The 57314-nt window shown below is 62.0% G+C and carries 52 protein-coding genes (2 of these 52 running past the window's edge); 26 read left to right on the top strand and 26 right to left on the bottom strand.

Annotated features, from left to right (window positions below):
• On the bottom strand, nt 1–833 hold the 5' portion of the coding sequence (locus HRQ64_RS11810; RefSeq protein WP_172123422.1) for a DsbA family protein. Its footprint begins 37 nt before the window's first position; only the first 833 of its 870 coding nucleotides appear in the window; its start codon is at nt 831–833; the stop codon falls past the left edge of the window.
• 145 nt (nt 834–978) lie between these two features.
• Between HRQ64_RS11810 and HRQ64_RS11805 the strand changes: the two genes are divergently transcribed.
• Complete coding sequence (locus HRQ64_RS11805) at nt 979–2124, top strand: aminotransferase class I/II-fold pyridoxal phosphate-dependent enzyme (protein WP_210258545.1); 1146 nt, start codon at nt 979–981, stop codon at nt 2122–2124.
• Between the two features lie 70 nt (nt 2125–2194).
• Here the strand turns inward: HRQ64_RS11805 and HRQ64_RS11800 are convergent, their stop codons facing one another.
• Nucleotides 2195–5098, bottom strand: coding sequence for a ribonuclease E/G (locus HRQ64_RS11800; protein ID WP_172123421.1), 2904 nt, complete (start codon nt 5096–5098; stop codon nt 2195–2197).
• Nucleotides 5099–5709: 611 nt separating this feature from the next.
• Here HRQ64_RS11800 and HRQ64_RS11795 point away from each other — a divergent pair.
• The 3 genes from HRQ64_RS11795 to HRQ64_RS11785 all read left to right on the top strand — a co-directional run bounded on the left by HRQ64_RS11795 (nt 5710) and on the right by HRQ64_RS11785 (nt 10101).
• Nucleotides 5710–6960 (top strand): N-acetylmuramoyl-L-alanine amidase, encoded by a 1251-nt coding sequence (locus tag HRQ64_RS11795; protein ID WP_172123420.1) that lies wholly within the window; start codon nt 5710–5712, stop codon nt 6958–6960.
• Between the two features lie 124 nt (nt 6961–7084).
• Nucleotides 7085–9586, top strand: a complete 2502-nt coding sequence (locus HRQ64_RS11790; protein ID WP_172123419.1) for a penicillin-binding protein 1A — start codon at nt 7085–7087, stop codon at nt 9584–9586.
• Nucleotides 9587–9591: 5 nt separating this feature from the next.
• A complete protein-coding gene (locus HRQ64_RS11785; protein ID WP_172123418.1) occupies nt 9592–10101 on the top strand; it encodes a peptide deformylase in 510 nt (169 codons plus the stop codon).
• A 14-nt stretch (nt 10102–10115) separates the two neighbouring features.
• On the opposite strand, the gene HRQ64_RS11780 is transcribed toward HRQ64_RS11785, so the two are convergent.
• Nucleotides 10116–10589, bottom strand: coding sequence for a cytochrome C (locus HRQ64_RS11780; protein ID WP_127753198.1), 474 nt, complete (start codon nt 10587–10589; stop codon nt 10116–10118).
• A 144-nt stretch (nt 10590–10733) separates the two neighbouring features.
• Here HRQ64_RS11780 and prfB point away from each other — a divergent pair.
• A protein-coding gene (prfB, locus tag HRQ64_RS11775) for a peptide chain release factor 2 (RefSeq protein ID WP_127753197.1) occupies nt 10734–11862 on the top strand; the annotation gives its coding sequence in 2 pieces (ribosomal slippage) (nt 10734–10802 and nt 10804–11862; 1128 coding nt in all).
• Nucleotides 11863–11865: 3 nt separating this feature from the next.
• Here prfB and HRQ64_RS20495 read toward each other — a convergent pair.
• Complete coding sequence (locus HRQ64_RS20495; protein WP_172123417.1) at nt 11866–13020, bottom strand: M23 family metallopeptidase; 1155 nt, start codon at nt 13018–13020, stop codon at nt 11866–11868.
• 62 nt (nt 13021–13082) lie between these two features.
• Nucleotides 13083–13565 carry a peroxiredoxin gene (locus tag HRQ64_RS11765; protein ID WP_172123416.1) on the bottom strand — a complete coding sequence of 161 codons (483 nt, stop codon included), beginning with the start codon at nt 13563–13565 and terminating at the stop codon, nt 13083–13085.
• Between the two features lie 141 nt (nt 13566–13706).
• Between HRQ64_RS11765 and HRQ64_RS20490 the strand changes: the two genes are divergently transcribed.
• Complete coding sequence (locus HRQ64_RS20490; protein ID WP_172123415.1) at nt 13707–17189, top strand: AsmA-like C-terminal domain-containing protein; 3483 nt, start codon at nt 13707–13709, stop codon at nt 17187–17189.
• Here HRQ64_RS20490 and HRQ64_RS11755 read toward each other — a convergent pair.
• The 7 genes from HRQ64_RS11755 to HRQ64_RS11725 form a co-directional block, all read right to left on the bottom strand.
• Nucleotides 17107–17910 (bottom strand): YoaK family protein, encoded by an 804-nt coding sequence (locus HRQ64_RS11755; protein ID WP_172123414.1) that lies wholly within the window; start codon nt 17908–17910, stop codon nt 17107–17109. The genes HRQ64_RS20490 and HRQ64_RS11755 overlap by 83 nt on opposite strands.
• Nucleotides 17843–18298 (bottom strand): HIT family protein, encoded by a 456-nt coding sequence (locus tag HRQ64_RS11750; protein WP_172123413.1) that lies wholly within the window; start codon nt 18296–18298, stop codon nt 17843–17845. Before HRQ64_RS11750 ends, HRQ64_RS11755 begins: the two co-directional genes overlap by 68 nt.
• A gap of 42 nt (nt 18299–18340) precedes the next feature.
• Nucleotides 18341–19465 carry a hypothetical protein gene (locus HRQ64_RS11745; RefSeq protein ID WP_172123412.1) on the bottom strand — a complete coding sequence of 375 codons (1125 nt, stop codon included), beginning with the start codon at nt 19463–19465 and terminating at the stop codon, nt 18341–18343.
• 72 nt (nt 19466–19537) lie between these two features.
• Nucleotides 19538–20665 carry a GNAT family N-acetyltransferase gene (locus HRQ64_RS11740; protein ID WP_349236738.1) on the bottom strand — a complete coding sequence of 376 codons (1128 nt, stop codon included), beginning with the start codon at nt 20663–20665 and terminating at the stop codon, nt 19538–19540.
• Nucleotides 20666–20705: 40 nt separating this feature from the next.
• Nucleotides 20706–21467 (bottom strand): glycerophosphodiester phosphodiesterase family protein, encoded by a 762-nt coding sequence (locus HRQ64_RS11735; RefSeq protein ID WP_172123410.1) that lies wholly within the window; start codon nt 21465–21467, stop codon nt 20706–20708.
• A gap of 56 nt (nt 21468–21523) precedes the next feature.
• Nucleotides 21524–21982, bottom strand: coding sequence for a RidA family protein (locus tag HRQ64_RS11730; RefSeq protein ID WP_127753188.1), 459 nt, complete (start codon nt 21980–21982; stop codon nt 21524–21526).
• A gap of 322 nt (nt 21983–22304) precedes the next feature.
• Complete coding sequence (locus tag HRQ64_RS11725; protein ID WP_172123409.1) at nt 22305–22586, bottom strand: DUF3572 family protein; 282 nt, start codon at nt 22584–22586, stop codon at nt 22305–22307.
• A gap of 99 nt (nt 22587–22685) precedes the next feature.
• Between HRQ64_RS11725 and HRQ64_RS11720 the strand changes: the two genes are divergently transcribed.
• The gene (locus tag HRQ64_RS11720; protein ID WP_172123408.1) at nt 22686–23057 is read left to right on the top strand and encodes a response regulator; all 372 of its coding nucleotides are present in this window, start codon (nt 22686–22688) and stop codon (nt 23055–23057) included.
• Nucleotides 23058–23132: 75 nt separating this feature from the next.
• Nucleotides 23133–24503, top strand: a complete 1371-nt coding sequence (locus tag HRQ64_RS11715; protein WP_172123407.1) for a PleD family two-component system response regulator — start codon at nt 23133–23135, stop codon at nt 24501–24503.
• Nucleotides 24504–24864: 361 nt separating this feature from the next.
• On the opposite strand, the gene rpmG is transcribed toward HRQ64_RS11715, so the two are convergent.
• The 3 genes from rpmG to rnr all read right to left on the bottom strand — a co-directional run bounded on the left by rpmG (nt 24865) and on the right by rnr (nt 27800).
• Nucleotides 24865–25032, bottom strand: coding sequence for a 50S ribosomal protein L33 (gene rpmG / locus HRQ64_RS11710; protein ID WP_035096841.1), 168 nt, complete (start codon nt 25030–25032; stop codon nt 24865–24867).
• 82 nt (nt 25033–25114) lie between these two features.
• Nucleotides 25115–25513 (bottom strand): DUF983 domain-containing protein, encoded by a 399-nt coding sequence (locus HRQ64_RS11705; protein ID WP_127753184.1) that lies wholly within the window; start codon nt 25511–25513, stop codon nt 25115–25117.
• 4 nt (nt 25514–25517) lie between these two features.
• Nucleotides 25518–27800, bottom strand: a complete 2283-nt coding sequence (rnr, locus tag HRQ64_RS11700; protein ID WP_172123406.1) for a ribonuclease R — start codon at nt 27798–27800, stop codon at nt 25518–25520.
• 294 nt (nt 27801–28094) lie between these two features.
• On the opposite strand from rnr, the gene HRQ64_RS11695 reads away from it, so the two are divergent.
• On the top strand, nt 28095–29141 hold the full coding sequence (locus tag HRQ64_RS11695) for a dipeptidase (RefSeq protein WP_172123405.1): 1047 nt from the start codon (nt 28095–28097) through the stop codon (nt 29139–29141).
• Between the two features lie 197 nt (nt 29142–29338).
• On the opposite strand, the gene topA is transcribed toward HRQ64_RS11695, so the two are convergent.
• A complete protein-coding gene (topA, locus tag HRQ64_RS11690) occupies nt 29339–31975 on the bottom strand; it encodes a type I DNA topoisomerase (RefSeq protein WP_172123404.1) in 2637 nt (878 codons plus the stop codon).
• 146 nt (nt 31976–32121) lie between these two features.
• Here topA and HRQ64_RS11685 point away from each other — a divergent pair, with 146 nt between their 5' ends.
• Nucleotides 32122–33153, top strand: coding sequence for an aldo/keto reductase (locus tag HRQ64_RS11685; protein WP_172123403.1), 1032 nt, complete (start codon nt 32122–32124; stop codon nt 33151–33153).
• A 16-nt stretch (nt 33154–33169) separates the two neighbouring features.
• Here the strand turns inward: HRQ64_RS11685 and dprA are convergent, their stop codons facing one another.
• The 5 genes from dprA to ruvX all read right to left on the bottom strand — a co-directional run bounded on the left by dprA (nt 33170) and on the right by ruvX (nt 37790).
• Entirely contained in the window at nt 33170–34297 is a 1128-nt protein-coding gene (gene dprA, locus HRQ64_RS11680) for a DNA-processing protein DprA (RefSeq protein WP_172123402.1), read from the bottom strand.
• A 3-nt stretch (nt 34298–34300) separates the two neighbouring features.
• A complete protein-coding gene (plsY, locus tag HRQ64_RS11675) occupies nt 34301–34906 on the bottom strand; it encodes a glycerol-3-phosphate 1-O-acyltransferase PlsY (protein ID WP_127753178.1) in 606 nt (201 codons plus the stop codon).
• 69 nt (nt 34907–34975) lie between these two features.
• Nucleotides 34976–36274, bottom strand: coding sequence for a dihydroorotase (gene pyrC, locus HRQ64_RS11670; protein WP_172123401.1), 1299 nt, complete (start codon nt 36272–36274; stop codon nt 34976–34978).
• Nucleotides 36271–37257: an aspartate carbamoyltransferase catalytic subunit gene (locus HRQ64_RS11665; protein ID WP_172123400.1), complete on the bottom strand. Its 987-nt coding sequence runs from the start codon at nt 37255–37257 to the stop codon at nt 36271–36273. The genes pyrC and HRQ64_RS11665 overlap by 4 nt, the downstream gene beginning before the upstream one ends.
• Before the next feature lie 68 nt (nt 37258–37325).
• Nucleotides 37326–37790 carry a Holliday junction resolvase RuvX gene (ruvX, locus tag HRQ64_RS11660; RefSeq protein WP_127753175.1) on the bottom strand — a complete coding sequence of 155 codons (465 nt, stop codon included), beginning with the start codon at nt 37788–37790 and terminating at the stop codon, nt 37326–37328.
• Nucleotides 37791–37860: 70 nt separating this feature from the next.
• On the opposite strand from ruvX, the gene HRQ64_RS11655 reads away from it, so the two are divergent.
• The 10 genes from HRQ64_RS11655 (at nt 37861) to HRQ64_RS11610 (ending at nt 44682) form a co-directional block, all read left to right on the top strand.
• Nucleotides 37861–38391: a hypothetical protein gene (locus HRQ64_RS11655; protein WP_172123399.1), complete on the top strand. Its 531-nt coding sequence runs from the start codon at nt 37861–37863 to the stop codon at nt 38389–38391.
• Nucleotides 38392–38489: 98 nt separating this feature from the next.
• Nucleotides 38490–38777 (top strand): Asp-tRNA(Asn)/Glu-tRNA(Gln) amidotransferase subunit GatC, encoded by a 288-nt coding sequence (gatC, locus tag HRQ64_RS11650; protein WP_127753173.1) that lies wholly within the window; start codon nt 38490–38492, stop codon nt 38775–38777.
• Between the two features lie 3 nt (nt 38778–38780).
• Nucleotides 38781–39263, top strand: a complete 483-nt coding sequence (locus tag HRQ64_RS11645) for a GNAT family N-acetyltransferase (protein ID WP_172123398.1) — start codon at nt 38781–38783, stop codon at nt 39261–39263.
• The gene (locus HRQ64_RS11640) at nt 39260–39733 is read left to right on the top strand and encodes a hypothetical protein (protein WP_172123397.1); all 474 of its coding nucleotides are present in this window, start codon (nt 39260–39262) and stop codon (nt 39731–39733) included. The genes HRQ64_RS11645 and HRQ64_RS11640 overlap by 4 nt, the downstream gene beginning before the upstream one ends.
• The gene (gene gatA / locus HRQ64_RS11635; protein ID WP_172123396.1) at nt 39730–41214 is read left to right on the top strand and encodes an Asp-tRNA(Asn)/Glu-tRNA(Gln) amidotransferase subunit GatA; all 1485 of its coding nucleotides are present in this window, start codon (nt 39730–39732) and stop codon (nt 41212–41214) included. Before HRQ64_RS11640 ends, gatA begins: the two co-directional genes overlap by 4 nt.
• A gap of 100 nt (nt 41215–41314) precedes the next feature.
• Complete coding sequence (locus HRQ64_RS11630) at nt 41315–41632, top strand: hypothetical protein (RefSeq protein ID WP_127753169.1); 318 nt, start codon at nt 41315–41317, stop codon at nt 41630–41632.
• 75 nt (nt 41633–41707) lie between these two features.
• Nucleotides 41708–42016, top strand: coding sequence for a chorismate mutase (locus HRQ64_RS11625; protein WP_172123395.1), 309 nt, complete (start codon nt 41708–41710; stop codon nt 42014–42016).
• 11 nt (nt 42017–42027) lie between these two features.
• A complete protein-coding gene (locus HRQ64_RS11620) occupies nt 42028–42540 on the top strand; it encodes a GNAT family N-acetyltransferase (protein WP_172123394.1) in 513 nt (170 codons plus the stop codon).
• A 109-nt stretch (nt 42541–42649) separates the two neighbouring features.
• Complete coding sequence (gene gatB / locus HRQ64_RS11615; protein ID WP_172123393.1) at nt 42650–44152, top strand: Asp-tRNA(Asn)/Glu-tRNA(Gln) amidotransferase subunit GatB; 1503 nt, start codon at nt 42650–42652, stop codon at nt 44150–44152.
• Entirely contained in the window at nt 44149–44682 is a 534-nt protein-coding gene (locus tag HRQ64_RS11610) for a YqhA family protein (RefSeq protein ID WP_172123392.1), read from the top strand. The genes gatB and HRQ64_RS11610 overlap by 4 nt, the downstream gene beginning before the upstream one ends.
• Nucleotides 44683–44700: 18 nt before the next feature.
• Here the strand turns inward: HRQ64_RS11610 and HRQ64_RS11605 are convergent, their stop codons facing one another.
• Nucleotides 44701–44901, bottom strand: a complete 201-nt coding sequence (locus HRQ64_RS11605) for a hypothetical protein (protein ID WP_172123391.1) — start codon at nt 44899–44901, stop codon at nt 44701–44703.
• Nucleotides 44902–44926: 25 nt separating this feature from the next.
• Nucleotides 44927–45844, bottom strand: a complete 918-nt coding sequence (locus tag HRQ64_RS11600) for a DMT family transporter (RefSeq protein ID WP_172123390.1) — start codon at nt 45842–45844, stop codon at nt 44927–44929.
• A gap of 173 nt (nt 45845–46017) precedes the next feature.
• On the opposite strand from HRQ64_RS11600, the gene HRQ64_RS11595 reads away from it, so the two are divergent.
• Nucleotides 46018–46929, top strand: coding sequence for a 5'-methylthioadenosine/S-adenosylhomocysteine nucleosidase (locus HRQ64_RS11595; protein ID WP_172123389.1), 912 nt, complete (start codon nt 46018–46020; stop codon nt 46927–46929).
• Here HRQ64_RS11595 and purN read toward each other — a convergent pair.
• Together purN and purM are read right to left on the bottom strand one after the other, a co-directional pair.
• Complete coding sequence (gene purN / locus HRQ64_RS11590) at nt 46907–47521, bottom strand: phosphoribosylglycinamide formyltransferase (RefSeq protein ID WP_172123388.1); 615 nt, start codon at nt 47519–47521, stop codon at nt 46907–46909. The genes HRQ64_RS11595 and purN overlap by 23 nt on opposite strands.
• Entirely contained in the window at nt 47518–48594 is a 1077-nt protein-coding gene (gene purM, locus HRQ64_RS11585; RefSeq protein ID WP_172123387.1) for a phosphoribosylformylglycinamidine cyclo-ligase, read from the bottom strand. Before purM ends, purN begins: the two co-directional genes overlap by 4 nt.
• Nucleotides 48595–48728: 134 nt before the next feature.
• Here purM and HRQ64_RS11580 point away from each other — a divergent pair, with 134 nt between their 5' ends.
• The 4 genes from HRQ64_RS11580 to HRQ64_RS11565 are packed head-to-tail and all read left to right on the top strand — an operon-like array spanning nt 48729 to nt 54252.
• Entirely contained in the window at nt 48729–49820 is a 1092-nt protein-coding gene (locus tag HRQ64_RS11580) for an AI-2E family transporter (protein ID WP_127753159.1), read from the top strand.
• Entirely contained in the window at nt 49810–50553 is a 744-nt protein-coding gene (locus HRQ64_RS11575) for a hypothetical protein (protein WP_172123386.1), read from the top strand. The genes HRQ64_RS11580 and HRQ64_RS11575 overlap by 11 nt, the downstream gene beginning before the upstream one ends.
• Entirely contained in the window at nt 50546–52717 is a 2172-nt protein-coding gene (locus HRQ64_RS11570) for an RNA degradosome polyphosphate kinase (protein WP_248305291.1), read from the top strand. The genes HRQ64_RS11575 and HRQ64_RS11570 overlap by 8 nt, the downstream gene beginning before the upstream one ends.
• The gene (locus tag HRQ64_RS11565; RefSeq protein WP_172123385.1) at nt 52714–54252 is read left to right on the top strand and encodes a Ppx/GppA phosphatase family protein; all 1539 of its coding nucleotides are present in this window, start codon (nt 52714–52716) and stop codon (nt 54250–54252) included. Before HRQ64_RS11570 ends, HRQ64_RS11565 begins: the two co-directional genes overlap by 4 nt.
• Here HRQ64_RS11565 and rnd read toward each other — a convergent pair whose 3' ends face one another.
• Nucleotides 54253–55425, bottom strand: a complete 1173-nt coding sequence (rnd, locus tag HRQ64_RS11560; protein WP_172123384.1) for a ribonuclease D — start codon at nt 55423–55425, stop codon at nt 54253–54255. It abuts the gene before it with no gap.
• A 187-nt stretch (nt 55426–55612) separates the two neighbouring features.
• On the opposite strand from rnd, the gene aspS reads away from it, so the two are divergent.
• A protein-coding gene (gene aspS / locus HRQ64_RS11555) for an aspartate--tRNA ligase (protein ID WP_172123383.1) crosses the window boundary here: on the top strand, nt 55613–57314 show its 5' portion. 77 nt of this gene lie beyond the right edge of the window; 1702 of the gene's 1779 nt are visible here — the first part of the coding sequence; the start codon lies at nt 55613–55615; the stop codon falls past the right edge of the window.

The raw sequence follows: 57314 nt of genomic DNA, 5'->3' as shown, positions 1-57314 counted from the left end.
TTGCGGATGCGGCTGCGCAGCTCGTCAATGCCGATGGCGCCCGGAATGACCTCATTGCCGATGATGTAGGTGGGCGTGCCGGTGATGTTGAGCGCCTGGGCGATTTCGTAGGAGGTCTTGATCGTCTGGGCGACCGTTTCCTCGTTCATCTGCAGCTCAAGGTTGACCGGGCTGAGGCCAAGATCAGCGGCCGCAGCGAGGGCTGCGGTTTTGTCCACCTGGCCGCGCGTGGTGAAGAGGGCCTCGTGGAAGCGCCAATAATCCACATCCTCCCGGCCCACCAGAACGGCGATCCGGGCGGCATCCATCGATTCGTTGGACAGGATCGGGAATTCCTTGAGCACGACGCGCAGATTGGGATCTTCCGCCAGAAGCGTGGCGAGGTCGGGCAGGGCACTGCGGCAATAACCGCAGTTGTAGTCGAAGAGCTCGACCAGGGTGACGTCGCCCTCCGGATTGCCGAGTACGACCTGGCCGGGATCGTTGAAGATGGCTTCGCGCATGCTGGCGATGGCCGTGGTGGCTTGTTCGCGCTCGGCGGTGCGCAGCTTGGTGTCGAGAGCGGTCGAGAGGCGCTGCAGGATCGTCGGGTCGCTCATCAGGTAGTTTTCAATGAGCGGGTTGAGCTGGGCAGGATCAAGCTCAGCCAGAGCGGGAGCAGCGGCAGGGACCGGTGGTGGAGTTGCGGCCTCGCGCTCGGCCAGGGCCGTTTCGACAATGGCGCGAACCGCGGCTGCATCGGTTTGTGGAGCCGGGCGGCTCCACATGGAGTAGCCCAAAGCGCCAGCCAGGACGCCGACCAGGGCAACAAGAGCAAGGGTGAGGCGAGGCATGGACGACTCCGAAGCAGGACGCTGCGCCTTTTAGCAGACACCAAGCAATATTACAGCGGCGCGTAAACGGCCCGTGGCTGGCGCATCACTTGGTTGAGAGCGCGGCCAGAACAGGATAGGCCAAACCCACAGCAGGAGCTCATTCATGTCCGACCCAGCACCAGACGGCTTGATGCCGTTCCAAGCCATGGAAATTCTCAAGCGCGCCAAAGCCATGGAGGCGACGGGCCGGACGGTTTGTCACCTCGAATTGGGCGAGCCGGGCTCGCCGCCGGCGCCGAAGGTGATCGAAGCCGTCACCAAGGCCTTGCCGCGGGCGCAGGGCTATACCAATGCTAAAGGGTTGGCGGAACTGCGCGAGGGACTGTCGGCCTATTACTCGGCCCAGCATGGCGTATCCGTAGATCCGGACCTGATTCTCGCGAGCATGGGGTCATCGGCCGGGTTCATTCTGGCGTTTCACGCTGCTTTTCGGCCGGGGGCTCGCATTGCCATTACCCGGCCGGGCTATCCGGCCTATGTGAACACGCTGCTGGGGCTGGGGTTCGGGGTGGCTGAAATTCCGCTCACCGCTGCCAATGGCTGGCGCCTAACTGGTGCGGAGATTGCCGCCACCCATGCCGCGTCGCCCTTTGAGGGACTGCTGTTTGCGAGCCCAGCCAATCCGACAGGGGCAACGGTGGACCGGGAAGGGCTGCGCGACATCGTTGACACCTGCGCCCGGCTCGGCGTGCGGCTGATCTCGGACGAAATCTATCATGGGCTTGATTATCGCGGACCTTCGGTCAGCGCGCTGGAGCTGACGCGCGATGCTGTCGTGATCAACAGCTTTTCCAAATATTACTGCATGACCGGTTGGCGGATTGGCTGGATGGTGATGCCGGAGGACCTGATCCGACGTACCGAAATCCTGCAGCAGAACCTGTTTATTTCGGCCCCGACGCTGAGTCAGATCGCCGCTACCGTCGCCTTGGGTGAGCGGGAGTATTCGGAAGAGCAGAAAGCGGGCTACGCGGCCAATCGCGGACTGCTGCATGACGGCCTGAGCACGCTGGGCTTTGCCCTGGGCGAGCCCTCGGACGGGGCGTTCTATGCCTATGCAGGGATCGCCAAGTTCTCCAATGACTCCCTGGAGTTCTGCGAGCGGATGCTGGAAGAGGCCGGGGTGGCGATCACGCCGGGCATCGATTTCGACCGCGTCGGCGGACAGGGCTATGTGCGTCTGAGCTATGCCGGTAAACGCGAAAGCATCGAACTGGCGCTCGAGCGCATGGCCAAGGCACTCCGATGAGCGCTGAAAACGCGGTATTTTGTCAGCCCTAGATGTGAAAAAGGCGGCCCGAGGGCCGCCTTTGTAGTTTCTAGCCAAGGCCGAGGCGGCGCTGCCACCAACCGGCTTTCTTCTTTTCAGGCTGCTTGTCCGGCTCACCCTCAGGACGAGGGGTGCTCGAGGAGACTACGACGCCTTCCTCAGGCAGCTCCTTGCGCGTCCGGCGGGTGCGGGCGGGCTCGGCTGAAGCCGAAGCGTCGGGCGCTGCCTCAGCGGCGGGCTCCGGCAGTGGCTCCGCCGGGGCGGCAAGCTCGACTTCGGCCGGGGCCTCGGTCGGTGCGTCTGTTTCCGCAACGGCGACCGGCTCAAGGCCTGGCGCTTCCGATGCCGGTACAGATGGCGCTTCCGCTGCAGCTTCGGAAGCCGGCTCGGTGGCGACAACGGGAGCCGCTTCTTGCACCGTTTCGGGCTCAGCTGCTGCAGCTTCGGCCTTGGGCTTGCGGGCGCGAGGCTTGCGCTTGGGCTTTTCGGGCGCAGCCGCAGCTTCTCCGGTCGCGACGGCAGCAGGTTCAGCGCTTGCGTCGGCTTCGGCCGGCACCGGATCGCTTTCCTCGGTCTCGATGACCTTCTTGCGACGGCCGCGCTTAGGCTTTTCGGCAGGGATTTCTGCCGCCGCTTCCGCTGTTGGCTCCACCGGCACTTCAACTGGAGTTTCAGTCAGGGTCGGCTCGCCCGTCGCGATCTCTTCCTGGGCCAGGAGGACGTCGGCGACTTCCGCAACCGCTTCCATGCTCAGTTCGGCCTCACCAGCTGGCACAGCTTCCGTGACACCGGCTTCGGCTTCCAGTTCACGCCGATTGCGGCGACCACCACGGCGGCCACGACGGCGACGCTTGCGGCGCTCTTCCTCGCTGCCCTCATCGGCAGCGAAGCCGACGGCTTCACGCACGCTCTCAGGCTCCGCCCCGGCTTCCTCGGCTTCGCTGCTTGCGGCGGAAGCGTCTTCAAGCTCGGCTTCGTCAATGGGCGCAGCCAAACGGGTCTGAGCGGGGCGACCACCATTATCGTCGCCACGTTCACCACCGCGGCGGCGGCGACGGCGGCGCTTGCGCGAGGGCTCGCCTTCGCCAACTTCGCCAGCCGACACGGGCTGGTCTTCGGCCTCGTCAGCCTCGTCCTCGATGATCTCGTCATCGGCATCGTCGATGGTGGCGGTATCGACCCGCACATGCTCGACAGCACGGGTTTCAGCATAGGCGGAAACGCGGGCTTCACCCTTCTCGATGGCGAACTGCTGGCCGGTCATCTTGCCATCGGCGGTGATGGTGATGGAGAGGTTATTGCGCTGCTCCAGCGCGGTCAGGGTTTCACGCTTGAAGTTGAGGATGTAGAGCGCGACCTCGATGGGCAGCCGGACATTGATGGACTGGCCCTGCTTGCGCATCACATGGTCTTCGATGTGGCGCATGATCATCAGCGCCATGGATTCGGTGGAGCGCACCAGACCCGTGCCGTCGCAGATCGGGCATTTGTGGGTGGAGCTTTCCACCACGCCAAAGCGGATGCGCTGGCGGCTCATTTCCATGAGACCGAAATGGGAGATGCGGCCAACTTGGATACGGGCGCGATCGTCCTTGAGGCAGTCCTTGAGCTTGCGCTCGACAGCCCGGTTGGAGCGGTTCTCCATCATGTCGATGAAGTCGATGACAATGAGGCCGGCAAGGTCGCGCAGGCGGAGCTGGCGGGCCACTTCTTCGGCTGCTTCCAGATTGGTCTGGAGCGCGGTGTCCTCGATATTGTGCTCCTTGGTGGAGCGCCCCGAGTTGACGTCGATGGAAACCAGCGCCTCGGTCGGGTTGATGACGAGGTAGCCGCCCGACGGCAGGGTCACGGTTGGCGAGAACATGGAATCGAGCTGCGCTTCGATGCCGTATTTAGAGAAAAGCGGCTGATCTTCCTTGTAGAGCACGACGTTCTTGGCGTGGCTCGGCATGATCATGCGCATGAAGTCGCGCGCTTCGATGAAGGCGTCCTCGCCAGCGACGAACACTTCGTCGATGTCCTTGTTGTAGAGGTCGCGAATGGTGCGCTTGATCAGCGAACCTTCTTCATAAACGAGGCAGGGAGCCTGCGACTTGAGGGTGAGCGAGCGCACCGATTCCCAAAGGCGCATCAGATATTCAAAGTCGCGCTTGACCTCGGCCTTGGTGCGCGAAGCACCGGCCGTGCGCAGGATCACGCCCATGCCCTGCGGCACTTCCAGGTCGGAGGTGATTTCCTTGAGGCGCTTACGATCCGCCGCATTGGTGATCTTGCGCGAGATGCCGCCACCGCGAGCAGTGTTTGGCATCAAAACGGAATAGCGGCCGGCGAGCGACAGATAGGTGGTCAGAGCCGCGCCTTTGTTGCCGCGCTCTTCCTTGACCACCTGCACCAGCATGACCTGGCGGCGCTTGATCACTTCCTGGATCTTGTAGTGGCGGCGGTTATTGCTCGATGAGCGGCGGCGCTCCGGCACTTCCTCAAGCGCATCGGCACCGCCGACGCTTTCCACCGGCTCGTTATTGGCCGGCGCCTGCTCGATATGGCTGTCGTCGCCCTCGGCAGCGTCGGATGTTTCAGATGTTTCGCCCGCTTCTTCAGCGGGTTCGCTGACGGACTCGGGGGCTGCGCCTTCATCGGCGGCCGCCTCGTCGGAAACTTCTTCCTCCTGCTCTTCGGCGAGGAGGGCTTCGCGATCGGCAACGGGGATCTGGTAGTAATCGGGATGGATTTCGCTGAAGGCGAGGAAACCGTGACGGTTGCCGCCATATTCGACAAAGGCTGCCTGGAGCGAAGGCTCCACGCGGGTGACCTTGGCGAGATAGATATTGCCGCGCAACTGGCGGCGGGTTGCCGATTCGAAATCGAACTCTTCGATGCGGTTACCCGCAGTGACGACGATCCGCGTTTCTTCCGGGTGGATGGCATCCACCAGCATTCTCTTTGTAGCCATTATGAGCTCCGCGCACTCGCGCGCCGACAAGAGGCTGCCCAACAGGTGGCAATCTCCGAGTGGCGCAATGCGAGGCGAGTGGTTTAAGGGGGGTGGCGCGCGGGACCAGGCTGGTCGGGGCGCCGGCAGTGCAGGTCATGGCCGAAAATGGCAGCAAAGCAAAACGGCGACCGGTTTCGTCGATCACACCACGTTCTGTTCGCCTGCGGGCCATATGACCTCTTCCTTTTGGACTGAGTGGGGCAGAGCGCCGGTCCCAGCCGTCCGGTTCATCAGAACCGAAATTCATAGAGAAGCGCTGGATTTGCCGCATCTGATCGGGGTGTCAGGCGTATTCTGCGCCTGTGTCCCGAGCCCTTCCGGCTTACGTTTGCAGTGCCTTAGGGCACCGGAACCGTCATGCAGGAAGCTTGCACTTCACCTCATAGCGTGTAGGGCCGTTGCGTCCGATTAGCAACAGGAAAGTCCCAAACTGCCGAGCGGCTGATCAGCCACCTCGGACGAGCTGTTCTTGGCCATTGGGCCGAAACAGCGCATAAAGGAAATGCCGCAGAATCGCTTCAAAGCGATGGCATCTGCGCGCCTAAATTATAGATAAGGCCTGTCCGCATTTGTTTAAACCCCTCCGTGCGCTCGCGCTGTTCTGCATTCTTTTGGGAGCGTTGGGCGTAGCGCCAATTGCCAGCTTGGCGCAGGAGCCGCCGGCGACGGCAACTCCGGCCGCACCAGCAGCGCTACCCAATGTGATGGAGGTGCGCGTCAGCTCGACGCCCGAACGCGCGCGGCTCGTGGTTGACCTCGCGGGCCGGACCGACTTCGCCCTGGTCTCGCTGGGCGATCCTAACCGGCTGGCGATCGATGTGCGGGCGGCGACCTTTTCGCTCGCCGAGCCATCCGGCACGCCTGCGGGGGAAGGGCTGGTGTCGGGCTATCTTGTGGAGCAGGCGGCAGCTGACCGGGTTCGTACCACCCTGACGCTGGCTGCTCCGGCCCAAGTCCAGCAAGCCTATGTGCTCGATGCCTTCGAGGACCAGCCGGCTCGGCTGGTGGTGGACATCATTCCCGCCACGCCCGAAGAGTTCGCGGCAAATGCGGCGCGTGACATCACCGGCACCACGGAAGCGGCCCCGGCGGCGTCCACGCCTCCAGGGGGCACTGAGCTGCCGGTGGTGACGCGGCCGCTGGTGGTGATCGACCCGGGCCATGGTGGGATCGATAGCGGGGCGGAAACTCCCAACGGGGTCAAAGAAAAGGACATCGTCCTTTCTTTTGCTCTGCGGCTGCAGGAATTGCTGGTGGAATCGGGCCGGTTCGACGTGGCGCTGACGCGCGAGGACGATACTTTCCTGCGGCTGGAAGAACGCGTCGCGCTGGCGCGCACCAACAAGGCAGATCTCTTTCTTTCCATTCACGCCGACAGTTTCCAGCAGCCCGAAATCCGTGGCGCCAGCGTTTATACACGCGACGAGAATGCCACGGACGTGCTCGATAAGGTCCTAGCCGATACCGAGAACAAGACCGATGTGATCGCCGGCTTTGCGCCCCCGCAAATGGCACCAGAGGTCGTGGATATCCTGGTTGACCTGATGCGCCGGGAAATGCGGGTGCAGTCCTATATGGCTGGGCAGGCCATCGTGCACCAGCTCGAGCCAAGCGTGGCGTTGCGGAAATTTCCGCTGCGGCAGGCTGACTTTTTCGTGCTGCAGGCGCCTGATGTTCCCTCGGTGTTGATCGAGCTAGGCTTTTTGAGCAATGCCACTGACATCGCCAATCTGATGGAGTCGGACTGGCAGGATCGGACCGCCACGGCTCTAGCGCGCGGGATTTCGACATATTTTGACAGCATAGCGCCGCCGCAATGATGTGACTTTGAGGTGACGGCTGCGCGTCCCAATGCGGGGTTTGCGCGGTCGTGATCCCCAACACAGCTTACGTCTGCTATGATTCCTGACACATCGGGCCGCAAGCCCTGGAGACTTTTTGTATATGCTGCGCTTGCTTGGCTGGCTGTTTAGTTTTGGAATGTTCGCGGTGCTGGGGGTGCTGGCGCTCGCGGCAGTCTATCTGACCATGGTTACGGCCCAGCTGCCCGATTACACCGTGCTGAAGGACTACCAGCCGCCCGTGACAACGCGCGTTCATGCCGCCGATGGCACGCTCTTGGCTGAATATGCGCGCGAGCGCCGGCTGTTCCAGCCGATCGAGACCGTGCCGCCGCTGCTGGTGAACGCGTTCCTGTCGGCCGAGGACAAGGATTTCTACCGTCATGGCGGCATCGCGATCGATGGCGTGGTGCGCGCCGTGCGTGATAACCTGCTGCAAAAGCTGGATGGCGGCAGTGGCCCGATGGTGGGCGCCTCGACCATTACCCAGCAGGTGGCCAAGAATTTCCTGCTGAGCTCGGAGCAGACCTGGGACCGCAAGATCCAGGAAGCGCTGCTGGCCGTGCGCATCGAATCGACGTTCTCCAAAGATCGGATCCTCGAACTCTATCTCAACGAGATTTTCCTCGGGCTGAACTCCTATGGCGTGGCTGCAGCGGCGCTGAACTATTTCGACAAGGCGCTCTACCAACTCACGCTCAGCGAAGCGGCCTATATCGCTGCCCTCCCAAAGGGCCCGAATAATTACCACCCATTCCGGCGACCCGAGGCGGCCGTACAGCGCCGGAACTGGGTAATCGATCGCATGGTCGAGAACGGCTATGTGACGCCCGAAGAAGCGACCGCTGCGAAGGCGGAGCCACTCAACGTCATTCCACGGGCCTCGGGCAGCCAGTTGTACTCGGCGGAATATTTCACCGAGGAAGTGCGTCGCGAGCTGGCCAAGCTTTATGGCGAGGACCAGCTTTATGGCGGCGGCTTGTCCGTGCGCACGACGCTTGAGCCCAAGCTGCAGGAATATGCCCGCCGGGCACTGATGGACGGGCTGATCGCGTTTGATCATTCCAAGGGATTCCGCGAGCCGGTTGCCAGCATCGAGATCGGCGAGGACTGGGGCCTGGATGTTGCCAAGATCCAGCCGCTCCGCGACGTGCCGGAGTGGCGGCTTGCCGTGGTGCTCGAGATGAATGGCAACCAGGCCCGGATCGGGCTGCGACCCGCCGATGACGTCGACGGCGCCATTTCGGACGAGCGGACGGAAGCTGTGCTGTCCGGACCCGAGATCAAGTGGGTGTCCAAGCCGCTGTCGAGCATCCTCAAGGTTGGGGATGTGGTTTATGTTTCCCCGGTCGCGGGCAAGGACGGGATTTACACGCTCGAGCAACTGCCCGAGATCGAGGGCGCATTGGTGGCGATGGACCCGCGCACCGGCCGGGTGCTCGCCATGGTGGGCGGTTTTTCGTTCGCGGAAAGCGAGTTCAACCGCGCGACCCAGGCCCTGCGCCAGCCCGGCTCCTCGTTCAAGCCGATCGTTTATGCCGCTGCGCTCGATAATGGCTATACGCCCGCATCGGTGGTGCTCGACGCACCGGTAGAAATCCGCAATTCGGATGGCTCGGTTTGGCGGCCGGAAAACTATGCGCAGCAGTTCTATGGCCCGCAAACGCTGCGGCGCGGCATCGAGCGCAGCCGAAACGTGATGACGGTTCGACTGGCCAAGGATCTCGGCATGCCGCTGGTGGCAGAATATGCCCGCCTGTTCGGCGTTTATGACTCCATGCAGCCCGTGCTCGCGATGGCGCTGGGTGCCGGCGAAACCACCGATATGCGGATGACGGCAGCTTACGCCACCATCGCCAATGGCGGCCGCAAGATCGTGCCGACGCTGATCGACCGCATCCAGGACCGTTATGGCATGACGGTTTACCGGCATGACGAGCGGGTATGCGAAGGCTGCAAGGCGCAGGCCTGGCAGGGGCAGGGCGAGCCGATCATTGTGGATAATCGTGAGCAGGTGCTCGATCCGATGACGGCCTATCAGATCACCTCGATGATGGAGGGTGTCGTGCAACGCGGCACCGGAACGGCCGCCAAGGCGCTCAACCGTCCGGTGGCTGGCAAAACCGGCACTACCAATGACTACAAGGACGCATGGTTTGTGGGCTTCACCCCTGAACTGGCGGTCGGGGTTTATGTTGGCTATGACCAGCCGCGTTCCATGGGCTCTTCGGTGACCGGCGGCACGTTCTCGGTCAATATCTTCACCGAGTTCATGCAGAACGCCCTGCGGGGCAAGCCGCCGACGCCATTCAACGTACCCTCCGGCATGGCCACGGCCTGGATCAATCCGAACTCCGGCGTCGAGGCCTATCAGGGTGAATCGGCTATTCTCGAGGCCTTCAAGCCTGGCAGCGGCCCCAATCTGATGACCTCGGTCATCGGCATCGAAAGTGGCGGCTACAACACGGCACAAAGCCAGCAGCCGCAGCCGGGCTATGAGGCTTATCGGCAACCTTATTCAGGTGGCTTCCAGGATTCGCCCGCCCAAGCCATGCCCAGCGGCCGCTTCCAGGAGTATGAGGCCCCGCAATCCCTGTCGGAGTAACGGGGGTGACCGGAATCTTGCCGTTTGTCCGCTTTCCCCATCCGGCGCTTTCGGCGCCCGCAGCAACGCGGCCCCTCGACGCGGCGATGGAACGGGCAGGGGAGCAATTGCTTGCCGCCGCAGAAGCCGCCAAGGCTTACGGCTTGGCCGCGGCCCATATCGGGCTGAACGAGCCCGTCATCGTGGTGAGCATTGCGGCGGACACATCAGGTCGCGATTATCGGGTGATGTTCAATCCCAGCATTGCCGAGTGTAGCGCTGAGGCGGAAGTCGGCAGTGAGGGTTCGGTATCTTTGCCGGGGATCGAGGTGGCGATCAACCGGCCGAATTGGGCCGTGATTGAGTACGACACTGCGGCGGGGGATCGAGTGACGCAGCGCTTCGACGGGTTTGTCGCCCGCTGCTGCCTGCACGAGATCGAGCAGATGCAGGGCGTGTTTTTTCTCAGCCACCTGTCGCGGCTTAAGCGCGAAACAGTGCTGCGCCGGTTCAAAAAGGAACAGCGTGCCGGTTGAAGTCGCCTCGCTGACTACTCCGGCATGCTTGGTGGCGCCATGACGATAAAGGGCGTTGTCGCTGGCGTGCCGGGAGGGGCATAGGCAGGCGCTGGTTCGCCCACCGGACCCAGGGCGACGATATACTGGTAGAGGGAGCGCATTTCCGTTTCGGTGAAATGGCGCAGGTTGAACCAAGGCATGGGCGGCCGAGTCTCGAGTTCAGACAAATACGCCACCCATTCATCTTCGCTATGCTCGGCAGCGGTGAGCCGCAGATTGGCGGCATAGGTGGTGCCCCAGGGCCCTTGGTAGCCAACCGGACTGCCGATCAGCGCGGTGGCGGGATCGAGTTGACCCCCGTTTTCCGCATAGCCGGGGCTATGGCAATCATGGCACCCACCGATTCGGGCGATCCGCTCGCCATGCTCCACCGATGGCTCCGCTTCCGCAGCCAAAGCGGCGTGCGACAGTAATACCGCGGCCAGCAACACTCCCATGCGTAACATGTGCGTTTCCCTTGCGATGTTGAACTTCCCCTGGATCAGCCTTGGCCGGGCGAGGCCGTTTGGCAAGTCCGCTTTGATAGCTCAATGGGTTGATTGGGCGGGGGTGGACGGCTACATGAGGCCCCACACAAAAGGATAGTTCACATGCGTGCGGAAATCGAAAAAGCCGTCGCCGACATCGAGCAGGTTTTGGGCCTGCTGAGGAGGCATCTTTGACTGGGATACGGCACAACTTCGTCTCGACGCGCTAACAGCGCAGACTGAATCACCCGACTTCTGGAACGATCCCGAAAAGGCTCGCGTCACCATGCGTGAGCGCGATGAGCTCGACGTGGCGGTCAAGGCCGTGCACGAGCTGGAAAACGGCGTCCGCGACAACCTCGAATTGATCGAGATGGGCGAAGCCGAAGGCGACGCCGAGATCGTCAAGGAAGCCGAAGAGGCAATCTTCGAGCTGCGCATCAATGCGCGCCGCCGGCAGATCGAGACTCTGCTTTCGGGTGAAGTCGACGCCAACGACTGCTATGTGGAAATCCACTCCGGTGCCGGTGGCACCGAGAGCCAGGATTGGGCCAACATGCTGTTGCGCATGTATACGCGCTGGGCGGAACGGCGGAAGATGAAGGTCGAAACCATCGAAATGCATGATGGTGAAGAGGCCGGCATCAAGTCGGCGACCATACTGGTCAAGGGCCATAATGCCTATGGCTGGCTCAAGACCGAAAGCGGCGTGCACCGGCTGGTCCGGATCAGCCCGTACGACTCGGCGGCTCGGCGGCATACCAGCTTTTCGAGCGTCTGGGTTTATCCCGTGGTGGACGACTCGATTGACATCGAGATCCGTGAAAGCGATCTCAAGATCGATACTTATCGCGCGTCCGGCGCGGGCGGGCAGCACGTCAACACCACCGACTCGGCCATCCGCATCACCCACGTGCCTTCCGGCATCATCGTGGCGTGCCAGGCCGAGCGCAGCCAGCACAAGAACCGCGCGACGGCCATGAACATGCTCAAGGCTCGTCTCTATGAAGCCGAGTTGCAAAAACGCGAGGAAGCGGCCAACGCGCAGGCAGCGAGCAAGACAGAGATCGGCTGGGGTCACCAGATCCGCTCCTACGTGTTACAGCCCTACCAGATGGTCAAGGATCTGCGCACAAGCGTGGAAAGCGGCCAGCCCTCCGTGGTGCTGGATGGCGATCTCGACGAGTTCATGGAAGCGGCTTTGGCGCAGCGCGTTGGCGTTGCGACCGATGTCGTGGCCGAAGGCAAATAGTGGTTAGCCGAGCAGCGCCTGCAGGCGCTTGCCGGCTTCCATGAACTGCTTGGGATCCATGGCGCGGCTGCCTTGTCGCACTTCAAAATGCAAATGCGGGCCGGTTGACCGGCCGGTAGAGCCCACCTTGGCAATAGGGGTGCCGGTGTGCACCTTCTGGCCCTTGCTGGAAAGGAAGCCGGAGAGGTGACCATAGCGGGTCACCAAGCCGCTGGGATGAGTGACCTCCACCACATTACCATAGCCAGAGCGCACGCCGACAAAGGTCACCACGCCCTGGCCCGCGCTCAGTACGGTGGTGCCGGAGCGCGCAGCGAAATCGAGCCCGGAATGAAAGGCGCGCTTGCCGCTGAAGGGATCGCGCCGATTGCCAAAGCCTGAGCTCTGGCGGTAGGTGCCGGCGATGGGCAGGTGAATGGGCGCGGCATCGATTGATTCACGGGCCGCCTTGTAGCGCACCAGCGCTGCCATCACGGCGTTGGCATCCTCGATCATTGGCGCTGCGTCGTCGCCGTCACTCGGCGCGAGCAGGGGGCCGCCAACGCCATCAAGGGCATCGGGCAGGCTGACGCGAATGCCGATCTCGGCCAGCTCGTTGACAATGCTGGTCGTCCGCTCGGTAGCGGTCTGGGCGATGCTGGTCATGGCGTGCTCGGTTTCACCCATCATTTGGGCGAGGGCACGAGCCGTTTCGTCGATGTCGGGATTTCCGCTGGGGTTGGTAGGCGCCGCCATCGCCAGATCACCCGGACTGGACCCGAGGGCGGCAGTTTGAATGCCAAGCTCGCCGGCTTTGTCGACAAGGACCTTAACAAGTTGATGCTGTTCCAACAGCACTTCCTGTTGCTGCGAAAGTTCCTGCAGTTGCAGGTTGATGTCGCCCGCCTGGGCATAGGAGCGGGAATGGAGACGGTCGACTTCAACACGCAGCTGGGCGATCCGATCCTCGTAGGCCTGGATAACCTGTTCGGTTTGGCCGTTGAGGACTTTGGCGATCTCGGGTGAGAACAGCAGGGCAGTGCCGGTCAGGGCATTGCCGGCCAAGAGCAGCGTGAACATGCCGTAGAACCAGAGCGGGCGAATGCCGGCGTGGGGAGCCGTTTTGGGCTTGGCTCGACCCGGCGACGAGAAGCTCGCTCCATTACGCACGCCATACACTCCGCTGATCCATATTTATGGTTAGCGAGTATGATCCTGCATGGTTAAAAAACGGAAAAGCCTCAGCTTTCCGAAGTAATGGGCTGCAAATTTCCGAGAAGGTCGAGAACCTTTCGAGCGTGACCCTTAACGCGCGTGACGCGGAGCACGGCGGCGACCCGGCCATCAGGCGCGACAACGAAAGTGGTGCGTACGAGGCCCATGAATTGGCGGCCATAGAGGCTCTTGAGCTGCCATACCCCAAATGGCTCGATCACGGTCCGCTCGGGGTCGGCGGCCAGTGGCACCGTGAGGCTGAATTTCTCCCGGAACTTGCGATGCGCTTCCACACTATCAGGCGATATGCCGACAAGGACAGCACCGCTTCGGGCGAACTCCGGCTCCAGGTTGGAGAACTCGAGGTTCTCCTTGGTGCAGCCTTGGGTATCGTCCTGCGGATAGAAGAACAGGACCACAAACTTGCCGCCGTGATCGGCAAGGTGGAAGGAGGTGCCGTCGTCGAGCGGCAGGGTAAAGTCGGGAGCGGTATCCCCAGGCGCAAGCATGCCGGTTAAATCCTGTTTTCCCCACGAGATTGTAGCTGCCGGTGCCATATTCCAGCCGGTATCATCGCGCAAGAAGCCGCCACTTGCGGTTGATTCTCAAGAGGCCGGGAGACTTATCGGCCGAGCTTGATCTGGATGTAAGTGAGCGCGTCAACAACCCTCGAAGACACGCCAGGTCCAGCCCCCGCAATGCGGCGTCGGCATCCTATGCGTCTTGCCGCCAAGATGGGCGCCTGGGTGTTGGGCGTGCCAGCCGTCCTGCTGATCGTTCTGTATTTAGTGCTGCTGGTGACCCCGCTGCGACTGCCATTTGGCGGTGAAGCGGCGCGTGCGCTGGCGCAATCCATCATGCCGCCCACCAGCAAGCTCGATCTGGGGGGAATGGCGCTGGCGCTTGAACGTGGCGTTTGGCCGGTGCTGCAGTTCTCGCCCGTGCTGATGACGGATGCCAAGACCGGCGCCAAGGTCAAGATGGATGCGCTTGAGATTGGATTCTCGCCGATCCGCGCGCTGGTTGGGCAGCCTGGGGCCACCATCACCATTGTGCGCCCCCACATCCAGATCGTGCAGGACCTGTTTGGGCCGCGCACCACGAGCTTTGAGCTAGTGGCCGGGGAGCAGGGCGGGACGACTGCAAGGGTGCTGGAGGGGGAGGATGCGTTCCCCAGCGTCAACATTTCCGCCAATGGCGTCGACGTTCAGGGTGGGTCGGTGCCGCTGCAGCTGCGGTCCGACAATGACTGGCTTATCTACAATCTCGAGGCGAGCGAGAAGGGTGTGGCCGACATTGTGGAGCAGGCGCAACAGGGCCGGTTCTCCAAGCTGACGATCAAGGACGGCACCGTCGAGATGATCGATGCGGTTTACGGGCGGATGCGTCAGTTCAACGGCGTGAACCTCGAGATCGGCCCTACGCCCGGCGGCGAGGACACCAGGGGGACATTCTCGGCCGCCCTGGGAGGGCGTACGATGATGGGGAGCCTGTCGCGCACTCTCGACGACAAGGGTGGCTCCCGGCTCGAGGCCGACATTGCCAATATCGATTTTGCGGCCGTGGCCCCCTTTGTCGATAACGCTGAAAGCATTGCGGCCCTGCGGGGCGCGGGTGCGCTATCCATCGATGTGCATTTTGCGCCCGAGACGGGCAAGCTCGTGGACGGCGCGTTCAAGATCGACCTGACGGGCCTCGACATGCGCATCGAGGACGAGTTCTTCCCCGTCGCGAGCTCGATCATGGACGTGACCTGGTCGCCAAAGGACGCCCGGTTCGAGTTGCACGAGGCCGCCTTGCAGATCGGCCAGAGTTCCGCCCGCGTTTCAGGCACGTTTGCGCTCGGCCTGGATGCGGAATTCGGGCCGACGATCGGCATGCTGATCAAGGCACGCGAGGTCCGCGTGCACCCCAACGACATGGCGGCACCGGCGGAGCCATTCGACAGCGTCGAGTTCTCGGGCTGGTCGGCGCCACTTTATGGTGCCACGGGCATCGACCGGCTCGTCGCGAAAAAGGGCGCGGCCATCGTCGAAAGCGCCGGCCGGATCGATATCCTCAAGGCCGGCATGGCTCTCGACATGACCATTGTCGGCCAAGGAGTCAGTGCGGACGACCTGAAACGCCTCTGGCCCTATATGCTGGGCACGGAAAGCCGTGACTGGTTTGTGGCCAATGTTAGCGACGGTATGGTGACGCGCGCGCGGCTGAAGTTCAAATTTCCGGTGGGCAGCCTGGAAGTGGGTGGCGAGGACAAGCCGATATCGCCCGAAGCGATGCAGATCGACATGGTTGGCACCGGCGTCGTGGTCAAGCCAGTGCCGGAGATGGCCGATATCGCCATTGATGGCGAAACGCGATTGCAATTGAGCGGCCCCAACCTGACGGTTTCGGCTGGTGGGGGTGCCATCGCGACCACGGCCGGGCCGATTGCGGTGCGCAACCCGGCCGTGATCATGGACAACTCCAATCCCGCAGAAAGCATTCTCGAGATCTCGGGCGATGTGAGCGCCGGTATTCCCTCCCTGCTTGCCCTGGCCAAGGAACAGCAGCCCGAAATGCTGGCGCAAGCCAGCCTGCCGCTCGATCTTGCCGCGCTATCGGGTCAGATCGATCTGGGGCTTGTGGCAACCATCAAGCTGCCCGATGAAGCAAGCGGCGCGCCGCTGGACCTCGACTATGTGGTCAATGGCAATGTCGCCAATTTCGCCAGCACTCAGGCCATACAGGAGCGCACAATCGGCAACGGGCAGCTGTCCTTCAGCGCGTCGCAGGACGGCTATCAGGTGCAAGGTACCGCTGACATAGACGGTATGGAGGCGCAGCTGGAGATTGCCGGCACGCCGGAAACTCAGCCGGCGTTCCGGCTCGCTTCCACGGTGGAGGTGAAGGACCTGGCCGCCATGGGGTTCGATGCCTCGCCGTTCATGAGCGGGCAGGTTGGCTTTGTGGCGCAGCCGCTGCCGGATGGCTCGCTGCAGATCGCGGTGGACCTCAAGGAGGCAGCGCTCACCATTGGGGATCTGGGGTTGAGCAAGGCTGCCGGCGTCCCTGGCACCTTGCAGACAATCGTCAAGCAAACCGATGGTGTAACCGAGCTATTCGGGATTGATCTGGCTTTTGACACCGTGAAACTCAAGGGTGGCCTCAAGTTCGACGCCGAGGCTGGGCTGCAAAGTGCCGAGTTCATCGATTTCGGCCTCAGCGAGGGGGATGGTGCGCAACTCAAGCTCGCTCCGATCGACGGCGGCTATTCCGTGCAGGTGCGCGGTACCCAATTGGACCTCAAGCCCATGCTGAAGCGCTTCTTCAGCCTAGATGAAGGCACCGGGGGGGTGCAAACCACCGAGTTCGACCAGACGCTGGTGCTCGACGTGGAGCTCGATCGAGCGCTGGGTTATTACGCCACGACCGCCTTCAATCTCGATCTGGACCTGTCCCTGAAGGGCAGCGACATGCGGCGGGCGCGGCTGACGGCGCAGTTTGGTGATGACAACGCCATTTCGGTCACCACCAATCCCGCGCCCAAGGGGCGCACGATGACGGTGGCATTCAGCGATGCCGGAACGATCCTGCGGCTCCTGGGCGTGTATTCACAGCTGGGGGGCGGCGAGGGCAATCTCGTCATGACCACCGACAGCGAAGCAGGCGCCGAGTTCGGCCAGTTGCGCATGCGCGGCTTTTCCATTGTGGACGAGGCCAATGTTGCGCAGGTGCTTGGCAACCACGCGGATTCGCGAGCGGTGATCGCGCGCGGGAACCGGCTGGATTTCGACCGCGGCATGGTCAATTTCGTGCGGCGCTCGGACCGCGTCGAGGTTACCAATGCTGTTTTGACCGGCGACACCGTAGGCGGAACGATGCGCGGCTTCATCTATACCGACCAGCGGCAATACGATCTGGCGGGCACCTATGTGCCGCTATTCGGGCTCAACAGCGCGTTTCAGAAAATCCCGCTGCTCGGGCCGCTCTTGGGCGGACGTGATGGTGAGGGGCTGGTGGGCGTGACCTTTGCAGTCAAGGGACCACTCGCCAAGCCCGATTTCCGCATCAACCCGCTATCGGCGCTGGTGCCCGGAGCCTTCCGCGAATTGTTCGAGTTCCGCTCGCGCGAGCAGCCACGGGTCGACTAGGCCGGGGGCCCGCCTTGCGCTGCCGCAGCGCCAGCCCGAGGCAGAAGGCAGCGTGGAGAGCCGCGGGTGCAAGCAGGGCGAGCGGGCCCAGGCGCTGATAGGATGCCGCGCCCAGGGCGGCACCCAGCAACAGGGAAAGCCAAACCAGGAGGTGTTGCGTCCATCGCCAGCGCGGGGCCAATTTGTGGATGGCCTTGGCCAGGTCCTGGCCGGCAGCGAACAGAGTTCCCGTCACGAAGGTGGCGCCAAGCCGAACGGAGCCGGCAGGGGACAACAAAGCGTTCTGGGCGCCTGCGCCAAACGCCAGGGGTCCCATCGAAAGCGGCGAGTCGGCGCCGGCAAAGTGCAAGGCGATTGCCCCTGTTGTGCTGGAAAACAACAAGGCCGCAACAAGGGCTGGGCCAAAACGCTCGCTTGCCAAAGACAGCAGCGATCCCACCGTGCTGCCAGTGAAAAACAGCAGCAAGAGGCCCAGCGGCAGCAACGCGGCTGCCGAGGGCGTATCGAGCAGGTAATTGCCCAATTGGGTGGTGTTGCCGCTCATGAACGAGGTGTAGTAGCCACCCAGTTCGATAAAGCCGATCGCATCGATGAACCCGGCCAATCCGGTGAGCAAGAGCCCTTGGCCGAGCTTGGGAGCGGGCGTCACCGGCTTAAAGTCGGCTGGCGATTTCTTGCGCCAGCCCGGCCATTTCAGCGGCGTCAGCAGCACCCTTGCCATGATCGCCTAAAGCCTCGCCCTCGTAGACGGGAATGAGGTGGAAATGCAGGTGAAACACGCTTTGTCCAGCTGGGGCTTCATTGAACTGGACGAGGCGAATGCCATCAGCCCCCGTCGCTGCCTTGAGCGCAACAGCCACCCGCTGCACGATCGGCATCACGGCCGAGAGGGTGGCCGGATCCGCGTCGAGCAGGTTGCGCGAGGCAGCCTTGGGCAGAACCAGCGTGTGCCCGCGTGACTGGGGGAACACATCGAGCATCACCAAGGCGGTGTCGTCTTCGTAAACCTTGTGGGCTGGCATTTCGCCCCGGAGAATGCGGCCGAAGATGTTGCTGGGATCGTAGGCAGTGCTCACGGTGTACCTCGCGGGAGTGGATGGCCTTGGCATACTCCCGGCAAGGTGCTCGGCTCAAGAGCCGAGATCAACCGCCTATTCGGCCGGGGCTGCCTGTCCCGAGCGGCGCTGGAAGAAGCGGAAGCGGAAATAGTTCAGAACCGCAAGGCCGGTAAAGGTGACCGGCACATAGGAAAAGCCGCGGCGAATAAAGAACAGCGTGATGTTGACGGCGGTGGCCGCGCTCATTGCCCCCTTGCCCATTGCGGAGGTAAAGCTCGACGGGACGATGTGACGGTAGAAGACAGCGTCGGAGTGGTAATAATCCAGCGCACGGCGCGCAAAGGCGCGCTTGGACGCCGAATAATCCTTGAGCTCTTCCATGCCCATATCGCCGTGAAACTCGACTTCCGAGCCCACCGCCCAGACTTCGGGCGGGGTGAGCCTGTCTTTGCCAAGGGCGGTGAAGAGCTCGACCAGATCGGTAAAGGTGACGAAATTGGCGTTCCAGCAATCCTGCGACTTGGCGCCATGGGCGAGCACCAGCACCTCGGCGCGTTCAAGCTTTTCGCGCATGCGGTCATAGTCGCCGGCTGAAAAATCGGTGCCTGACTTGGCGGTTTCCACAAGACCACCCAGATCGGTCAACTTTGCCACCATCGCCGAGCCATAAGACCCGCTGGCGCCGGTAACGAGAAAGCGGCGACCCTTGATCTGGCAAGTGGTGCCGAACAGCAGGTCGAAGATGTTGGCGAAGGACGAAAAGAAGTTATGCGGGTAGACGTGGTGCATGGCGTGGTAGTTGTTGTCCACCCAGAGCAGACCCTGCTGGGCACCGACGCGATCCATCGCCATGTGGTTGTAGTCGAGCCCTTCCTCGCGGAAGGTCATCACCAGCATGATGGTACGAATGACAGCCACAAGCGCTATGGGCGGCCAAGGGAAAACGAGCAGGAACAGCGCGATCCCCAGCATCGAGGTCGCGTATTCCGGCAGGATGTGAAACCAGATATTGGCCCGGGCATAGGCCGGATTGATCTTCATATCGAGGTCGAGAAACTTGTGATGCACCCAGTGCCAGGACGAGAAGGTGCGCAACAGCTTGAACCGCGAGGTTTCCCAGCGATGCAGCAACCAGTGCAGCGCATCGAAGAGGGCGGTGGAGAACACGAAGGTGACGCCGGCCTGGAGAATAAAGACGAAAGCGTCAGAGATATTCATGCGGATTCCTGCAGGGAGCGTTAACCTACATAGCCTCCGGTGCCGGCTAAGTCCAAGGGGCATCGTGCCGCGCTAGCGGTCGGTGCGCTCGCCCTTGCGGAACGGAGTGTAGGTGTCCAGCGCTTCCTGCTCGCGCGCAACCGAAGCGCGCTCATGCTCAAGGAAGTCGGCAATGGCCCCGCGCAGGCCAGGATGGGCGATATAGTGCACGGAATAAGTGGTGGCGGGAGCATAGCCGCGGGCGAGCTTGTGTTCGCCTTGGGCCCCGGCTTCCACCACAGCCAGCTTGTGCGCGATGGCGTAATCGATCGCCTGGTAGTAGCAGAGCTCGAAGTGGAGAAACGGCACCTCGCGGGTAGCACCCCAGTTGCGCCCGAAGATGCGATCATGGCCAAGGAAGTTGATCGCGCCGGCGATTGGGGTGGGGCCGTCATAGGCCAGCATCAGCACGATCCGGTCGGCAAGGGTTTGACCAAGCAGGGAAAAGAACTTGCGATTGAGGTAGGGCCGGCCCCATTTGCGCGCCCCGGTATCCTCGTAAAAATCGTAAAAGGCGTCCCAGTGATGCTCCTGGAGGTCAGAGCCCGTCAGCCACTTGACCGTAAGGCCATCGACGAGCGCATCGCGGCGCTCCCGCCGGATGGTCTTGCGCTTGCGCGAGGAGAGGGTTTCGAGAAAACCCTCGAAACTGTCGAAGCCCTGGTTGTGCCAGTGGAACTGGGTGTCGAGGCGCTTGAGCCAGCCAGTTGTTTCCACCAGATCGGCCTCGGCTTCGGGCACGAAGGTCATGTGCACCGACGAGGCGTCGCGCTGGCTGGCGAGTTGCTGAGCGGCGGAAAGCAGCGCCGCCTGTTCCTCAAGGCTACCGCTAGGTACCAGGAGCTTGGGCGCGGTGGCCGGGGTAAACGGCACCGAACATTGCAGCTTGGGGTAGTAGTCCCCGCCCGCGCGCTCGAAGGCATTGGCCCAGCCGTGGTCGAAGACATATTCGCCCATGGAGTGGGACTTGAGAAAGAGCGGCATCAGCCCAACGGGCTGGCCCGCGCTGTTGGCCAGCAGGATGTGCTGAGGTTGCCAGCCGGTGCGGGCAGTGGCGCAGCCGGATTGTTCGAGGGCCAGGAAGAAGGCGTGGCTCAGAAACGGGTTATCCGCCACCCCGTTCGTGGACGGCACAAGGCTGTTCCAAACCGCCGCCGAAATGCCGGCGGTGGTTGGATGGATGGTGGCGGTATAGCCGGGATCAGGCAAGGTCCGGGTCGAAGCCTTCAAAGACGATCTGGTCGATATGGGGCCGGGCGGCTTCCCACTCCTGTTTAGACCGGATCGTCCAGCCGGTCACCGGTTTGCCGAGTGCTCGCCAGAACTTGATCGCGGGCAGCTCCAGCGCGTCCTTGGCACAGGAGATGAAATCGAACTGAGTTTCATGCCAGTGCAGCAGATGGCGCAGGGTCCAGCGCTGCTCTGCCGTGTAGTTCTGTTCGGCTTCAGCGCCTTCGTAGTTATAGGTGATGATGCCGCGAGGGCCCGCGAAGCCGAACTGGCGGATCTGGGTGATCAGATTGGGATCGAACGACTCGACCGTCACCGGTCCCGTGTAGGATTTCAGCGCTTCGGCCGCCGCGCGGGCGAGCAACTGAGTGCCGGCGCTGTCGGCCTGATGCTTGAGCTCGATCTGCAGCAGCGCACGGCCATTGATCTGTTCAAGGAACTCGGCAAAGCGCTGGGGCCGATCACCGGCGGCGCTGTCGAGTAAGGGGATCGCGGTGAGTTCGGCAGCAGTGAGCTCACTGACCGCACCGGTGCGTCCGGTGAGGCGCTCAAGCTTGCTGTCATGGAACAGCACCGGCACGCCGTCCGAGGTCAGCTGCAGATCGCACTCGATCGCCCAGTTGCCGGCGATAGCGGCTTCAAAGGCGGAAGCGCTGTTTTCGATGACACCAGCGGCACGATTGTGCAGACCACGATGGGCGACGGGACGCGGGAAAAGGGGCAGGTCGGTCAAGTTTTGGTATCCAGTTGTGCTGGGGATATGGAGGTGGGCGAGAACCGGGTGTGTGGCTAGACTTCCACCACGGCTTCGATTTCCACGGCGGCGCCAAAGGGCAGCGCGGCAACGCCGAAGGCGGCACGGGCATGCTTACCCCGGTCACCCAGCACCCCGACCAGGAGGTTCGAGCACCCGTTGGCAACCAGATGGTGCTCGGTGAAGTCAGGCGTTGAAGCCACAAGAACCGTGATCTTGAGAATGCGCTTGATCTCTTCCAGCGGCACGCCACCCATATGGACGATTTGCGACAACACGTTGAGCGCCGCGAGTTCGGCAGCGTTGCCGCCCTGCACGACATTCATGGTATCGCCCAGGAGGCCGGTGACGACGCCGGTTTCATTGCTGGAGATCTGGCCCGACACGTACAGGATATTGCCGGTGCGGGTCACCGGAACATAGCTGGCGACCGGCGGTTTGGGGGCAGGGAGCTCGTAGCCGTATTCACGCAGTTTTTCAGTGGGACTGGTCATCGCTGTTTGCCTTGGTTGTCGTCATTTTGGTTGGGCCGGCCGTGCATCGGCTTCACTTGCATGGCCGAAGCCCAATGCGCTGAGATGTTCAACTCGACTGCGGGCCTCGGCATTGCCGAACTCCGGCAGATCGCACCGTAGCCTTGGCCTTCCCGAAACCGATACACCGATTCCGAGCGGCCGGCAGCGCACCCCAACACCTGGCCGGTTCAGCAGAGGGCAGCCGACGCCATCGAGCACATCAGCCGTGTCGCCGGATCATCAGGGCTCCGGGGCGGCGGCGCAAGTGAAAACCGGCAGCATGCCCTGAAGGCGTTCGTGCTTAGCCGGCTGGATTGAGCTGGTGCCAGACTCGCATGAAGGTTTCGGGTGCCATGCCGGTATTGGCACAAAGTGACAGGAGCAGCGGCTCGTTGGCCGCAAAATAGTCGATAAGTCCGTGCTGGAAGGCTGGGGAACCGGTGGAGCGCCGAAGCGAGTCGGGATCAAGGCCGGCGACCTGCATGAATGCCAAGAGTTCATCCGGGTTCTCGGCAAGGTAGGAGAGGCAGGCATCGGCGAGCCCGGAGGCATTGGGAAGGGGCGCAGATTCAATACGGGGCACAGCCAGGCTCATTTGGTCTTTTGTAATGAGTTCGATGTTACCTGAATGGCGCGGTAAAACGAAGTGCTGAGGGTACTCGAGCAGCGCAAGCGAGGTTTGATGCCAAAAACAGTGATGATCGTGGAAGACAACGAGCTCAACATGAAGCTCTTCAACGATCTGCTCGAATCGCGCGGTTACGCCGTCATCCAGACCCGCTCCGGCATGGAAGCGCTGGATCTGGCGCGCGCGCACCATCCCGACCTGATCTTGATGGATATCCAGTTGCCTGAAGTGTCGGGCCTGGTGGTGACCAAGTGGCTCAAGGATGATGAAGAGCTTGCCCATATCCCGGTAATCGCGGTGACTGCCTTTGCCATGAAGGGCGACGAAGAGCGGATTTTGCAAGGAGGTTGCGAGGGTTACATCTCCAAGCCCATTTCGGTGCCTCACTTTCTGGAAACTATTGCCCGCTATATTGGCCCGGCTTGAGGGGGCCGTTGCGCTCGGCGCGGCCATGGTGCTGCCCGGTCGTCTATATGCCGGCTGTGGTAGGTGGGGCGAAGAGTGACTGCACGCGTATTGATCGTCGACGACATTCCGACCAATGTACGCCTGCTGGAGGCTCGCTTAGCCGCTGAGTATTACGAGGTCCTGACTGCCAGTTCCGGCCCGCAGGCCATCGAAATCTGCAATCGCAATGATGTGGATATCGTCCTACTCGATGTGATGATGCCCGATATGGATGGCTTTGAAGTGTGCCGCCGCCTCAAGGCGAGCCCGAGAACCAACCACATTCCGGTGCTGATGATTACCGCGCTCGACCAGCCCTCCGACAAGGTGCGGGGGCTGGAAGTGGGCGCCGATGATTTTCTGACCAAGCCAGTCGATGACATGCAACTGATGGCCCGGGTCAAAAGCCTGGTGCGCCTCAAGACGCTGACCGACGAGCTGCGCGCGCGGGCCCTCACGGGCCAGCAGATCGCCATCGAGGATGCGCTGCGTGCGATGGACAATGTCGACACCGGCGGCGGGCATGTGCTGGTGATCGACACCGACGCGCGCCATGCCGAGCGGATCAAGACCTATCTTGTTCCCGAGCATAGCGTTGATGTGCTCGTTCAGCCCGCCGATGCCGTGTTCCAGGTTACCGGGGCGCCCTACGAAGTTGTGCTCGTCGCCATGGCGCTGGAGGATTTCGACCCGCTCCGGGTGTGCTCGCAGATCCGTACGCTCGAACATACGCGCACCTTGCCCATCATTCTGATTGCCGATGAAACCGACCGCCCCAAAGTGGTGCGGGCGCTGGATCTGGGGATAAATGATTTCATTATGCGCCCGGTCGAGCGCAATGAGTTGGCGGCGCGGGTGCGCACGCAGATCCGCCGGCAGCGCTATGCGCTGGAGCTGCGGCAAAGCGTCAACAACACCATGGCCATGGCGGTAACGGACGACCTGACCGGGCTATATAATCGCCGCTATTTCGAGCGGCACCTGCATGTGATGTTGAGCAAGGCGCAGTCGCAAGGTCGGGACATGGCCGTCATGATTCTCGACATCGACCACTTCAAGGCCGTCAACGACACCTATGGGCACCATGTGGGCGACAGCGTGCTCAAGGAGTTCGCGCAGCGGTTGCGGCGCAGCGTCAGAGGCGTCGACCTTGCTTGCCGTTTCGGCGGGGAGGAGTTCGTGGTGCTAATGCCCGATACCGATATGGGGCAGGCGGAAGCCGTCGCCGAGCGGGTGCGCCGAGCCATTGCCGAACAGGGTTTTGATGTCGGCGGCGACCGGCCGATGTGGGTGACGGTTTCGGCTGGCGTGACACTCAACGAGAGCGTCTCGGATACGCCGGCAGTGCTGATGAAGCGAGCCGATGTGGCGCTCTATCGCGCCAAGCGGCAGGGCCGTAACCAAGTTGTCTTTGACGCCGCTTGAGCCTGCCAGCTACGTCGTTAGGGTTATCCATTATACTTAACAGAAGCTTAGCGGCCACAACCTGCTGGATATGCTTGAGTTTTAGCGGGGCAGGCGTAGGGTTTCTTTAACGGCGCTGCCAAGTTCTTGTGGATGGTGCCCAAAGTTCCCTACGGCTCTCTCAGGTCCGCCGCAACTCCTGAGACCGTAGGGCGGCTGGTCCGGACGCGGACAGAGTGGCCTCTTCGACATGCCGCTCCGGACCAGCCACTTTCCTTTCATCATCTGGGTGGCCTGCAGGCCGTGGCCGCTGCTCGCAGCCTCAGAAACAAAAAACCCCGCATCGCTGCGGGGTTTTTTGTTCGGCTAGGAAGAGGATCAATTACTTGATCTTGGCTTCCTTGAATTCAACATGCTTGCGCACAACCGGGTCGTACTTGTTGTACGACAGCTTCTCGGTCTGGGTGCGGGCGTTCTTCTTGGTGACATAGTAGAAGCCAGTATCAGCCGTCGACACGAGCTTGATCTTGACGGAAGCGGCTTTGGCCATTGGAGTGTCCTCGCGTAAACAAAGAGGCGCCGCGAACGCGGCGCCGGAATTTGGGTGCAACCTACGGATTTACCGCCGGATGTCAAGCCTCACGCTTGGCTGGGTCGAAGCCATACATGCGGTTGGCCCATTGCAGCCCCACAACGGCACCCTTGATCGAGGGCAGCATAGCCAGCGGCATGATGATGCCCAAGGGTACCATGGTATAAAGATAGGTCAGCGGATTGACGTGATAGGTCATGTCCATATGCATCATCACGCCAACAAGCAGGTGGCCGACAATGGTGATGGCAATATAGGGCGGCAAGTCATCGGCGCGATGATGGTGAAACTCCTCACCGCAGTTTTCGCAGCGGTCGGCGACTTTTAGATAAGCACGGAACAGCTTGCCCTCGCCGCAATGTGGGCACTTGCACAGCACGCCACGCCACATAGCCTGCATGACGCTGCGTTGATTGGTACTTTTGGCTACGATGCTCATGGCGTCACCTCTTGCGACGGCCTTTGGGGCCGAGTGTCCTAGATGGGCGTTTCGTTGTCCGCCGTGTAGTTGACGGATTGACGCGGCTGCCCTCCGAGAGAAGTTCAAACCGCATTGCCCCTGCCACGGGGGCAACTTCGAGCAGGCGAACGGTCACGCGGTCGCCCAGGGCGAACTTCTCGCCGGTGCGATCGCCGATCATTGCCTGCTGCTCTTGCTCATAACGATAGAAATCGGCTCCCAGGGTGGAGGCGGGAACAAAGCCGTCGGCTCCGGTATCAAGGAGCCGAATGAACAGGCCGGAGCGGGTAACCCCGGAGATCCGGCCCTCGAACCGCGCCCCGATCTGGCCGGCCAGAAATTGCGCCAGCAGGCGGTCGGACGTTTCTCGTTCCGCCGCCATGGCCCGGCGCTCGGTCGCTGAAATGTGCTGGCCGATGCCGGCAAGCTTTTGCATCTCGTTGTCCGAGAGGCCATCATCACCCAAGCCCAGTGCCCGGATCAGGCCGCGGTGGACGATCAGATCCGAGTAGCGGCGAATGGGCGAGGTGAAGTGGGCGTAGTTGTCGAGGTTGAGGCCGAAGTGCCCGTAATTTTCGGGGGCATATTCTGCCTGCGCCTGCGAGCGAAGCACCATTTCCGATACCTGCTCGGCATTGCCCGCCTTGCGGGCCTGGGCCAGGATGCCGTTGAAGTCGCTGGCTCGCACCGCGTCGGATTTCTTGACCGCAATATCGAGCGAACCAAGGAAATCGCGAAGGGCGGCGAGTTTCTCGGTCGAAGGGGTATCGTGGACGCGAAACAGCAGGGGCATATTCTTGGCCTGCAGCGTTTCGGCCGCCGCGACATTGGCCGCGATCATCATTTCTTCGATTAGCCGGTGGGCATCGAGGCGCTCGGGGATCCGGATGTCCTTGACCATGCCTTTCTCGTCCAGAACGATCTTGCGTTCGGGCAGGTCGAGATCGAGCGGCCCACGCTGGTCGCGTGCCTTGGCCATGGTCTCATAGGCGTCCCAGAGCGGGCGCAGTATCGGCTCGAGCAGCGGGCCAGCCTTGTCATCGGGCTGGCCGTCAATGGCTGCTTGTGCCTGCTGATAGGACAGTTTGGCGGCCGAGCGCATCAGCACCCGGTGGAAGCTGTGCGAGCGCTTGCGCCCGTCGGCGCCGATGACCATGCGCACGGCAAGGGCCGCGCGCGGTTCCCCTTCCTTGAGCGAGCACAACTCGTTGGAGATGCGCTCGGGCAGCATGGGGACGACGCGGTCAGGAAAGTAAACAGAATTGCCGCGCAGATAGGCCTCGCGGTCGAGCGCTGAGCCGGGACGGACATAGGCCGCCACATCGGCAATGGCCACGGTGACCAGGTGCCCGCCGGCATTGGCGGGATCGGGATCGGACTGGGCATAGACGGCGTCGTCGTGATCCTTGGCGTCGAACGGATCGATGGTGATCAACGGAAGGTCACGCCAATCCTCCCGGCCCTTGAGCGTGGCTTCCTTGGCTTCCTCGGCCTCACGTAGCACCGATGTCGGGAAGCGATAGGGGATCTCGAGGCTGTGGATAGCAATGAGGCTGATGGCGCCTTCGGAAGCCGGGTTGCCGATCACGGCCGTAACGCGCGCACGCGGGATCATCAGGCGGCCTGAAAGCTTGACCTCCACTTCCACCAGATCGCCGTCGCGGGCCTCGCCAAGGTCGCCCATCGGGATGCGCATTTCCTTTTGCTTGCGATCCACGGGAATGAGGCGGGCGCCGTCCTCGTCCATCCGCACAATGCCGATATGGGCGCGGCGCGGCTTGTCGAGGATCTTCATCGGGCGGGCGGTATAGGCCGGGATCTCGCCATCACCGGCGTCAATACGGGCCAGGATGCGGTCGCCTGGAGCGGGTACGACGCGGGCGTCGCGCCCCTGATAAACGAGGACGCGGGGGCGCTCGCCTTCTTCGTCATTCCATTGGGCAGGGAAGGCGTGAAGGTGATCGGGATCGGCATCGGTGGGGATGTCGAGCACGGTTACCGGGGGCAGGGCGGCGGTACGGCGCAGCGCCTTGCGCGTGCGGGTAATAACGCCCTCGCCTTCCAGCTCAGCCAGCATGGCCTTGAATGGTTTGCGCAGATCGCCGCGGATGCCGAACAGCTTGGCCAGATCGCGCTTGCCCTTGAGATCGGGCGTTTCGGCGAGCGCCTGCAGCAATTGCTCGCGTGAAGGTAGTTGCTCGGCAGCACTGAGGCGGGGGCGCTTGGGGCCGGAAGTGTTTTTTGCTCTTGTTTGTAGTTTGGCCATAAGTGTCAGTTCTTTTTATGTTGCAACATAAATAGGGATCGCCCGGGCTTTTGCAAACCGCCGCTCTGCCAAGTCCGCCCGACCTGCCCAATTTCAATGTCTGACGCGGCTGGAATGTTGCGCGACGAGATCGAGGTTATTGCGCTCTGGTGCCGAGTATGGCCGGGATAAGGCCGTTATTGCTCTATCTTCACCGAGGTCGTCCATGCGGAACAAGGCACAGGTTATCGGCTGACCCGTCCCCGTCCAGAGGATGCTAGGGTGCCCAGATTCCACCGATTCTGCTGAGTTCCCATGACCATTCCATTTTTCGACGGCCACAACGACACCTTGCTCAAGCTGCTGGAAGCGGGTGTCGCCGACCCCGAGCGGCTGTTTGTGGAGGGGATGCCTGCGGCCCAGATCGATGGTCCACGTGCCCAAAGGGGCGGTATGGTGGGCGGGTTCTTTGCGATCTTTCCGCCACCGCTTAAGGGCGGCCTTGGATCGGTGGTAGCCAATTCGGCCAATCCAAGCTCCACGCTTCCCCCTGAATTGCCGCTGGCCGATGCGCAATCGGTGACTCTTGCCATGGCCTCGATCCTGCTGCGGCTGGAGCGGGCTGGCGCCTTAAGCCTGTGCCGGAGCGCTGCCGAGATTCGCCAGGCGATCGCGGCCGACAATCTGGCAGCAGTGCTGCATATCGAGGGCGCCGAAGCGATCGACACGGATCTGCGCTCCCTTGATGTGCTTTACGCGGCCGGTTTGCGCTCGATCGGGCTGGTGTGGAGCCGCGCCAATGCCTTTGGCACCGGCGTGCCGTTTCGCTACCCCGCCGATCCAGATATCGGCCCGGGACTTTCGGATGCGGGCAAAGCCTTGGTGCGCGCCTGCGATAGCCTCGGCGTGATGATCGACCTGTCGCATCTTAATGCCGCGGGGTTTCGAGATGTGGCTGCGATCAGCAACAAGCCGCTGGTTGCCACTCATTCCAATGTCCATGCCATCACCGCGCATGCGCGCAACCTCGTCGATTGGCAGCTGGCAGCGATCGCCGAAAGCAAGGGCGTTGTCGGGTTGAACTTTGCCACAGGCTTTCTGCGTCCGGACGGGCAAATGCGCGCCGATACGCCCGTCGAAATGATGGTCCGTCATGTGGACAGTCTGGTGGAAGCGCTGGGCGAAGACGGCGTGGCGCTTGGCTCGGACTTTGACGGCGCCATGATCCCCGCCGAGATCGGCGATGTCACGGGCGTGCAAAAGCTGCTCGCCGCGCTGTTGGACAAGGGCTATGGCGAAACGCTGGTGCGCAAGATCGCCTGCGACAACTGGCTGTCGCTGATCGAACGCACAATCGGCTGAACCGGTGGCCGGCGTCTGGCGGCGCTCCAGCCGACGCGGTGCCGGGTTCGTCCGAGGCCGAAGCCGGCGCCGGTGACCACGCAACCTTGTCCTTGCGGCGCGTAAGCCCCCCCTTGGGGTTGCAGTGCTAAGCTAAAGCAGGGGCCGATCAGTGCCCTTGATCCAGATCATGCTCGCGCGCCCCGACAAACCATGCGTCAGAACGGAACGTCTTCGTCGGCCACGGTCTTGGTGGCGGTCGCCTTCTTGGTCGCAGCTTTCTTGGCCGCTGGCTTTTTAGCGGCAGCAGTCTTGGTAGCGGGTTTCTTAGCAGCTGCCTTCTTGGCCGGTGCCTTCTTGGGCTTGGTGCCGGTGGCTTCGGCGCGCGCGGCGATCCATTCCACCGCCTGGTCCACCGTTACATCCTCGGGTTTGATGTCCTTGGGAATGGTGGCGTTGATCTTGCCCTGGTTGACATAAGGACCATAGCGACCAGCACGCACGGTGATGGGGCCGTTGTCGTGCTCGAATGTCTGGATCGCGGCGACGGCAGCGCCACCGCGCTTGAAACCGCCCGCCGCCTTTTGCGCCAGGAGGTCCACGGCGCGGTTGATGCCGACGGTGAACACTTCCTCCACATCGGGTAGATTGGCGTATTTGCCGTCATGCAGGATGAAGGGGCCGTAGCGCCCGAGCCCTGCCGTGATCGGCGAGCCCGTTTCCGGATGGGTGCCCACTTCCCGTGGCAGTGACAATAACTGCAGGGCCTTGTCGAGCGTCAGGGACGCTGCTTCCCAGCCCTTTGGCAGGGAGGAGCGCTTGGGCTCCTTGCCGTCACCAAGCTGCACATAGGGGCCAAAGCGCCCTGTCTTGAGGTAAACCTCTTCCCCCGTTTCCGGATCGGTGCCCAACACGCCGTCACCTGCCGCCGCTTCCGAGGACTGGCCAGTGGCCGCGTCGGACAGCTGCATGGTGTGCTTGCATTCGGGATAGTTCGAACAGCCGATAAAAGCACCGTATTTCCCAAGCTTGAGCGACAGCTGGCCCGTGCCGCAGGTTGGGCACAGGCGACGATCCGATCCATCAGGCTTGGCCGGGAAGATGTGGTCTTCCAGCAAGTCATTGAGGGCGTCGAGCACCTCGGTGACCCGCAGATCCTTGATCTCGGTGGTCGCAACTGTGAAATCACGCCAGAAATCGCGCAGCACCTGCTTGTAGTCGAGCTCACCGGCGGAAATCAGATCGAGCTGTTCTTCCAGATTGGCAGTGAAGCCATATTCCACATAGCGATTGAAGAAGCTCTCGAGGAAGGCCGTGACGATGCGGCCGCGATCCTCGGGATGCAGCGCCTTACCCTCAAGGCGCACATAGTCGCGATCCTTGAGGGTCGAGAGGGTAGCGGCATAGGTGGAGGGCCGACCGATGCCGAGCTCTTCCATCTTCTTGATCAGACTGGCTTCGGTGTAGCGGGCCGGCGGCTGGGTGAAGTGCTGCTCGATTTCGACGGCCTGCAGGGCAGGCTTGTCGCCAACGGCCAGCGGCGGCAATTCGCGGCTGTCCTCGTCTTCCTCGTCATCGTCGCTCTTGGCTTCAACGCCATACAGCGCCAGGAAGCCGGGAAAGGTAACGACGGAGCCAACAGCACGCAGTTCGACCTGGCGGCCGGGCACATTGACGGCGATGTCAACGGTGGTCCGATCGATCTCGGCCGAGCGCATCTGTGACGCCAGCGTGCGGCGCCAGATCAGGCCATAGAGCTTGAGCTGGTCGGCATCGAGATTGCTCATCGTATCGGGATGCTTGAGCATATCGGTGGGACGGATGGCCTCGTGCGCTTCCTGGGCGTTCTTGGCCTTGGTCTGATAGATGCGTGGCTTTTCCGGCAGGTATTCGGCACCAAAGTTCTTGGTGATGGCAGAGCGCGCCATGGCGATGCCTTCGGGGGCCATCTGCACCGCGTCGGTACGCATATAGGTGATCAACCCGTCCTCGTAGAGGCGCTGGGCGATCTGCATGGTGCGCGACGGCGACAGACCTAGCCGGGACGAGGCATCTTGCTGCAGCGAAGAGGTGGTGAAGGGCGCATAGGGGTTGCGCTTGGTGGGCTTCTTCTCGACGCCCGAAACATTGAACTGCCCCGATTCGATCAGCGCCTTGAGTGCGGCGGCATCCTCGCCGTTCTTTACTGCGAGCTTGTCGGTGCGCTTGCCATCCACCGAATAAAGCCGGGCCACGAAGCTCTTGCCCTTTTGCGCGAGCTTGGCTTCCACCGACCAGTACTCATCGGCTTTGAAGCGCTCGATCTCGGACTCGCGGTCGGACACAAGGCGCAAAGCCACCGATTGCACGCGTCCGGCCGAGCGGGAGCCGGGCAGCTTGCGCCACAGGATCGGCGAAAGGGTGAAGCCCACGAGATAGTCGAGCGCGCGGCGAGCGAGATAGGCATCGACCAGCGGCATGTCGATGTCGCGCGGCTTGGCCATGGCCGCAGTCACGGCATCCTTGGTGATGGCGTTGAACACCACGCGCTGGACCGGGGTGTCTTTCTTGATCGCCTTTTTCTGGCGCAACACGTCGAGCACGTGCCAGGAAATGGCTTCGCCTTCGCGATCAGGGTCGGTCGCAAGGATCAGTTCATCAGCGCCTTTAAGCGCGTTGGCAATGTCGGCAAGGCGCTTCTTGGAGGCGGTATCAACCTCCCAGGACATGGCAAAATCTTCGTCGGGCCGGACTGAACCGTCCTTGGCGGGCAGATCACGGACATGGCCGAAGGAGGCCAGGACTTCATAGTCCTTACCCAGATATTTGTTGATTGTCTTAGCCTTAGCCGGACTCTCAACGACAACGACCTTCATGGAAAACCCGATCCGAAACACTGCAACGCAAGGTGGCGCAACATGGTGAAGCCGAGGGGCAGTGTCAACGGGCGCTGATTTAGTATGATCCCGTGGAGCCGAGTGTCGTCCGGGCCGTTGTGGCGATCAACAGGAGGAAGTTGACAATGGATTTACGCAAACTGGGCAATAGCGGCACCGTGGTTTCGGCACTCTGCCTTGGGACCATGACCTTCGGGTCGGACGCGGACGAGGCCACTTCGTTCGCCTTGATGGATGATTATGTCGAGGCGGGCGGAAATTTCCTCGACACGGCTGACGTCTACACCAATGGCACCTCCGAAGAGATCATTGGTCGCTGGCTCAAGAGCAAGGGCGGGATGGCTGACCGGCTGGTGATTGCCAGCAAGGGCCGCTTTCCGACGCTGGAAGGGTCCAACGGCCTTGGCTTGTCGCGCAAGCATTTGGGGTACGCGCTGGATGCCTCGCTGCGGCGATTGGGCGTCGAGCAGATCGATCTTTACCAGATGCATGCGTGGGACGCGCTGACGCCGATCGAGGAAACCCTGCGCTTCCTTGATGATTCGGTGCGTAACGGCAAAATCGCCTATTACGGCTTTTCCAATTTCCTCGGCTGGCAGCTGACCAAGGCAGTGTGGATTGCCAAGGCGCAGGGCTATACCCCTCCCGTAACCTTGCAGCCGCAATACAATCTACTGGTGCGCGATATCGAGCACGAAATCGTGCCTGCCGTGCTCGATGCCGGCATGGGCCTACTGCCCTGGTCGCCGCTGGCTGGCGGCTGGCTGTCGGGCAAATACAAGCGTGACGAAATGCCAAGCGGGGCAACGCGGCTGGGCGAAAACCCGAAGCGAGGCATGGAGGCGTATGAAAAGCGCAATGCCAACCCACAGACCTGGGCGGTTATCGACGCGGTCATGCAGATCGCCGAGCAGCGTGGCGTCAGTGCAGCGCAGGTGTCGCTGGCCTGGCTGGTGCAAAAACCCGCCGTCACCTCGGTGATCCTGGGCGCCCGCAAGCGCGAACAGCTGGCCGACAACATGGCTGCGGGCGATCTGAGCCTAAGCGCTGAGGAGGTTGCGCGGCTTGACGAGGCGAGCAAGCCGCAGATCGGCGATTACCCCTATGGCGCTGGTGGCATCAACCAGCGCCATCGCAAGCTCGAAGGCGGGCGCTAAAGCGAAGGCGCGGCGGTCAGCGGTAGCGTTTAGCGACCAGCTGACCGCTCGACCACTCGATCTCGCCCGCCAGATCGAGCTCCAGCAACAGCATCTGCATGGCTGCGGCAGACAGTCCGGTTTGCCGCAGCAGTTCATCGACTTCCATCGGAGCGGTGCTCAACAAATCGCGCAAGCGATCCGCGTCACTAGGATCGGGGACGTCTGACCCAGCGCCGACCTCGTCGGGGTCCGGCTCCCATTGTCGATCAAATAGGGCTTGGCGCGACGGATCGGCCGAGCCCAGGCTTTCGATGATGTCCTCGGCATTAGTGATCAGCTTCGCCCCTTGCTGGATCAAGGCATTGCCGCCTTCGGCCCGGGGATCCAGGGGCGAACCCGGCACCGCAAAGACATCCCGGTTCTGCTCCAGCGCAAGGCGCGCCGTGATCAGGGAGCCCGAGCGTTTGGCCGCTTCCACCACGACAATGCCGAGCGACAGCCCTGACACCAGCCGATTGCGGCGCGGGAAATCGCGGGCACGAGGCTCCCAGCCGAGCGGCATCTCGGTGAGCAAGGCGCCGCCGTGGTCGAGAATGTCATGGGCAAGCGGAATGTTCTCATCGGGATAGATCTGGTCAAAGCCGCCCGCCAGGACCGCAACGGTGCCGGTTTGCAGACTTGCCCGGTGGGCCGCTGCATCAATGCCGCGGGCGAGGCCGGAAACGATCGTATAACCGCGGGCACCAAGATCGGTAGCGAGCAGGCGCGTCATCTTCACCCCGGCCGAGGAGGCGTTGCGCGCACCGACCATGCCCACGGTGCGCCGCCAATCCAGATTGGCGCCGCCCGCGAGGGTCAGCACCGGCGGCGCGCCGGCAATGAAGCCGAGATGGGGCGGATAGTCGGGATCGCAGCTGAGCACGAGATGGGCGCCGAAGCGCTGCAGGCCAGCGAGTTCGTCTTCGGCCTGCATACGGGTCGAGATGCGCGGCTGCGTTCCGGCCCGTTTGAGCAAGCCGGGCAGGGCGTCGAGCGCCGCCTCGGCTGAACCGAAGCGGCCGAGCAGTTGGCGAAAAGTGACGGGGCCGACATTGTCAGTGCGAATCAGGCGAAGCCAGGCAAGGCGCTCTTGGTCAGAAACCAGTGCAGCGCCTTTGCCCACGGATCAGGCTTTCTTGGTAGAGCCGATGGTTGGCTCGGTTCCCGCCATCAGACGGGCGATGTTGGTGCGATGCTGGATAAAGAGCAGGATCACCATGACCGCCACTGCTACCGCGAGCCACTCATTGACGACGACATAGGCAAAAATCGGCGCGGTGGCGCCAGCGGTGAGTGAAGCGAGGGAGGAGGTCTTGCGCGTCACCGCGATCAGCAGCCAGACCGCGCAGAAGATCAGCCCCACAGGCCAAGACAACGCCAGGAGGGCACCGATCAGCACGGCGACACCCTTGCCGCCCTTGAAGCCCAGCCACGCCGGAAAGCAGTGCCCGATAAAGGCGCCGATCGCAGCAACCATTGCCGCGTCCTCGCCCCAAAGATAGCGAGCCAGCAAAACCGGCACGGCGCCCTTAGCGGCGTCGAGAACCAGCGTTGCGGCCGCGAGCCAGCGATTGCCAGTACGCAGCACATTGGTGGCACCGATATTGCCCGAGCCAATCGCGCGGATATCGCCAAGCCCGGCCGCGCGAGTCAGCAGTAGGCCGAACGGCACCGAGCCACAGAGATAGCCGAGCACGATGGCGTAGAGCAGGGTAAGCAGATCAGGGGCCATAACAGGTTCCGAGCGAAGGTGAGTATTGGTAGCCCCAGCCTCGCCCGTTCCACAAGGGCTCGCACATGGCTAGAGCGTGTAGGTGTGGAGATAAACCGTTTGTCCACCCACAATGGTGCGCATTACCTTGCCGGCAAGGCGCGCGCCTTCAAAGCTGGTGTTGCGCGAACGCGAGCGTATCGCCGTTTCGCTGACCTGCCAGGGATAATCGGGATCAAACAAGATCATGTCGGCTGGTGCTCCGCGCGCAATACGCCCGGAAGGCAGGCCCAGGATTTGCGCCGGCCGGATGGTCATCGCCCGCAGCACCGACAGGAGATCCACCTCGCCGGAATGAACCAGCCGCAATGCCGCCGCCAGCAATGTTTCGAGCCCGATCGCGCCATCCGAGGCTTCGGCAAAGGGCTGCCGCTTCACCTCGCTGTCCTGTGGGTCATGATCGGAATGGATGGTGTCGATCGTGCCGTTGCGCAGCGCCTCGATCATGGCCTGGCGATCATCTTCGGAGCGCAGGGGTGTTGCGAGCTTGAAAAAAGTCCGGTAGCGGCCGATGTCGTTTTCATTGAGCGCCAGATTGTTGATCGACACGCCGGCCGTCACATTGGCGTGCCGGGCCTTGGCCGCCCGGACCAGTTCGGCGGAGCTGGCAGTGGAAATCTGTGCCGCGTGGTAGCGCACGCCGGTCAAAGCAGCGAGTTGCAGGTCCCGCGCCAGGGGAATGGTTTCCGCCTCTCGCGGAATGCCCTTGAGGCCCAAAATAGTGGCGAAGAAGCCTTCGTTCATTACGCCATCGCCAACTAGCCCACGGTCCGCGAGGTGATGAACGACCGGCATGTCGTAATTGGCGGCATAGCTCATCGCCGTGCGCAGCAGCGCGCTGGACTGGATGGAGCTGCGCCCGTCGGTCAGGCAAACAGCGCCGGCTTCCTGGAGCAGCCCGAACTCGGTGATCTCCTCGCCACGCAATCCCTTGGTGATCGCGGCGGCGGGCAAGATATTGACCTTGCTCGTGGCTTTGCCCCGGCGCAGCAGGAAATCCACCAGCGCACCATCGTCGACCACCGGGCTGGTGTCCGGCATCATCACAAAGCTCGTCACTCCGCCGACGGCGGCGGCCTCGCCGGCCGACTGGAGCGTTTCACGATATTCCTTGCCGGGCTCGCCGGTGAACACGCGCATATCGATGAGGCCCGGCGCCAGCACGTGGCCCGCAGCATCGATCACCTCGGCTCCGTCAGGGACACCGATGGGCCCCTCAAGCGCGAGATCGGTGATGACGCCATTCTCGACCAGCACAGCTCCGCGGGCATCTGTGCCGGAAGCCGGATCAACGAGGCGGGCGTTCTCAATCAGCAATGGGCGGTTCATCGAACGTCTCCCGCAGGCAGCAAGGCATCGAGCACTGCCATGCGTACGGCCACGCCCATTTCCACCTGGTCGGTAATCACCGAAGCGGGACCGTCGGCAATGGCTGGGTCGATCTCCACGCCCCGGTTCATCGGGCCGGGATGCATCACAATCGCATCCTGCTTGGCATGGCTGAGCTTATCGGCGTCCAACCCGTAGAAGCGGTAGTATTCGCGCACCGAAGGGATCATGCGGCCATTGGCGCGCTCATGCTGCAGGCGCAGCATCATAACCACGTCAGCACCCTCGAGGCCCTTGCGCATATCGGTGAACACTTCGGTTGCGAGTTGCTCTATCCCCGCAGGCAAGAGATTGCGCGGGGCAATCACCCGGGTGCGGACATTAAGCGCGCCGAGCAACAGCAGGTTGGACCGCACCACACGCGAATTGGCGATGTCCCCGCAGATCGCGACTGTCAGCCCATTGATACGGCCCTTATGGCGCCGGATGGTGAGCGCATCGAGCAGCGCCTGGGTGGGGTGTTCGTGGGCGCCGTCACCAGCATTGATAACCGCACAACCCACTTTTTGCGAGAGAAGCTCCACCGCGCCGGCCGCCGAATGGCGCACCACGATCACATCCGGGCGCATGGCGTTGAGCGTTGTCGCGGTATCCACCAGCGTCTCACCCTTGGATACCGAGGAGGACTTTACCGACATGTTCATCACCAGCGCGCCGAGGCGCTTGCCGGCGATCTCGAACGAGCCCTGAGTACGGGTCGAGGGTTCGAAGAACAGGTTGATCTGGGTTTTACCCGACAGGGTAGGATGCGTCTTGCGCTCCTGGCGCGAAACGGGGACCATGCGCTCGGCCCGGTCGAGCAGGTCGATGATCTCGTGCTGCTTTAGATCGGCGATGGAAAGCAGGTGACGCTGGCGAAAGGGGGGGAAGTCGCCAGCGCTGCTGCCAGCTTGCGTGACGTTGCCGCCGGTTGGTTCAGCCATGGCCTCGGATCCCCTGCAATTAGCTGCGGTCTAGCGGAGGGGTGGCGGGTGTTCAACTGTTTGTTGCTTTATCCCCGGCGCAGGCGATCGAGCGCGCCCTGGAGGATGTAGCTGGCCGCGAGTTTGTCGACCAGTTCGGCGCGCCGGTCGCGCCGCAGATCGGCGTCGATCATCATGCGGGTAACGGCGCTGGTGGACAGGCGCTCGTCCCAGAATGCAATGGGAATGCTGATCCGCGCAGCTAGATTGCGGGCGAAGGCCCGCGTCGATTGCACCCGCGGCCCTTCACTGCCATCCATGTTTAGCGGCAGGCCGAGAATGATCGCGACGGCATTATTTTGTGCGATCAACTCGTCGAGTCGCTCGGCATCTTGGGTGAACTTGGTGCGCCGAATGGTTTCGAGCGGCGTCGCCGAATAGCGCATCGCGTCTGAGACGGCCACGCCGATCGTCTTGGTGCCAAGATCAAGACACAGCAGCTTGCCGGTGGGGGGCAGACCAGCGAGGGGATTTTCCGGGAGATCGTCGCTCATGCTGCACCTCGGCTTGCTCAATGGTGCCGCTCCTATAGTTTTCCCCTGACTTTGGCGATTGGACTTTGCAATGAAACTCACCTGGTTTGGCGGTACGACGCTCCGCATTCACATTGGCGGCTTGATCCTGGTTGCGGATGCCGGTGTGGTCCCGGCCGGGATCGACGCGGCTGAGCTGGTGTCGGGGGCGGATCGGGTTTTCGGATTGGCTGCGGCGGAAGATTGCCTGCCTCAGGTTGATCTTGCCCTTTGGAAGCCCCGGCGCATCCGGCCGCTCGACGCTGGTCCCGTCGAGGCAACAATCTTGCGGGCAGGGGCGGGGCTGGTTCTCGTGCATGTGGATGGTGAGCGGCCCTTGCTGCTGGTGGCCGGGGAGTTGTTGCCGTTCGGGCGGTGGCTCGGCGATGCCGTGGTGGTGCTGTTTGGTTCGGCTGGTCAATTGGTGGCCAACGGCAGGAATCTGCTGGAGCGCCAGCCTCCGAGATTGCTTGCGCTGGCGGCTGCTGACGCTGAGCTTGATGAAGCCATTCCCGCTTTGAGAGCCCACCTGGACGACACCGCTCTGGTTGCTCTCGAGTCACGGCTGGGGCTGGAGCTCTAAAGCCGCGGCGCCTCTGCCATTGCAACTTGCCCGCCACCATTGTTAAAAGCGGCACCAGAGCGGCAAGGGCCGCATCTCCCTATTTGGAGGCATGAGCCATGTCGGTAGACGCCGCAACGGTGAAGCGTATCGGGCGCCTCGCGCGTATTCGCATCGAGGACGAGGAAGTCGCTGGCTATCAAAGCGAGCTGAACGCCATTCTCGGTTTCGTGGAACAGCTGGGCGAAGTGGATGTGTCCGGCGTCGAGCCAATGACGTCGGTGACCCCGATGCAGTTGCGCCGGCGCGACGATGCGATCACCGATGGCGGCTATCCTGAGCTGATCGTGGCCAATGCGCCGCTGTCGGAAGACAATTTCTTCATGGTCCCCAAGGTCGTGGAGTAGGCGATGGCCGTCACGATTGGCATTGAAACGCCGTTGCAGGACGATGTGCGCCGCCTCGTGGCGGCGCTCAACGATCACCTGCTGCCGCTTTCGCCAATCGAATTTCAGTTCAAGATGACCGTTGAGCAGATGGCGGGTGACGACACGACGGTTTTCGTGGCGCGCAATGCCGAAGCCGAGGCAGTGGGCTGCGGCGCGCTCAAGGTTCATTCTTCGGATCTGGGCGAGGTCAAGCGCATGTTCACGGACCCGTCCGTTCGTGGCCAGCGGGTTGGCTCGGCGCTGCTTGGCGCCATTGTCGATCTGGCGCGGCAAAAGGGGCTGAGCCAGTTGATGCTGGAAACAGGCACGGGGCCCGGCTTTGCCGAAGCGCAGCGGCTCTACCAGCGCAGCGGCTTCACCCCGCGCGGCCCGTTCCTTGATTATCCCGACAGCGAGTGGTCGGCTTTCTTTGCCATGCCGTTGCGGCAGGGAGCAGAAGCATGAGCATCCGGATCGTCAAAGGCGCCGTATTGTCAAGCGTCGTCATCCTCGCCGCGGGGACTACCCAGGCGCAGGAGATTTCCAGCGTCGACCGCACCAAGGTTTACGTGAGTGATCCCGCGGGCTGCGATGCGCTGGAAAAAGATGGTCTGGACGCCATCTCCACCCTCGGGTTTCAGGTGATGACCTTTGACGATGGCATCCAGACACTTGAGTCCAGCTGCCACTTCTTTGACATCAAAGCCAAGCCGGGCAATGCCCACCTTTTCGTGTCAGCCGTCTGTGAAAACCCGGGTGCCATTTATCCCGACACGTTGGCACTGACACCACTCACATCCGACACCGTGCAGGTGGTGTCTTCCCATGAGGCTGCCATGAGTGCGGCCGCAACCAATGAAACCAGCTCGGAGGGAGCTTCGCCCGGCGCGACGCTTTTCCACCGCTGCGCCAATCTAAGCGAGTTACCGCGTTGACCGACCTGACCAAATTGAGCCTTGCCGAAGCCAGCAAAGGTTTGAAGGCCAAGAGCTTTTCCGCCACCGAGCTGACCGGCGCGTACCTTGGCGCGATCGAGGCGGCCAATGGCGCGCTCAACGCCTATGTTGCCGTGACTGCCGAGCAGGCCACTACCATGGCCAAGGCCAGCGACGAGAAACTTGGTAAGGGCGAGGGCGGCTCCCTCGAAGGCATTCCGCTTGGGGTCAAGGACCTGTTCGCCACCAAGGGCGTCCACACTCAGGCCGCCAGCCATATTCTGGATGGGTTCAAGCCAGGCTATGAGTCGACTGTCACCAGCAATCTCTGGCGCGATGGCGCGGTGATGCTGGGCAAGCTCAACATGGACGAGTTTGCCATGGGCTCGTCCAACGAGACCTCCTTTTACGGCCCTGTTGTCAGCCCGTTCCGCTCTGAAGGCTCCAATGCCCAGCTGGTGCCCGGCGGCTCCTCGGGTGGTTCGGCCGCCGCTGTGGCGGCATGGCTCTGCGCTGGGGCAACTGCCACCGATACCGGCGGCTCGATCCGCCAGCCGGCGGCGTTCACCGGCACAGTGGGCATCAAGCCGACCTATGGCCGTTGCTCGCGTTGGGGCACCGTCGCCTTTGCCTCCTCGCTTGACCAGGCCGGCCCGATCGCCCGCACTGTGGAGGATTCAGCGCTGATGCTGCGCTCCATGGCGGGCTTTGATCCAAAGGATTCCACCAGTGTCGACCTGCCGGTGCCAGACTTCGCCGCGGCGGTTGAGCGTGGCGTAAAGGGCCTTTGCATCGGTGTTCCCAAGGAATACCGCATGGAAGGGATGCCCACCGAGATTGAAAAGCTCTGGGAGCAGGGGCTGGCATGGCTGCGCGCTGAAGGCGCTACGGTCAAGGATATCTCGCTGCCGCATACCAAATATGCGCTGCCCGCCTACTATATCGTGGCTCCGGCCGAAGCCTCCTCCAACCTGGCGCGCTATGATGGCGTCAAATACGGGTTGCGCGTGACGGGCAAGGACATCACCGACATGTATGAGCTGACGCGCGCCGCCGGCTTTGGCCGTGAAGTGAAGCGCCGGATCATGATCGGCACCTATGTGCTGAGCGCCGGCTATTTCGATGCCTATTACGTCAAGGCGCAGAAGGTTCGTACCTTGATCAAGAAGGATTTCGAGGACGCTTTCGCCGCCGGCGTTGACGCCATCCTTACCCCGGCAACGCCGTCGGCGTCCTTCGGCATTGGCGACGAGACCCTCGCCGCCGATCCGGTGAAAATGTACCTCAACGACGTCTTCACGGTGACCGTGAACATGGCGGGCCTGCCGGGCATTGCGGTGCCGGCGGGCAAGGACGGGCAGGGGCTCCCGCTGGGGCTGCAACTGATCGGCAAGCCCTTTGACGAGGAAACCCTCTTTGCAGCCGCTCGGGTGATCGAGCGCAGCGCGGCGACCGATTTCTCACCGAAGCCCTGGTGGTGAGCCAGAGCCGGTCTCTTGAACCGGCTTCGGCAAGGGTCTATTTCAGCCCTTGCGTATTTGGCCGTCCTTCGGGACGGCCCGTTTCTTTTCGGAAAGTCATATGTCCGTGGATATCTTCACCTCGCTCGATTGGTCCGAGCCGCCCAAAGACATGAGCAAGCCGCTGCAAGCGCTGTGGTGGCTCAAGAAGGGTGAGTTCCGTGTCGGCCCCGAGTGGGAGCAGGCCCACACCATCGTTCAGGCCATGGAAGGCGTACAGGCATTTGATTGGGTGCATGCGCTGATGCACTGGATCGAAGCCGATATGGGCAATGCCGACTATTGGTACCGCCGGGCCGGCAAGCGCCGCGCCACCGCCAGCGTCGCGCAGGAATGGGAACATATCGCCGCGGCGCTCAGCGAGGTGACGCGCCACTAGGGGGTCGCGAACGGTTGCCTTTGCCGGCAGGTCGGTGCAAACCAGCACTGAGTTTTGCACCAATGGACCTTTGCCGTGACCACCGCGCCCGCCGACTGCCAGACCAAAGATGATGTCCGTGCCGAAATCGATCGGATCGACCAGGCGCTCCTGCACCTCTTCGCGGAGCGGCATCGCTATGTCACCCGCATGGCCGAGATCAAGACCGACCCGCATGAGGCGCGCGACCCCGTCCGCATCGAGGCAGTGATCGCCAAGGTGCGCGAGCGTAGTTTGGCTCTTGATCTTGACGAGGATCAGGCCGAACTTGTGTGGCGAACCCTGATCGATTGGAACATCAATTACGAGAAGGGCATCATCACGGCGCGGCGGCGCGCCCTTTAGGAGAGTGTGTCATGCGCAGTGTCCTGATCCGCAATGCCGAACCCAGTGACGCACGCATTCTGGCCGACATCGCCTACCGCTCCTGGACAAAGGGCATTTTGCCGCTGCTGACCGAAACACCCGGCATGCGCGACGCCGAGCAACACCGGCTTCGGCGCGCCGTGGCCGAAACGCTCACGCGCATCATTGTGGCCGAACAGGATGGCATGCCTGTCGGCTGGTGTTCGCGCTCCGCCCGGCGCGCTTATATCCCGTTCCTGTTTGTGGCTCCGGAGAGCCAGGGCCAGGGGATCGGCTCCATGCTGCTGCGGCGCATGGAGTCGGTGCTGGAACTGTTCGGCGCCAGCCGGGTGCAGCTCGAAACCCCGGCAGACCATATCCGCGCGGTCCGCTTTTATGAACGGCAGGGCTACCGCATTCTCGCCATGCGTCCCGATGGGCGTGCCCATCATGAGCCGTTCATGAGCGTTCATCTCGAGAAGAAATTACACCCGTTCGCGGGCGATCTCGACGACGAGGACTGAGCTGGGCGGCCCACGGAACTGACCAGATCGGGCAAAGAGGCGTTGCATCGCGCGCCGCTGGTCAGTAAGCACTGGGTCGTGTTCCCGCATGCCGTTCAGAGAGCTCACTTTGACCCTTATCGACACCCGTACGCCCGATCCGAAGCGCTTTATTTCCGGCTCCACTGGAGACTGGGAAGTGATCATCGGCATGGAAGTGCATGCGCAGGTGACCTCCGAAAGCAAGCTGTTTTCCGGCTCCTCGACCGCCTTCGGCAATCCGCCCAACAGCAATGTTTCGTTCGTGGACGCAGCCATGCCCGGCATGCTGCCGACCATCAACGAAGAATGCGTGCGACAGGCTGTGCGGACCGGCCTTGGGCTTAAGGCCGTGATCAACAAGCGCTCCGTTTTTGACCGCAAGAACTATTTCTATCCCGATCTGCCGCAGGGCTATCAGATCAGCCAGTTCAAGGACCCCATTGTCGGCGAGGGCAAGGTACTGCTCGACATGGGCGACGAGACCATCGAGATCGGCATCGAGCGGCTCCACCTGGAGCAGGACGCGGGCAAGTCCATCCATGACCAGCATCCATCCATGAGCTTTGTGGACCTCAACCGCTCCGGCGTGGCGCTGATGGAGATCGTCTCCAAGCCGGACCTGCGCTCGGCTGACGAGGCTAAGGCTTATCTGTCCAAACTCCGCACGATTCTGCGTTATCTCGGCACCTGCGACGGCAATATGGAGCAGGGCTCCATGCGTGCCGACGTCAACGTGTCGGTGCGACGCCCCGGGGGTGAGTTCGGCACGCGCTGCGAAATCAAGAACGTCAACTCCGTGCGCTTTGCCGGTCAGGCGATTGAATATGAGGCCCGCCGACAGATCGATATCCTTGAAGACGGCGGCTCGATCGACCAGGAAACCCGGCTGTTCGATCCTAAGCTCGGCGAAACCCGGTCCATGCGTTCCAAGGAAGAAGCGCATGACTACCGCTACTTCCCCGATCCCGACCTGCTGCCCCTGGAGTTTGACGACGCTTTCGTGGCGGCGCTGGCGGAAAACCTGCCCGAACTGCCGGACGAGAAGAAGGCCCGCTTTTTCCGCGATTATGGCGTGACGCCCTACGACGCCATGGTGTTGACGCTGGATCGCGAGACGGCCGATTACTTCGAGGCCGTTGTGGCCCATGGGGGTAGCAAGCGCGACGGCAAGTCTGTCGCCAATTTGCTCAACGCCGATGTTGCCGCCTATGCCAATAGCCAGGGGCTTGCTGTTTGGGAAACCCATCTGCAGCCAGCTCAGATCGCGGGGATTGTTGACCTCGTGGCCGCCGGCACGATCTCCAGTAAGATCGCCAAGGATTTGCTGCAGATCATCATCGCCGAGGAGCCGGAGGGCGAACCTGCCGAGATCGTCCAGCGGCGCGGCATGAAGCAGGTCACCGACCTCGGCGCCATCGAGAAGGTGGTCGACGAGATCATCGCCGCCAACCCCGATCAGGTCGCCAAGGTTCAGGCCAAGCCCACCATGATTGGCTGGTTCGTTGGCCAGGCGATGAAGGCATCGGGCGGCAAGGCTAACCCGCAGGCGTTGAACGAATTGATGAAGCGCAAGCTCGGCCTCGAAGAGTGAGCGAACCCGCCGAAAACAAGGAAGCCCCAAAGCAGTTGCTGGATCACGGGATGGGGCCGTGGCTGATGCGCGTCATCGGCGCGCTGGTCAGCCGCATCATCATCCTGCCGGTGCTGGCCACAATGGCCGCTTCAATGGCGTTGATGATCTATGGGGTCGCCGAAACCTGGCACTTCATCCGGGAGCTGTTCTTCGCCGACCATCCCGTAAGCAAGGACGAGGCACTGCTGCACGCCATCGAGCTGGTTGATCTTTTCTTGCTCGCGACCGTGGTGCAGGTGGTTTCGCTCGGCCTTTATCAGCTCTACTTCAACCAGGATCTGGCTTTGCCACGTTGGCTCAAGATCAGCAATCTCGATGATCTGAAGTCGAAGCTGGTGGGCGTGGCCATCACCGTGCTGGCGGTTTATTTTCTCGGGCGTGCGGTTACCTGGAGCAGCGGCCCGGACATCGTTTATCTGGGTGCCGCAACAGCGGTCGTGATCGGCGCACTCACCTATTTCCTCAGCAAGATCGACGGCCACGACTAAACGGGGGCCGTCGCTAAGTTACGGATTGATGTCGTGACCTGGCTCGGGGGGAAGTTCCGGCTGGTAGTCTGGCTGCGGATCTTCCACCGGCACGTTGCCCGGAATTTCCGATGGGTCTGGAGTGGGGAAGCTCACCGGCATCGGCGGCGGCGGAACAGGCTGCGGCACGATCTCGGGGGTTGCCGCGGGATCGATCTCTGGATTGGGTGGAATGGGCATGCCTGCCTCCTCGTTGGGACCTATCTCAACGGGGGGATACGACCTCAGTTCCGGAAACTGGCTTGCGCCAGATCTTGAGAATGCGACCGTCGATCAGCAACAAGCCCAGAAACACCACGGCCATGCCCAGCAAGTGAATGGGCAAAATGGATTCTCCCAGCAGCGACACCCCGAGCAAGACCGCCACGACCGGTGTGACAAAGGTGTTGGAGGCGAAGTTGGTGGTGCCAACGCGCGGCAGCAGCCGATACATCAGCTGGAACGCCAAGGCGGTGCAGAAAACGCCGATGGCGATCCAGGCCGCCCAGGTTTCGATCCGCTCGATGTGTGGCACCCCTTCAACCCAAAGCGCAACTGGCACTGAAGTCAACGCCGCGCCAGAGATGGCAATGGTGGCGATGGTCGTGGGCTCGATCGCCTTGAAGCTTCGCGCGACATTGAGCGTGATGGCGTAGAGCATCACGGCGGCAAAGCAGACGGCAATGGCCCAAAGCTCGCCATGCTCATTGCCGGCCGCCAGGGATGGTGAAGCCAGCAATGCCGCACCGGTAAACCCCGCAACCACGCCGGCAGCCTTGTGGCGCTTTATTTTTTCGCCGCCGGGCCAATAATGCGAGACCAGTACGGTAACCACCGGGAGCAGGGCATTGATGATCGCAGCAAGCCCGCTCGGAATGTGGGCCTGGCTGATGGGGAAAAGCGTAAACGGCACCGCATAGCTGAACACGCCGAGGAGGCCGAGCTTGAGATACAGCATCGGATCACGGGGCAGGGGCTTGCGAAGGGCGAAAAACAACAACCAGCTGACCAGCGCGGCGATGGTCACCCGGCCTGCGGCCACGGTGATTGGCCCCAGTTCACGGATCAGCACAGCATTGAACAGGAACGAGGTGCCCCAGATGCTTCCGATAAAAATGATTAGCGCCCAGTAGCGTGCCGACATGTGATTCTTTCCCAGGAAGCGGCGACGCTAGGCCTGTCGCCAGCAAAGGTCGAACCGATTTTGACGATGGCAAGCATCAATGCACGTGATGAGCGGATGGCTCCTATGCGCCATTGCAGTTGCATGCGTTGAGGGGGCTGCTAGCCTTCACCGGTAAACTTCTGAGGGCTCTTATGCACAAACTTGGTCTTGCCGTTTCTGCTCTTCTGCTCGCCACCGCCGCGCCCGCGGTCCTGGCGGCGGAAACTCTGGATACCACGCCGCGCATCGCGGTGATGTCGGCCTTTGGCCCCGAATGGATTGCGCTGCAGGAAGCCCTCAGCGAACGCAAGGATTACACGGTCAATGGCACCACCTTTGCAACCGGGGTGATTGAGGGCAAGCCGGTGGTGCTGTTCTTGACCGGGGTCAGCATGGTCAATGCGGCGATGACCTCGCAGCTGGCGCTGGACCACTTCAACATCGAAAGCATCGTGTTTTCCGGAATAGCGGGTGGCGTTAATCCCGAGCGCCATATCGGGGATGTGATTGTGCCGGCGCAGTGGGGCCAGTATCTCGAGGTCATCATGGCGCGCGAAGTGGATGGGAAATTCACGCCGCCCTCATTCATGGACGCGCCCCATCCCTCCTTCGGCATGATGTTCCCGCAGACCGTGGATATCGCCCGCCAGGGTGGCGAGCCCGAGGAAAAGTTCTGGTTTGCCGCCGATGCGGAGCTGTTGGCGGTCGCCGAGAAGGTTGCAGCTGAGATCAAGCTGGAGGATTGTTCGGCAGAAAACGCCTGCCTCACCACCGCGCCGAGCATTCATGTTGGTGGCAATGGTGTTTCGGGCGCGGCCTTTGTGGACAATGCAGAACTGCGTGAATATGCGTTTGGGACCTTCGAGGCGCAGGTGCTCGACATGGAAAGCGCCGCTGTAGCGCATGTGGCCTATGCCAATGATGTGCCCTTCATTGCGTTCCGCTCGCTGTCAGATCTGGCGGGTGGCGGCGAAGGCGAAAACCAGATGGGCACCTTCATGGGCCTGGCGTCCAACAATTCGGCTGCCGTCGTGACCGCCTTTATTGCAGCACTGCCGGAGTAAGGCTGCCCAAGGATCCGAACTCTCCAGAGGCGAGCTGCCGCACCGCCTCTGGATAAAGCCGGTGCTCTTCGACAAGCACCCGCGCGGCAAGGCTGTCGGGCGTATCGCCCGGCAGAACCGGCACTTCAGCTTGCAGGATAGCGGGCCCTTCGTCCAAGCCCGGGGTGACGAAATGAACGGTGCAGCCATGGCGGGTCGCGCCATCGGCTAGTGCCCGGGCATGCGTGTCCAGCCCCCTGTAGAGCGGCAGCAGGGAAGGATGGATGTTGATCAGGCGCCCCTGCCAGCGATTGACAAAATCTTCGCCCAAAACCCGCATGAAGCCGGCAAGGCAGACCAGCTCGGTGTCCCAGCTTTCAAGGACCTGGGTCAGAACGTCCTCGAACATGTCCCGGCTCGGAAACTTGCTTTGTGCAAGGCTCGCCGTCGCGATCCCTTCAGCCGCAGCAAGGGCCAGTCCTTCAGCAGCGGCCCGATTAGAGACCACGCCCACAATTTCGGCGGGGTAGTCGGGGGCCTTTGCCGCCTCGATCAGCGCCGCCATGTTAGAGCCACGGCCCGAGATCAAAATGGCAGTGCGCGTGCGGCTCACAGCGAGAGCCTGCCCTCGAAGGTCACCGCCTCGCCGGTGCGTTGCACGAGTTCGCCAACGATTGCTGCAGTTTCCCCAGCATCGTTGAGGTGCTGCACCAGGGTGGCGGCCTCGTCTGTGCCAACCGCGATCAGCATGCCAACACCGCAGTTGAAGGTGCGCAGCATTTCGGCTTCAGCGAGACCGCCCGTGTGGGCCAGCCAGCCAAAAACCTTGGGCACGGTAATGGCTCCGAGATTCACATGCGCCGCCAGATGATCGGGCAAGACGCGGGGGATGTTGTCGATAAAGCCGCCGCCGGTGATATGGGCCAGGGCCTTGATGCCGATCCCGGCTTTTAGCGCCGCGAGGATGGGCTTCACATAGATGCGGGTAGGGGTGAGCAGGGCTTCGGCCAGAGACTGGCCGGGCGCAAATGGCGCATCCATGAACCAGTCATTGCCCGAGAGCTCCACGATCTTGCGCACCAGCGAATAACCGTTCGAGTGCACGCCCGAGGAGGCTATCGCAACGAGCGTATCGCCTGGCGCAAGATCGGCTCGCGGCAGCAGGGTCCCGCGTTCGGCAGCGCCCACGGCAAAGCCGGCCAGATCATAGTCCTTGCCGTGGTACATGCCCGGCATTTCCGCGGTTTCCCCGCCGATCAGGGCACAGCCGGCTTGGCGGCAGCCCTCGGCGATGCCCTCAACGATCGCGGTTCCCTGCTCAACATCAAGCGCGCCAGTGGCGAAGTAATCCAGAAAGAACAACGGCTCGGCACCCTGAACGACGATGTCGTTGACGCACATCGCAACAAGATCGATGCCGATGCTGTCGTGCTTGCCAGCTTCAATGGCGATCCGCAGCTTGGTGCCGACGCCATCATTGGCCGCCACCAGGACGGGGTCGGTGAAGCCAGCGGCCTTGAGGTCGAACAGGCCCCCAAACCCACCGATCTCGCCATCGGCGCCCGCCCGCCGCGTGGAGCGTACGGCGGGCTTGATCGCATCGACAAGGGCGTTGCCCGCATCGATGTCGACGCCGGCCTGCTTGTATGAAAGACCGTTTGGTGGCAGGTTTTGGGGGTCGGACATGGGCCTCAGTGCCAATTGGGGAAACCGTGCGCAATGCCGCAGGCTAGAGACCAGGGCAGTTGCCATTTCCGGAGGGGGCCGGTAGAGGGCCTGATAGCTTCTCCACCCAACCGACGCAAGGGCCGGTCCAGTCAATGACACTGCGAAATCAAGTGCTGATCTGGATCGGATCATTCGTCGTGCTGATCCTGTTGCTCTGGTTGTTCCGGGGCATCCTGCTGCCCTTCGTTGTCGGGGCCGCGCTGGCCTATCTGCTCAACCCGATCGTCAACCAACTGCAGAAATGGCACTTCAACCGCGCTTGGGCGACGGCGCTGGTGCTGGCTACAGTCGTGGCCATACTTCTGGGCCTGATATTCATGCTGGTGCCGCTCGTCGCGCAGCAGGTTGGCGGGCTGGTGCAGCGCCTGCCGGGCTATGCGGCCGAGTTGGAAGCATTGGCGCGTAAATGGGCGCCCGAACTCAATGCATGGCTTGGACCTGAGCGCGCGGCGCAGGTGGAAGCCACCATGACGGACCTGATGGGTCGCATGGTGGGCCTTGTGGGTGTCCTCACCGGGGAAGTGCTTTCAAGCGGCGCGACACTGATCAGCGCCGTGGGTATCATCATCTTCACTCCGGTCGTGTGCTTTTATCTGCTGCTCGACTGGGAAGGCATGGTGCGCGGGCTGGAAAGCCTGCTGCCGCGCGACCACAAGGGCGAAATCCAGGGCATCCTGCGCGACATCGACAGCGCCATGGGTGGCGCCATTCGCGGGCAGGGCAGCGTAGTGCTCATCCTGGCCGCCTTTTATGCGACCGCACTCAGCCTTGTGGGGCTGAACTTCGGCCTTGCCATCGGGCTGATCGGTGGCCTGTTCAGCTTCGTTCCGTTTGTGGGCTTCGCCATTGGCTTTGTGCTCTCGATGGGCATCGCCATCGTCCAATTCTGGCCTGACTGGTGGTTCATCGTTATCATCTTCATGATCTACATGGTCGGCCAGTTTGTTGAAGGCAACATTCTCTATCCCAAGCTTGTCGGCTCTACGATCAACATCAACCCGGTCTGGATGATGTTCGCGCTGCTCGCCCTGGGTGCTTTGTTCGGCTTTGTTGGCCTGCTGCTGGCCGTGCCGATGGCCGCGATCGGTAGCGTGCTGGTGCGCTATGGCGTGCGTAAATATCGTGAAAGCGCTCTCTACCAGGGCGAAGCAGGCAGCATCGATGGCGATGCCGATGTTGTCTGAGGACGACGAAATCCCCGATACCGGTGCGCAGCTGACACTGGATCTGGGGCATACGCCATCCCATGGCCTCGAGGACTTCCTGGTGGGGGACGGCAATGAACTGGCGCATGGCCGGATCATGAGCTTTCCCGATTGGGCCGACCCAATGACGCTGCTGGTCGGTCCAGCCAAGTCGGGCAAGTCACACCTGGCGCGCATCTTTGCCGAAAGGAGCGGGGCGGTGTTTGCCGGAGCGGATGAGCTGGCGCGTCTCGCCAGCGATGGCGGCCGGCAGCCAGTGATAGTCGAGGATGTCGACAGCCGGGGCTATCCTGAGGCCGCCTTGTTTCACCTCCTCAACCAGTCCTTACGCGACAGCCGCCCGCTTTTGCTGACGGCACGCGAGGGGGTCGCCCACTGGCCGCTGGCAACCGACGATGTCCGCTCCCGAGCGCGGCGTGCTGCGGCATTTACGCTGGAGTTGACCGATGACATCCAGCTGTCACAGATGTTGGTGAAACTGTTTGGTGACCGACAGATCGTGGTCGAGCCAAAGGTGATTTCCTTTATCGTGGCGCGCATGGAAAGATCGGCTGCCGAGGCCGTTAGTCTAGTGGAGTTGATGGATCGCCTGGCTCTCGCCAAGGGTACAGCCATCACCCGCAGCGTTGCTGCCGAGGCTCTCGATCGCCGGTTGGTGGCACAAGGCGCCGGGAGCGATGAATTGGACTGGGGTGGGCCGGAAGATGAATGAAATCGGTCAGATTGGGGAAGCAGACGCCGCCGTGCCGGAAGCCGAAGCTCTGCGCAAAAGCCCGGCCCGGTTCGTCAACCGCGAAGTCAGCTGGCTCCAGTTCAATATGCGCGTGCTTGAAGAGGCCGCCAACACCGCCCATCCGCTGCTGGAACGGCTGCGCTTCGTCTCCATTTCAGCCAACAACCTCGATGAATTCTTCATGGTCCGCGTTGCAGGTCTCAAGGGCCAGTTGCGGGCTGGCCTCGTCAAACAAAGCGCTGACGGTTTATCGCCGAGCGAACAGCTGGACGAGATTTCCACGCTGGCCCAGCACCTTCAGCTCGAACAGCAGGATCATTGGCAAAGCTTGCGCGAAGAGTTGTTCGAGCAGAACGTGGTAATCCATGAAACCAATGACCTGAGCAGCGAACAGGTCAATTATCTCGCCAAGCTGTTCCGCGAAGAAATCTTCCCGGTTCTGACCCCGATCGCGGTCGATCCGGCCCACCCGTTCCCGTTCATTCCCAATTTGGGGCTCGCGCTCGCCTTTGAGCTGCGGCGGCCCAACAGCGAAGTGCCGCTGACAGCCCTGGTGCGCATCCCCAGCAATCTTGATCGCTTCATCAACCTGCCTACGGGGCTGGTATCGGATGGGCGCAGCGAGGTCGTGACGATCGACACGTTGGTCAAGCTGTTCTTTCACAAGATGTTCCCTGGCCATGAAGTTGTCGGCTCCGGCGCCTTCAGGCTGGTGCGGGACAGTGAGATCGAAATCGACGACGAAGCGGCCGATCTGGTGGTTGAATTCGAGTCGGCGCTACGCCAACGCCGCCGCGGTCTGGTGATCCGGCTGGAAATAGAGCGAACCATGCCCCGCGCGCTCAAGCGCCAGATCAGCGAGCAACTCGGCGTCAAGGACAGCGAAATCTTTGAAGTTCAGGGGTTTCTCGGGCTCGCCGATGCTCGCAAGATTTGTGACATCAACCGCCCCGACCTCAAATTCACCCCTTATCTCGCGCGCTTTCCCGAACGTATCCGCGACTACAACGGCGACAGCTTCGCCGCGATCCGCGCCAAGGACATCTTGGTCCACCACCCATTCGAGAGCTTCGATGTGGTTGCGCAGTTCTTGATGCAGGCGGCGCGAGACCCCGAAGTGGTCGCCATCAAGCAGACTCTTTACCGGACCTCTGCCGATAGTCCGATCATCAAGGCATTGGTGATGGCGGCGGAAGCGGGCAAGTCGGTGACGTGCCTTGTGGAACTGAAGGCACGCTTTGATGAAGAAGCTAATATCCGCTGGGCGCGCGACCTGGAGCGGGCAGGGGCCCAGGTGGTGTTCGGCTTTATCGAGCTCAAGACTCACGCCAAAATGAGCCAAGTGGTGCGCCGTGAAAAGGGTAAGCTCGTCAGCTACTGCCATATCGGCACCGGCAACTACCATCCGATCACCGCCAAGGTTTACACCGACCTCAGCTATTTCACGATCGATCCTGCCGTGACGCGCGACGTGGCCCGGGTGTTCAACTTCATCACCGGTTACGCAAGGCCGACGGAACTGGAAACCATCGCGGTTTCGCCCGTCAATTTGCGGCAAACCTTGCTCGACAACATCAATCGGGAAGTGGAATTCGCGCAGGCGGGGCAGCCCGCGAGCATTCTGCTCAAGATGAACTCGCTGGTGGACCCCGAGATCATCGACGCGCTCTATGACGCAAGCCAGGCCGGGGTGAAGATCGATCTGGTCGTTCGCGGGATTTGTTGCTTACGGCCGGGCATCCCCGGTTTTTCGGAAAATATCCGGGTAAAATCGGTGGTTGGCCGCTTTCTCGAGCACAGCCGCATCTACTGCTTTGGCAATGGTGAAGCGATCCCGTCCTCGCGCGCCAAGGTCTATATTTCTTCGGCGGACCTGATGCAGCGCAACCTCGATGGCCGGGTCGAAGTCATGGTGCCGATCCTCAACCAGACGGTGCATAAGCAGATCGTCGACCGGATCCTCGTTGCCTATATGCGCGACAACCAGCAGAGCTGGGAAGTGCTGCCCGATGGCAGTTCGCACCGCATCCGCCTTGCAGAAGGCGAGGAACCGTTCAACGCGCACGACTATTTCATGACCAATCCATCGTTGTCGGGTCGCGGCACGGCGGGGCGGGAAGATGGCGACGAGGATTTTGATTGAACCAGTTTTGGGGCGTAGATGCCGATCCCACCGCTCAGGGGAGGATCAAGGGCGCTCGGCCAGTAGCAGTGCTCGACATCGGGTCCAACTCCGTACGACTCGTTGTTTATGAACGTCACGCCCGCGCCTTGACGCCGCTCTACAATGAAAAGGCCTCCTGCGCTCTCGGCCGTGGCATTGCCAAGTCGGGGCGCCTGGCTGACGCCAATGTCGCCCAGGCGTTGGAGGCAATCAAACGCTTTGCCCTGGTCACGCGCATGATGCGAGTTGGCAAGGTCTATGTGCTCGCAACATCTGCCGTGCGCGATGCGGCGAACCGGGAGGCATTCGTCACCGCCGTTGAAGCCATCATCGACAGTCCTGTGCAAGTACTGACGGGTGAGCAGGAAGCCCATTTCGCCGGCCTTGGTGTGGTCGCAGGCATTCCAGATTTTGACGGCATTGTAGGCGATCTGGGGGGCGGCAGCCTTGAGCTGTCGCGCATCATCGATGGCTCCGACCGGGAAGGCGAGTCGTTCGAGCTTGGCGTGATCCGCCTGCAAGACGACAGCGACGGCTCGCCCACCAAGGCGGCAGCTCTTGTCCGTGATCGCCTGAAGAAATCCGCGCTTGCCCAGCAGAAGCCCGGCGGGAGCTTTGCTGCCATTGGTGGCACCTGGCGAACGCTGGCCAAGCTGCATCAGGTCCAACGCGACTATCCCCTGCAGATGGTGCAGCACTACAAGGTGCCGGCGGACGACATGATCAAGCTGTGCACCGATATTATCGAGCACGGCTCGCTCAAGCACTATCCAGGTGCCGAGAATGCCAGTTCCTCCCGCCGTGAGCTTGTGCCCTTTGGCGCAGCCGTGATCAGTGAAGTGCTAAAGGCCGGCCAATTTGGCGAGGTGGTGTTTTCGGCGCTGGGTGTCCGCGAGGGCTATCTATTTGGTATGCTCGACAATCGTGAGCGTGCGCTTGATCCGCTGATTCAAGGCGCCGAAGAGCTATCCGTGCTGCGGTCGCGGTCCCCGTCCCATGCCAATGACCTGATCGAGTTCACGGACCAGTTCTTCACGGTAAGCGGCACAGTAGAAACCGAAACTGAAAAGCGATTACGGATCGTCTCGTGCCTTCTTGCCGATATCGGCTGGCGGGCTCATCCGGACTACCGTGGCTCGCAAAGCATAGATGCGGTGGCCTTTGGCGGTCTGACCGGTGTGGACCACCCTGGGCGGGCGTTCCTCGCCACGGTTATCGCGGTTCGATATAACGGGCTCAAGACCAAGGGCATCACGCAGCCACTGCTTGGCTTGGCATCGCCCGAAGGCACCGCCCGGGCACGACTGATCGGAGCCTTGTTCCGGGTGGCTTACCCGATTACTGCCGCCATGCCGGGAATCCTGCAGCGCATTGGCCTGTCTGCCGACGGCAATGAGTTGCAGTTGGTGCTGCCGCGCGACCTGGCGTTTCTGGATGCCGAACACCTGCGCAACCGCTTTGAGCAGTTTGTCGGCCTGACCGAGTTCAAGACCTCACGCGTGCGCGTCCAATAGCTATTCGGCGGCAGCAGCGCGCGGCCGCACCAGGATCTCCCGCACGCCCTTGTTGGTCGCCACGAGGCCGATCCGCCCATGCTTGATGTCGAGCGCCTTTTCACCAAACAGTTTGCGCCGCCAACCCTTGAGGGCCGGCACATCGGCATCGTCGTCCAACACCAGGGCGTCGATCTCGTCTGAGGTGGCGATGATCCGCGCGGCGACGCCGTGCTCGTCGGCCACTGATTTCAGCAGCACCCGGATCAGATCGCCCACAGCGCCTTTAGGAGAGGGGCCCCGGTAGCGTTCGGCCACAGCAGGCAGCTCTGCCTTGGGCAGAGCTTCCACTTCCTTGAGCAACGCCATCAATTCAGCTGCGGTCGCGCTCCGGCCAAACCCGCGTGGGACCGTGCGCAGCTTTTCAAACGCGTCTGGCGTCAGTGGACGCTGCATGGCCAGATCAAACAGCATATCGTCCTTGAGAACACGGCTGCGTGGCTGGTCGCTATCTTGCGCCCGGCGTTCCCGCCACGCCGCCAGGCGCTGCAACGCAGCGAGGTCGCGCGGCCGGTTGATCTTCATCTTGAGCCGTTCCCAGGCCTGCTCAGGCTGAACGACATAGGTGTCGATGCTGCGCAGCACCCCGAGTTCGTCCTCGACCCAGTCCCAGCGGCCAGTGGCATCAACCTGCTTGCGCAACTCGCGATAAACGTCACGCAGATGTGTCACATCGGCGAGCGCGTAAACCTGTTGTTTCTCGCTCAGAGGACGCGCTGCCCAGTCGGTGAAGCGGGAAGACTTGTCCAATTCGATATTGGTGATCGAGCGCACCAGGTTGTCATAGGACACCGAGTCGCCAAAGCCGCAGACGCTGGCCGCAATCTGCGTGTCGAAAATGTTGTTGGGGACCCTGCCGGTCAGCTTGACGAAAATCTCAATGTCTTGCCGGGCAGCATGGAACACCTTGATAACGTCGGGGTTGGCCAACAGCTCGAAAAAAGGAGACAGATCAAGGTCAGGCGCCAGTGGATCGATCAAAACCGCTTCATCGTCCGTAGCGGCCTGAATAAGGCACAGCTTGGGCCAGTAAGTAGTCTCTCGCAGGAACTCGGTGTCAACAGTGACGAAATCGAACTTGGCGGCCCGCTCGCAAAAAGCGGCCAGCACGCCTGTGGAAACTACAAGGTTCATACCGAGGTCCGTCTTGAAATAGTCACGATTGTTTCTAGCAGGTGAGCCTAGCCCACTCCATACCTGAATGCGACCGCAGAGTTCTCCCCGCGAAGCCATCTGCGGAACGGTGGGGGTGCTGCTTGACATCGAACCGCGCCCATGCGCTTTTCCCCCCCAATTTCCGGCCAGTTTTTCAGAGTTTGCTATGACCACACATCGCTATCGTTCGCACAATTGCGGTGCCCTGACTGCGCAACAGGCCGGCGACACGGTGCGCCTGAGCGGGTGGGTGCATCGGGTGCGTGATCACGGCGGCTTGCTGTTTATCGATCTGCGCGACCATTACGGGCTCACCCAATGTGTCATCGATCCTGATTCTCCGGCCTTTGCCGACGCGGAGAAGGTCCGCGCAGAGTGGGTGATCCGCATTGACGGGGAAGTTAAGTTGCGCGACGGCGCAGCCGTGAACCCGAATCTGCCCACGGGCGATATCGAGGTGTTCATTCGCGAGATTGAAGTGCTTTCCGCCGCGCGCGAACTGCCGCTGCCGGTCTTTGGCGAACCCGACTATCCAGAAGATGTTCGGCTGCGCTATCGCTTCATCGATCTGCGCCGCGAAACCTTGCACGCCAATATCGTCAAGCGCACCAAGGTGATCTCCTATATGCGCCGCACCATGGAGGGGATCGGCTTCACCGAGTTCTCGACCCCCATCCTGACAGCCTCCTCGCCCGAGGGCGCGCGCGATTTCCTGGTGCCGAGCCGCATTCACCCCGGCAAGTTCTTCGCCTTGCCCCAGGCGCCCCAGCAGTACAAGCAGCTGCTGATGGTGGCCGGCTTTGATCGCTACTTCCAGATCGCGCCTTGCTTCCGCGACGAGGATCCGCGCGCGGATCGCTTGCCTGGCGAGTTTTATCAGCTCGACCTCGAGATGAGCTTTGTGACCCAGGAAGATGTCTGGGACACGATGGAGCCCGTGCTGCGCGGCATCTTCACCGAGTTTGCTGACGGCAAGCGCGTGACCGAGAAATTCCCCCGCATTCCCTATGACGTAGCGCTCCGGAAATACGGCTCGGACAAGCCCGATCTGCGCAACCCCATCGAGATGCAGTCCGTCACCGAGCACTTCGCCGGATCGGGCTTCAAGGTCTTTGCCGGCCAGATCGAAGCCGATCCCCAGGTTGAGGTCTGGGCAATCCCGGCGCCGACCGGCGGCTCGCGCGCGTTTTGCGATCGCATGAACGCCTGGGCACAGAGCCAGGGTCAGCCCGGTCTAGGCTACATCTTCTTCAAGGACGGTCAGGGCTCGGGCCCGGTCGCCAAGAATATCGGCGAGGAACGCACAGCGGCTCTCCGGACCCAGCTTGGCCTTGCGGATGGCGACGCCGTGTTCTTTGTGCTGGGTCGCCCCGAGAAGATGTATCGCTTTGCTGGCGAAGCGCGCACGCGGGTCGGCACCGAGCTCAACCTCGTTGACACTGAGCAGTTTGCCCTGTGCTGGATTGTGGACTTTCCGTTCTATGAATGGAGCGAGGAAGAAAAGAAGCTCGACTTCGCCCACAACCCCTTCTCCATGCCGCAGGGGGGACTTGAAGGGCTTAACGGGCCCGATCCGCTGTCGCTCAAGGCCTACCAGTATGATGCGGTCTGCAACGGCTACGAAATCGCGTCCGGCTCCATCCGGAACCAGGAACCGGAGACTATGGTCAAGGCCTTCGAGCTGGTGGGACTTTCGCGCCAGGACGTTGAAGATCGCTTTGGCGGGCTGTATCGCGCCTTCCAGTATGGTGCGCCGCCCCACGGTGGCATGGCCGCCGGCGTAGACCGGATCGTGATGCTGATCTGCGGCGCGCAGAACCTGCGCGAGATCACCGCGTTCCCGATGAACCAGCAGGCTGAAGATCTGC

Origin of the sequence: Devosia sp. 919, from assembly GCF_013185965.1 — a bacterium.
Lineage (GTDB): Bacteria > Pseudomonadota > Alphaproteobacteria > Rhizobiales > Devosiaceae > Devosia.
This window is presented reverse-complemented; position numbering and strand designations above follow the sequence as displayed.

Bases quoted from the DNA above. Each gene is read 5' to 3' on its own strand.
- HRQ64_RS11805 (WP_210258545.1), top strand. From the start codon at position 979: ATGTCCGACCCAGCACCAGACGGCTTGATGCCGTTCCAAGCCATGGAA.
- HRQ64_RS11800 (WP_172123421.1), bottom strand. From the start codon at position 5,098: ATGGCTACAAAGAGAATGCTGGTGGATGCCATCCACCCGGAAGAAACG.
- HRQ64_RS11790 (WP_172123419.1), top strand. From the start codon at position 7,085: ATGCTGCGCTTGCTTGGCTGGCTGTTTAGTTTTGGAATGTTCGCGGTG.
- HRQ64_RS11780 (WP_127753198.1), bottom strand. From the start codon at position 10,589: ATGTTACGCATGGGAGTGTTGCTGGCCGCGGTATTACTGTCGCACGCC.
- HRQ64_RS11765 (WP_172123416.1), bottom strand. From the start codon at position 13,565: ATGCTTGCGCCTGGGGATACCGCTCCCGACTTTACCCTGCCGCTCGAC.
- HRQ64_RS11755 (WP_172123414.1), bottom strand. From the start codon at position 17,910: ATGGCAAGGGTGCTGCTGACGCCGCTGAAATGGCCGGGCTGGCGCAAG.
- HRQ64_RS11750 (WP_172123413.1), bottom strand. From the start codon at position 18,298: ATGCCAAGGCCATCCACTCCCGCGAGGTACACCGTGAGCACTGCCTAC.
- HRQ64_RS11745 (WP_172123412.1), bottom strand. From the start codon at position 19,465: ATGAATATCTCTGACGCTTTCGTCTTTATTCTCCAGGCCGGCGTCACC.
- HRQ64_RS11730 (WP_127753188.1), bottom strand. From the start codon at position 21,982: ATGACCAGTCCCACTGAAAAACTGCGTGAATACGGCTACGAGCTCCCT.
- HRQ64_RS11720 (WP_172123408.1), top strand. From the start codon at position 22,686: ATGCCAAAAACAGTGATGATCGTGGAAGACAACGAGCTCAACATGAAG.
- rpmG (WP_035096841.1), bottom strand. From the start codon at position 25,032: ATGGCCAAAGCCGCTTCCGTCAAGATCAAGCTCGTGTCGACGGCTGAT.
- HRQ64_RS11705 (WP_127753184.1), bottom strand. From the start codon at position 25,513: ATGAGCATCGTAGCCAAAAGTACCAATCAACGCAGCGTCATGCAGGCT.
- rnr (WP_172123406.1), bottom strand. From the start codon at position 27,800: ATGGCCAAACTACAAACAAGAGCAAAAAACACTTCCGGCCCCAAGCGC.
- HRQ64_RS11695 (WP_172123405.1), top strand. From the start codon at position 28,095: ATGACCATTCCATTTTTCGACGGCCACAACGACACCTTGCTCAAGCTG.
- topA (WP_172123404.1), bottom strand. From the start codon at position 31,975: ATGAAGGTCGTTGTCGTTGAGAGTCCGGCTAAGGCTAAGACAATCAAC.
- HRQ64_RS11685 (WP_172123403.1), top strand. From the start codon at position 32,122: ATGGATTTACGCAAACTGGGCAATAGCGGCACCGTGGTTTCGGCACTC.
- plsY (WP_127753178.1), bottom strand. From the start codon at position 34,906: ATGGCCCCTGATCTGCTTACCCTGCTCTACGCCATCGTGCTCGGCTAT.
- pyrC (WP_172123401.1), bottom strand. From the start codon at position 36,274: ATGAACCGCCCATTGCTGATTGAGAACGCCCGCCTCGTTGATCCGGCT.
- HRQ64_RS11665 (WP_172123400.1), bottom strand. From the start codon at position 37,257: ATGGCTGAACCAACCGGCGGCAACGTCACGCAAGCTGGCAGCAGCGCT.
- ruvX (WP_127753175.1), bottom strand. From the start codon at position 37,790: ATGAGCGACGATCTCCCGGAAAATCCCCTCGCTGGTCTGCCCCCCACC.
- HRQ64_RS11655 (WP_172123399.1), top strand. From the start codon at position 37,861: ATGAAACTCACCTGGTTTGGCGGTACGACGCTCCGCATTCACATTGGC.
- gatC (WP_127753173.1), top strand. From the start codon at position 38,490: ATGTCGGTAGACGCCGCAACGGTGAAGCGTATCGGGCGCCTCGCGCGT.
- HRQ64_RS11645 (WP_172123398.1), top strand. From the start codon at position 38,781: ATGGCCGTCACGATTGGCATTGAAACGCCGTTGCAGGACGATGTGCGC.
- HRQ64_RS11640 (WP_172123397.1), top strand. From the start codon at position 39,260: ATGAGCATCCGGATCGTCAAAGGCGCCGTATTGTCAAGCGTCGTCATC.
- HRQ64_RS11630 (WP_127753169.1), top strand. From the start codon at position 41,315: ATGTCCGTGGATATCTTCACCTCGCTCGATTGGTCCGAGCCGCCCAAA.
- HRQ64_RS11620 (WP_172123394.1), top strand. From the start codon at position 42,028: ATGCGCAGTGTCCTGATCCGCAATGCCGAACCCAGTGACGCACGCATT.
- HRQ64_RS11605 (WP_172123391.1), bottom strand. From the start codon at position 44,901: ATGCCCATTCCACCCAATCCAGAGATCGATCCCGCGGCAACCCCCGAG.
- HRQ64_RS11600 (WP_172123390.1), bottom strand. From the start codon at position 45,844: ATGTCGGCACGCTACTGGGCGCTAATCATTTTTATCGGAAGCATCTGG.
- HRQ64_RS11595 (WP_172123389.1), top strand. From the start codon at position 46,018: ATGCACAAACTTGGTCTTGCCGTTTCTGCTCTTCTGCTCGCCACCGCC.
- purM (WP_172123387.1), bottom strand. From the start codon at position 48,594: ATGTCCGACCCCCAAAACCTGCCACCAAACGGTCTTTCATACAAGCAG.
- HRQ64_RS11580 (WP_127753159.1), top strand. From the start codon at position 48,729: ATGACACTGCGAAATCAAGTGCTGATCTGGATCGGATCATTCGTCGTG.
- HRQ64_RS11575 (WP_172123386.1), top strand. From the start codon at position 49,810: ATGTTGTCTGAGGACGACGAAATCCCCGATACCGGTGCGCAGCTGACA.
- HRQ64_RS11570 (WP_248305291.1), top strand. From the start codon at position 50,546: ATGAATGAAATCGGTCAGATTGGGGAAGCAGACGCCGCCGTGCCGGAA.
- rnd (WP_172123384.1), bottom strand. From the start codon at position 55,425: ATGAACCTTGTAGTTTCCACAGGCGTGCTGGCCGCTTTTTGCGAGCGG.